The organism is Spongiibacter sp. (assembly GCF_984394615.1).
The window spans coordinates 1-55,870 of the sequence record NZ_CFHTQA010000019.1 but is presented as its reverse complement, the minus strand read 5'-3'; the positions used below and the strand labels follow the sequence as shown (position 1 = coordinate 55,870).

56 protein-coding genes (1 of these 56 cut by a window edge) are annotated in these 55,870 nt (G+C 56.3%); 37 read left to right on the top strand and 19 right to left on the bottom strand.

Annotation, left to right across the window (positions count from 1 at the left end; translation table 11 throughout):
* On the top strand, positions 1–229 hold the final stretch of the coding sequence (gene moaB / locus AC5DB9_RS09150; protein WP_272992558.1) for a molybdenum cofactor biosynthesis protein B. 293 nt of this gene lie to the left of the window's left edge; only the last 229 of its 522 coding nucleotides appear in the window; the start codon falls outside the window, past its left edge; it ends in the stop codon at positions 227–229.
* Between the two features lies 1 nt (position 230).
* On the top strand, positions 231–1,439 hold the full coding sequence (locus AC5DB9_RS09145) for a molybdopterin molybdotransferase MoeA (protein WP_272992560.1): 1,209 nt from the start codon (positions 231–233) through the stop codon (positions 1,437–1,439).
* A 72-nt stretch (positions 1,440–1,511) separates the two neighbouring features.
* Here the strand turns inward: AC5DB9_RS09145 and fabB are convergent, their stop codons facing one another.
* Positions 1,512–2,735 (bottom strand): beta-ketoacyl-ACP synthase I, encoded by a 1,224-nt coding sequence (gene fabB / locus AC5DB9_RS09140; RefSeq protein WP_272992562.1) that lies wholly within the window; start codon positions 2,733–2,735, stop codon positions 1,512–1,514.
* A gap of 58 nt (positions 2,736–2,793) precedes the next feature.
* Entirely contained in the window at positions 2,794–3,318 is a 525-nt protein-coding gene (gene fabA, locus AC5DB9_RS09135) for a bifunctional 3-hydroxydecanoyl-ACP dehydratase/trans-2-decenoyl-ACP isomerase (protein ID WP_022960559.1), read from the bottom strand.
* A 222-nt stretch (positions 3,319–3,540) separates the two neighbouring features.
* On the opposite strand from fabA, the gene galU reads away from it, so the two are divergent.
* Entirely contained in the window at positions 3,541–4,377 is an 837-nt protein-coding gene (gene galU, locus AC5DB9_RS09130) for a UTP--glucose-1-phosphate uridylyltransferase GalU (protein ID WP_022960560.1), read from the top strand.
* 7 nt (positions 4,378–4,384) lie between these two features.
* Positions 4,385–5,731: a phosphohexomutase domain-containing protein gene (locus AC5DB9_RS09125; protein WP_272992566.1), complete on the top strand. Its 1,347-nt coding sequence runs from the start codon at positions 4,385–4,387 to the stop codon at positions 5,729–5,731.
* A gap of 75 nt (positions 5,732–5,806) precedes the next feature.
* Here AC5DB9_RS09125 and pgi read toward each other — a convergent pair whose 3' ends face one another.
* Positions 5,807–7,444 carry a glucose-6-phosphate isomerase gene (gene pgi, locus AC5DB9_RS09120; protein WP_272992568.1) on the bottom strand — a complete coding sequence of 546 codons (1,638 nt, stop codon included), beginning with the start codon at positions 7,442–7,444 and terminating at the stop codon, positions 5,807–5,809.
* A 111-nt stretch (positions 7,445–7,555) separates the two neighbouring features.
* Entirely contained in the window at positions 7,556–8,515 is a 960-nt protein-coding gene (locus AC5DB9_RS09115) for a polyprenyl synthetase family protein (RefSeq protein WP_022960563.1), read from the bottom strand.
* Between the two features lie 284 nt (positions 8,516–8,799).
* Between AC5DB9_RS09115 and rplU the strand changes: the two genes are divergently transcribed.
* The 4 genes from rplU (at position 8,800) to proB (ending at position 11,821) form a co-directional block, all read left to right on the top strand.
* Positions 8,800–9,111: a 50S ribosomal protein L21 gene (gene rplU / locus AC5DB9_RS09110; protein ID WP_022960564.1), complete on the top strand. Its 312-nt coding sequence runs from the start codon at positions 8,800–8,802 to the stop codon at positions 9,109–9,111.
* A gap of 18 nt (positions 9,112–9,129) precedes the next feature.
* Positions 9,130–9,387, top strand: coding sequence for a 50S ribosomal protein L27 (rpmA, locus tag AC5DB9_RS09105; protein ID WP_022960565.1), 258 nt, complete (start codon positions 9,130–9,132; stop codon positions 9,385–9,387).
* A gap of 104 nt (positions 9,388–9,491) precedes the next feature.
* Positions 9,492–10,682, top strand: coding sequence for an Obg family GTPase CgtA (gene cgtA, locus AC5DB9_RS09100; RefSeq protein WP_272992571.1), 1,191 nt, complete (start codon positions 9,492–9,494; stop codon positions 10,680–10,682).
* Between the two features lie 11 nt (positions 10,683–10,693).
* The gene (gene proB / locus AC5DB9_RS09095) at positions 10,694–11,821 is read left to right on the top strand and encodes a glutamate 5-kinase (RefSeq protein ID WP_022960567.1); all 1,128 of its coding nucleotides are present in this window, start codon (positions 10,694–10,696) and stop codon (positions 11,819–11,821) included.
* 72 nt (positions 11,822–11,893) lie between these two features.
* Here proB and rpsT read toward each other — a convergent pair whose 3' ends face one another.
* Both rpsT and AC5DB9_RS09085 read right to left on the bottom strand, forming a co-directional pair.
* Positions 11,894–12,166 carry a 30S ribosomal protein S20 gene (gene rpsT, locus AC5DB9_RS09090; protein WP_022960568.1) on the bottom strand — a complete coding sequence of 91 codons (273 nt, stop codon included), beginning with the start codon at positions 12,164–12,166 and terminating at the stop codon, positions 11,894–11,896.
* 131 nt (positions 12,167–12,297) lie between these two features.
* Positions 12,298–12,672, bottom strand: coding sequence for a diacylglycerol kinase (locus AC5DB9_RS09085; RefSeq protein WP_414711325.1), 375 nt, complete (start codon positions 12,670–12,672; stop codon positions 12,298–12,300).
* A gap of 106 nt (positions 12,673–12,778) precedes the next feature.
* Between AC5DB9_RS09085 and AC5DB9_RS09080 the strand changes: the two genes are divergently transcribed.
* From AC5DB9_RS09080 to AC5DB9_RS09020, 13 genes are all read left to right on the top strand, one after another.
* Positions 12,779–13,672, top strand: coding sequence for an LpxL/LpxP family acyltransferase (locus AC5DB9_RS09080; RefSeq protein WP_272992575.1), 894 nt, complete (start codon positions 12,779–12,781; stop codon positions 13,670–13,672).
* Positions 13,673–13,679: 7 nt separating this feature from the next.
* The gene (locus tag AC5DB9_RS09075) at positions 13,680–14,597 is read left to right on the top strand and encodes a mitochondrial fission ELM1 family protein (RefSeq protein ID WP_272992578.1); all 918 of its coding nucleotides are present in this window, start codon (positions 13,680–13,682) and stop codon (positions 14,595–14,597) included.
* Positions 14,594–15,736 (top strand): glycosyltransferase family 4 protein, encoded by a 1,143-nt coding sequence (locus AC5DB9_RS09070; RefSeq protein WP_272992580.1) that lies wholly within the window; start codon positions 14,594–14,596, stop codon positions 15,734–15,736. Before AC5DB9_RS09075 ends, AC5DB9_RS09070 begins: the two co-directional genes overlap by 4 nt.
* A gap of 91 nt (positions 15,737–15,827) precedes the next feature.
* A complete protein-coding gene (locus tag AC5DB9_RS09065; RefSeq protein ID WP_272992583.1) occupies positions 15,828–16,868 on the top strand; it encodes a glycosyltransferase family protein in 1,041 nt (346 codons plus the stop codon).
* Positions 16,865–17,596, top strand: coding sequence for a YrbL family protein (locus AC5DB9_RS09060; protein WP_272992585.1), 732 nt, complete (start codon positions 16,865–16,867; stop codon positions 17,594–17,596). The genes AC5DB9_RS09065 and AC5DB9_RS09060 overlap by 4 nt, the downstream gene beginning before the upstream one ends.
* On the top strand, positions 17,593–18,642 hold the full coding sequence (locus AC5DB9_RS09055; RefSeq protein ID WP_272992586.1) for a glycosyltransferase: 1,050 nt from the start codon (positions 17,593–17,595) through the stop codon (positions 18,640–18,642). The genes AC5DB9_RS09060 and AC5DB9_RS09055 overlap by 4 nt, the downstream gene beginning before the upstream one ends.
* 17 nt (positions 18,643–18,659) lie before the next feature.
* Entirely contained in the window at positions 18,660–19,592 is a 933-nt protein-coding gene (locus tag AC5DB9_RS09050) for a glycosyltransferase family 2 protein (protein ID WP_272992590.1), read from the top strand.
* 12 nt (positions 19,593–19,604) lie between these two features.
* Positions 19,605–20,684, top strand: a complete 1,080-nt coding sequence (gene rfbB / locus AC5DB9_RS09045) for a dTDP-glucose 4,6-dehydratase (RefSeq protein WP_272992592.1) — start codon at positions 19,605–19,607, stop codon at positions 20,682–20,684.
* Positions 20,685–20,762: 78 nt separating this feature from the next.
* The gene (gene rfbA / locus AC5DB9_RS09040; RefSeq protein WP_272992594.1) at positions 20,763–21,644 is read left to right on the top strand and encodes a glucose-1-phosphate thymidylyltransferase RfbA; all 882 of its coding nucleotides are present in this window, start codon (positions 20,763–20,765) and stop codon (positions 21,642–21,644) included.
* Positions 21,644–22,201 (top strand): dTDP-4-dehydrorhamnose 3,5-epimerase, encoded by a 558-nt coding sequence (rfbC, locus tag AC5DB9_RS09035; protein WP_272992595.1) that lies wholly within the window; start codon positions 21,644–21,646, stop codon positions 22,199–22,201. Before rfbA ends, rfbC begins: the two co-directional genes overlap by 1 nt.
* Positions 22,198–23,088 (top strand): dTDP-4-dehydrorhamnose reductase, encoded by an 891-nt coding sequence (gene rfbD / locus AC5DB9_RS09030; protein WP_272992597.1) that lies wholly within the window; start codon positions 22,198–22,200, stop codon positions 23,086–23,088. The genes rfbC and rfbD overlap by 4 nt, the downstream gene beginning before the upstream one ends.
* Positions 23,088–23,879, top strand: coding sequence for a glycosyltransferase family 2 protein (locus tag AC5DB9_RS09025; protein WP_272992598.1), 792 nt, complete (start codon positions 23,088–23,090; stop codon positions 23,877–23,879). Before rfbD ends, AC5DB9_RS09025 begins: the two co-directional genes overlap by 1 nt.
* A gap of 21 nt (positions 23,880–23,900) precedes the next feature.
* Positions 23,901–24,740, top strand: coding sequence for a glycosyltransferase family 2 protein (locus AC5DB9_RS09020; protein WP_272992600.1), 840 nt, complete (start codon positions 23,901–23,903; stop codon positions 24,738–24,740).
* A 28-nt stretch (positions 24,741–24,768) separates the two neighbouring features.
* Here the strand turns inward: AC5DB9_RS09020 and AC5DB9_RS09015 are convergent, their stop codons facing one another.
* Positions 24,769–25,542, bottom strand: coding sequence for a glycosyltransferase family 2 protein (locus AC5DB9_RS09015; RefSeq protein ID WP_272992601.1), 774 nt, complete (start codon positions 25,540–25,542; stop codon positions 24,769–24,771).
* Between the two features lie 287 nt (positions 25,543–25,829).
* Here AC5DB9_RS09015 and AC5DB9_RS09010 point away from each other — a divergent pair, with 287 nt between their 5' ends.
* A complete protein-coding gene (locus AC5DB9_RS09010) occupies positions 25,830–27,263 on the top strand; it encodes a coniferyl aldehyde dehydrogenase (protein WP_272992603.1) in 1,434 nt (477 codons plus the stop codon).
* A gap of 59 nt (positions 27,264–27,322) precedes the next feature.
* Entirely contained in the window at positions 27,323–29,467 is a 2,145-nt protein-coding gene (locus AC5DB9_RS09005; protein ID WP_272992605.1) for a PQQ-dependent dehydrogenase, methanol/ethanol family, read from the top strand.
* Positions 29,468–29,531: 64 nt separating this feature from the next.
* Here AC5DB9_RS09005 and AC5DB9_RS09000 read toward each other — a convergent pair whose 3' ends face one another.
* Positions 29,532–30,530, bottom strand: coding sequence for a cytochrome-c peroxidase (locus AC5DB9_RS09000; RefSeq protein WP_272992608.1), 999 nt, complete (start codon positions 30,528–30,530; stop codon positions 29,532–29,534).
* 188 nt (positions 30,531–30,718) lie between these two features.
* Between AC5DB9_RS09000 and AC5DB9_RS08995 the strand changes: the two genes are divergently transcribed.
* Complete coding sequence (locus AC5DB9_RS08995; RefSeq protein ID WP_272992610.1) at positions 30,719–31,282, top strand: lipocalin family protein; 564 nt, start codon at positions 30,719–30,721, stop codon at positions 31,280–31,282.
* A 213-nt stretch (positions 31,283–31,495) separates the two neighbouring features.
* On the top strand, positions 31,496–34,021 hold the full coding sequence (locus tag AC5DB9_RS08990; protein WP_272992612.1) for a TonB-dependent receptor: 2,526 nt from the start codon (positions 31,496–31,498) through the stop codon (positions 34,019–34,021).
* Positions 34,022–34,084: 63 nt separating this feature from the next.
* Here AC5DB9_RS08990 and AC5DB9_RS08985 read toward each other — a convergent pair whose 3' ends face one another.
* Positions 34,085–34,930 (bottom strand): alpha/beta hydrolase, encoded by an 846-nt coding sequence (locus AC5DB9_RS08985; protein WP_483436032.1) that lies wholly within the window; start codon positions 34,928–34,930, stop codon positions 34,085–34,087.
* A 99-nt stretch (positions 34,931–35,029) separates the two neighbouring features.
* Complete coding sequence (locus AC5DB9_RS08980) at positions 35,030–35,344, bottom strand: beta/alpha barrel domain-containing protein (protein WP_272992616.1); 315 nt, start codon at positions 35,342–35,344, stop codon at positions 35,030–35,032.
* A 449-nt stretch (positions 35,345–35,793) separates the two neighbouring features.
* Here AC5DB9_RS08980 and AC5DB9_RS08975 point away from each other — a divergent pair, with 449 nt between their 5' ends.
* Complete coding sequence (locus AC5DB9_RS08975) at positions 35,794–37,470, top strand: sulfatase family protein (protein ID WP_272992618.1); 1,677 nt, start codon at positions 35,794–35,796, stop codon at positions 37,468–37,470.
* 8 nt (positions 37,471–37,478) lie between these two features.
* Here the strand turns inward: AC5DB9_RS08975 and AC5DB9_RS08970 are convergent, their stop codons facing one another.
* Positions 37,479–38,024: a YtfJ family protein gene (locus AC5DB9_RS08970; protein WP_022960636.1), complete on the bottom strand. Its 546-nt coding sequence runs from the start codon at positions 38,022–38,024 to the stop codon at positions 37,479–37,481.
* A 208-nt stretch (positions 38,025–38,232) separates the two neighbouring features.
* Here AC5DB9_RS08970 and AC5DB9_RS08965 point away from each other — a divergent pair, with 208 nt between their 5' ends.
* The 9 genes from AC5DB9_RS08965 to AC5DB9_RS08925 are packed head-to-tail and all read left to right on the top strand — an operon-like array spanning position 38,233 to position 48,703.
* On the top strand, positions 38,233–40,569 hold the full coding sequence (locus AC5DB9_RS08965; RefSeq protein ID WP_272992620.1) for a TonB-dependent receptor: 2,337 nt from the start codon (positions 38,233–38,235) through the stop codon (positions 40,567–40,569).
* Between the two features lie 20 nt (positions 40,570–40,589).
* Complete coding sequence (locus tag AC5DB9_RS08960) at positions 40,590–40,865, top strand: hypothetical protein (protein WP_483151479.1); 276 nt, start codon at positions 40,590–40,592, stop codon at positions 40,863–40,865.
* A complete protein-coding gene (locus tag AC5DB9_RS08955) occupies positions 40,862–41,479 on the top strand; it encodes a gluconate 2-dehydrogenase subunit 3 family protein (protein ID WP_022960639.1) in 618 nt (205 codons plus the stop codon). Before AC5DB9_RS08960 ends, AC5DB9_RS08955 begins: the two co-directional genes overlap by 4 nt.
* A gap of 9 nt (positions 41,480–41,488) precedes the next feature.
* Complete coding sequence (locus AC5DB9_RS08950; RefSeq protein WP_022960640.1) at positions 41,489–43,186, top strand: GMC oxidoreductase; 1,698 nt, start codon at positions 41,489–41,491, stop codon at positions 43,184–43,186.
* A 37-nt stretch (positions 43,187–43,223) separates the two neighbouring features.
* Positions 43,224–44,123, top strand: a complete 900-nt coding sequence (locus AC5DB9_RS08945; RefSeq protein WP_272992625.1) for a ThuA domain-containing protein — start codon at positions 43,224–43,226, stop codon at positions 44,121–44,123.
* Complete coding sequence (locus AC5DB9_RS08940; protein WP_272992627.1) at positions 44,120–45,304, top strand: Gfo/Idh/MocA family protein; 1,185 nt, start codon at positions 44,120–44,122, stop codon at positions 45,302–45,304. The genes AC5DB9_RS08945 and AC5DB9_RS08940 overlap by 4 nt, the downstream gene beginning before the upstream one ends.
* Positions 45,301–46,347 (top strand): sugar phosphate isomerase/epimerase family protein, encoded by a 1,047-nt coding sequence (locus tag AC5DB9_RS08935; protein WP_022960643.1) that lies wholly within the window; start codon positions 45,301–45,303, stop codon positions 46,345–46,347. Before AC5DB9_RS08940 ends, AC5DB9_RS08935 begins: the two co-directional genes overlap by 4 nt.
* A 43-nt stretch (positions 46,348–46,390) precedes the next feature.
* Positions 46,391–47,674 (top strand): MFS transporter, encoded by a 1,284-nt coding sequence (locus AC5DB9_RS08930; RefSeq protein ID WP_273009151.1) that lies wholly within the window; start codon positions 46,391–46,393, stop codon positions 47,672–47,674.
* 18 nt (positions 47,675–47,692) lie between these two features.
* Entirely contained in the window at positions 47,693–48,703 is a 1,011-nt protein-coding gene (locus AC5DB9_RS08925; protein ID WP_272993974.1) for a LacI family DNA-binding transcriptional regulator, read from the top strand.
* A gap of 2 nt (positions 48,704–48,705) precedes the next feature.
* Here the strand turns inward: AC5DB9_RS08925 and glk are convergent, their stop codons facing one another.
* Both glk and AC5DB9_RS08915 read right to left on the bottom strand, forming a co-directional pair.
* A complete protein-coding gene (gene glk / locus AC5DB9_RS08920) occupies positions 48,706–49,641 on the bottom strand; it encodes a glucokinase (RefSeq protein WP_272993973.1) in 936 nt (311 codons plus the stop codon).
* A 150-nt stretch (positions 49,642–49,791) separates the two neighbouring features.
* Positions 49,792–50,097 carry an LUD domain-containing protein gene (locus AC5DB9_RS08915; protein ID WP_084495692.1) on the bottom strand — a complete coding sequence of 102 codons (306 nt, stop codon included), beginning with the start codon at positions 50,095–50,097 and terminating at the stop codon, positions 49,792–49,794.
* A gap of 249 nt (positions 50,098–50,346) precedes the next feature.
* Between AC5DB9_RS08915 and AC5DB9_RS08910 the strand changes: the two genes are divergently transcribed.
* A complete protein-coding gene (locus AC5DB9_RS08910; RefSeq protein ID WP_281168412.1) occupies positions 50,347–50,469 on the top strand; it encodes a hypothetical protein in 123 nt (40 codons plus the stop codon).
* 22 nt (positions 50,470–50,491) lie between these two features.
* Here AC5DB9_RS08910 and AC5DB9_RS08905 read toward each other — a convergent pair whose 3' ends face one another.
* Positions 50,492–50,791 (bottom strand): hypothetical protein, encoded by a 300-nt coding sequence (locus tag AC5DB9_RS08905; protein ID WP_272993972.1) that lies wholly within the window; start codon positions 50,789–50,791, stop codon positions 50,492–50,494.
* Positions 50,792–51,033: 242 nt separating this feature from the next.
* On the opposite strand from AC5DB9_RS08905, the gene AC5DB9_RS08900 reads away from it, so the two are divergent.
* On the top strand, positions 51,034–51,957 hold the full coding sequence (locus AC5DB9_RS08900; RefSeq protein ID WP_272993971.1) for a glutathione S-transferase family protein: 924 nt from the start codon (positions 51,034–51,036) through the stop codon (positions 51,955–51,957).
* A gap of 72 nt (positions 51,958–52,029) precedes the next feature.
* On the opposite strand, the gene AC5DB9_RS08895 is transcribed toward AC5DB9_RS08900, so the two are convergent.
* From AC5DB9_RS08895 to AC5DB9_RS08875, 5 genes are all read right to left on the bottom strand, one after another.
* Positions 52,030–52,323 carry a ComEA family DNA-binding protein gene (locus AC5DB9_RS08895; RefSeq protein WP_272993970.1) on the bottom strand — a complete coding sequence of 98 codons (294 nt, stop codon included), beginning with the start codon at positions 52,321–52,323 and terminating at the stop codon, positions 52,030–52,032.
* Between the two features lie 150 nt (positions 52,324–52,473).
* Positions 52,474–53,544, bottom strand: a complete 1,071-nt coding sequence (locus tag AC5DB9_RS08890) for an ABC transporter substrate-binding protein (RefSeq protein WP_272993969.1) — start codon at positions 53,542–53,544, stop codon at positions 52,474–52,476.
* A 16-nt stretch (positions 53,545–53,560) separates the two neighbouring features.
* Positions 53,561–54,328, bottom strand: a complete 768-nt coding sequence (locus tag AC5DB9_RS08885; RefSeq protein ID WP_272993968.1) for an ABC transporter permease — start codon at positions 54,326–54,328, stop codon at positions 53,561–53,563.
* A complete protein-coding gene (locus AC5DB9_RS08880; RefSeq protein WP_022960654.1) occupies positions 54,328–55,230 on the bottom strand; it encodes an ABC transporter permease in 903 nt (300 codons plus the stop codon). The genes AC5DB9_RS08885 and AC5DB9_RS08880 overlap by 1 nt, the downstream gene beginning before the upstream one ends.
* Before the next feature lies 1 nt (position 55,231).
* On the bottom strand, positions 55,232–55,870 hold a 639-nt coding region (locus tag AC5DB9_RS08875), incomplete at its 5' end, for an ABC transporter ATP-binding protein (RefSeq protein ID WP_491732043.1).

Below are 55,870 nucleotides of genomic sequence, written 5' to 3'. Positions count from 1 at the left end.
TGAGGGCTTTGGTGAAGTCTTTCGCGCAGTCTCCTACACCGAGATTGGCTCCTCAACCATACAGTCGCGTGCGCTGGCTGGGTTTGCCAACAATACGGTCATTTTCTGTATGCCAGGCTCTACCGGCGCTTGTCGCACAGCCTGGACATCGCTGATCCGCGAGCAGCTCGACAGCCGCCACCGGCCCTGCAACTTTGTCGGGGTACTGAATACCCGGGCGCACAATTAGTATGGCGCTACTGGAGGATGTCGGCACCGTTCAGCAGCGGTTGCTGAGCGATGCGTCACTGCTCTCGACGGAGCCTTGCTCGATTGCCGAGGCGGCCGGGCGCATTCTGCGTGAAGATATCTCTGCCCCCTTGGACGTTCCTCCTCATGACAACAGTGCCATGGACGGATATGCCGTGCGGCGGGCGGACCTGCTCGACGGTCGTCCGCTGCCTGTCAGTCAACGCGTTCCTGCCGGCGCCGCCCCGGAGGCGCTGATGCCGGGCACCGCGGTACGTATCTTCACTGGCGCGGTGATTCCTCCGGGGGCGGACTGCGTGTTGGCTCAAGAGGATTGCTGGCTGGAGGATGAGCAGCTTTGTACCGACCTCCGCCCTGTGGCTGCCCAGCATATTCGCCCCAGGGGCCAAGATATTCGCCGCGGGCAGTCGCTCCTCTCGGCGGGCACGCGTCTAAGCTCTGTCGATGTGGGGTTGTTGGCATCGGTGGGTATTGCTGAGTGTCGAGTGTCGCGACCGATTCGCGTCGCGTTGCTGTCGACCGGCGATGAGTTGCGATCTCCCGGTGAGCCGCTGGCTGCCGGGCAAATCTACAACAGTAATCGCCCGATGCTGTCCTCGTTGCTGCGATCAATGGGCTGCGAGGTCCGGGATATGGGGCTGGTCGCAGACAGTGCTGAGGCAACGGCCAGTGCGCTGACGAGCGCGGCCCGCGATGCGGATCTGGTGCTGAGTACCGGTGGTGTCTCCGTGGGCGAAGAAGACCATGTGAAGGCGCAGGTCGAAAAGCTCGGCGCGCTGAAAGTCTGGCGGCTGGCCATCAAACCCGGTAAGCCACTGGCCTATGGCGATATTCACGGTGTGCCGTTTTTCGGTTTGCCGGGCAACCCGGTATCCAGCTTCGTCACCTTCTGTCTACTGGTTCGCCCCTATTTGCTGGCGATGCAGGGCTATGCTTCCCCCCTGCCGCAAACGCGTATTGCCGAGGCAGACTTTGACTGGCCGAAGGCCGGCAGCCGTCAGGAATACCTGCGTGTGACGGTATCGGAGCGGGACGGCAGTCCTCGTCTCAGCCTGTTTCCTCAACAGAGCTCTGGCGCGCTGACGTCGGTGGCCTACAGCAATGCGCTGGCGATAATACCTATCGGTACGACGCTAAGTCGGGGCGATCGGGTCGACTATATTCCCTTCGCAGAACTCGGGGTGGAGTAGTCAGCGTTGCTAGAATGATCGTGCACAAAAAAGCCCGCTAAATAGCGGGCTTTTTGTTTCTCTGCCTTGCGGTCAGTCTGTGTAGCGTTTGAACACCAGGCTGGCATTGGTGCCGCCAAAGCCAAAGCTGTTCGACATGACGGTATTGAGCTGCACATTCTCGCGCTTCTCAGTGGCAATGGGGATCCCGGCAGCCTCGCTGTCCAGCTCCTCAATATTTGCTGAGGCGGCAATGAAATTGTGTTGCATCATCAGCAGCGAGAAGATGGCTTCTTGGACACCTGTTGCGCCCAGAGAGTGCCCGGCTAGCGATTTGGTTGAACCGATAACCGGAATAGGCTGCTCGCCATAGGCTTGCTTAATGGCTTTCAGCTCCTGCATGTCGCCTGCGGGGGTCGAGGTGCCGTGGGAGTTGATGTAGTCAACGTCGCTGTTAACGCCTTGCAGAGCTAGGCGCATACAGCGTGCTGCGCCCTCGCCGCTCGGCGCGACCATATCATAGCCGTCTGAGGTGGCGCCGTAGCCGACCAGTTCGCCGTAAATTTTTGCACCGCGGGCCTTGGCGTGTTCCAGCTCTTCCAGAACGACCATGCCCGCACCGCCGGCGATGACAAAACCATCGCGATTGGCGTCGTAGGGCCGGGAGGCTTGTTCCGGCGAGTCATTGTACTTGGTCGACAGGGCGCCCATGGCGTCGAACAGGCAGCTCAGTGTCCAGTGTTCCTCTTCGCCACCCCCGGCGAAGATAATGTCTTGCTTGCCAAGCTGGATCAGCTCAGCGGCATTGCCGATACAGTGTGCGCTGGTGGCGCAGGCGGAAGAAATCGAGTAGTTGACCCCTTTGATCTTGAACGGTGTTGCCAAGCAGGCGGAAACGGTACTGCCCATGGTTTGGGTAACACGGTAGGGGCCGACGCGTTTTACGCCGCGTTCGCGGACGATATCGGCGGATTCAATCAGGTTGGCCGATGAGGCGCCGCCGCTGCCAGCGATAATGCCGGTGCGCTCATTATCGAGGTCTTTCTCTTCCAGCCCGGCATCATTAATGGCTTCTTGCATGGCGACATAGGCGAAGGCTGCCGCGTCGCCCATAAAGCGCAGTTGTTTGCGGTCGATATGCTCTTTCAGGTCCAGGTCGCGAATCGAGCCAGAGATCTGGCTGCGAAAGCCCATTTCCTTATAGGTCTCGTTGGCGCGAATACCGGAGCTGCCGTTTTGCAGTGACGAGAGGGCCTGGCTGATATCATTGCCGATACTGGAGACGATACCCATCCCGGTTACAACAACACGTTTCATGTTTACCTCGTTATTGTCCTGTGTTCAGTTCTATGAGTGTTGTACTGCGGCCTGCGACTCAGGCGAAGTTGGCGTCGTCCTTGAACAGGCCAACCCGCAGATCCTTGGCGGTGTAGATCACTTTGCCGTCGACAGCGACTTCGCCATCGGCGATACCCATGACCAGCTTACGCTCGATCAGGCGCTTAAAGTTCAAAGTGTAAGTGACCAGCTTGGTATCCGGAAGAATTTGTCCGGTGAACTTGATTTCACCCGCGCCGAGTGCGCGCCCCTTGCCGCCATTGCCACGCCAGCCGAGAAAAAAACCGACCAGCTGCCACATGGCATCCAGGCCGAGGCAGCCGGGCATAACGGGGTCATCGATAAAGTGGCAGTCGAAGAACCAGAGGTCCGGATGGATATCCAGTTCGGCCACCAGTTGACCCTTGCCGTACTCGCCGCCCTCGCCGCTGATATGGGTGATGCGGTCTAGCATCAGCATGTTGTCGACGGGCAGTCGCGGGTTGCCGGGGCCGAAAAGGCGGCCGTGTCCGCAGTCGATGAGTTCTTCTTTGGTAAAGCTGTTTTTATGGGTAAGAGACATGAGAAATAAGACTTTTCAGTGAGAAAACAGTTGCGCGCATAGTAGCATAAGGCCCGTTCGAGCACACAAAAATGTCAACATTGGCCCAAAGATTGCTGTCACAAATTGGTAAGCCGCGCACATTAGACTGTGCGGCGATTGCGCATTCCCAGTTGTGCTGGGAGAATTCACGCGTGGGACTCACTATGGATTGAGTCGCTTATCACAACAACAGGATTGACTATGATTAGAAAATGCCTCTTCCCGGTTGCCGGCTATGGCACCCGCTTCTTGCCAGCTACAAAATCAATGCCCAAAGAAATGCTGCCGATCGTGAACAAGCCGTTGGTGCAGTACGGGGTTGAAGAATCTATTGAAGCTGGGCTGAACCAAATCGCGTTGGTAACCGGGCGTGGCAAACGGGCAATTGCTGACCATTTTGATATTAGCTTCGAACTGGAAAACCAGATTGCCGGCACCAGCAAAGAGTCCTACCTGACCAGCATCCGCAAGGTGTTGAGTGAGGGCACGTTCATGATGACCCGCCAGCGCGAGATGAAGGGCTTGGGGCATGCCATTTTGACGGGCGAGTGTCTCGTCGGTAACGAGGCCTTCGGCGTAATCCTGTCTGACGACTTGTGTGTGAACCCCGGCGACGACGGTGTCATGACGCAAATGGTGAAGCTCTACAACCAGTTTCGCTGCAGCATTGTCGCCATTCAGGAAGTCCCGATGGAGAACATCGAAAAGTACGGTGTCATTGCCGGCGATGACATGGGGAATGGTCTGTTCCGAGTGAAAGACATGGTTGAGAAGCCCAAGCCGGAAGATGCGCCGAGTAATTTGGCGGTGATTGGTCGCTATATTCTGACCCCGGATATTTTTGACATTATTCGTGACACGCCCCCCGGTAAAAATGGAGAAATTCAGCTCACCGATGCCCTGATGACGCAGGCGCAGAACGGTTGTGTGCTGGCTTACAAATTCCGCGGACGCCGCTTTGACTGTGGCAGTGTGCCTGGCTTTATCGAGGCCACTAACTACGTTTACGAGAATGTTTACGAAGACGGTCAGGGCTGAGGTACTTATGCAGGAATTAAGCTGTTTTAAAGCCTACGACGTGCGTGGGCGTATTCCCGACCAGTTAAATGAAGACATTGCATACCGTATTGGTCGCGCCTTCGCGGAGGTGATTCAGCCGAAAAAGGTCGTAGTGGGGCACGATATTCGCCTTAGCAGTGAAGCCATCAAAGGCGCGCTGAGTGACGGCCTGCGTGACGCGGGGGTAGATGTTTATGATATCGGCCTTTGCGGGACCGAGGAAATTTACTTCGCGACGTCCCACGCCGACATGGATGGCGGCATTGCTGTTACTGCGAGCCACAACCCCAAAGACTACAATGGCATGAAATTCGTGCGCGAGGGCTCCAAGCCCATTAGTGGTGATACGGGTCTGCTGGATATCAAAGCACTGGCCGAGCGCAATACGTTTGCGGCGCCGGCTGCTGAGCGCGGTAAGCTGGAAGCGTTGGATACCAGTGCGGCCTACGTTGAGCATTTGCTCGGCTATGTGGATGTGTCGTCGCTGAAGCCCCTGAAAATTGTGGTTAACGCCGGTAATGGCGGGGCGGGGCGTGTTGTTGATTTGCTCGAGCCGCATCTGCCTTTCGAATTTATTCGTGTCCATCATGAGGCGGATGGCAATTTCCCTAATGGTGTTCCCAATCCCCTGTTGGTGGAAAACCGCCAGCCAACGATCGATGCAATTAAAGCCAATAGTGCCGACGTGGGGATCGCTTGGGATGGTGACTTCGACCGCTGTTTCTTCTTTGACGAGACTGGCGATTTTATCGAAGGCTACTATGTGGTGGGTCTGCTGGCAGAAACCTTTCTGTTGAACTCTCCCGGAGAGAAGATCGTTCACGACCCTCGCCTGACGTGGAACACCATTGATATCGTGCAGGCCAGCGGTGGCGAGGCGGTGCAGAGCAAAACGGGCCACGCCTTCATCAAAGAGCGTATGCGCAAGGAAAATGCGGTGTACGGTGGCGAGATGAGTGCCCACCATTACTTCCGCGACTTTGCTTACTGCGACAGTGGCATGATCCCCTGGCTGCTGGTTACGCAATTGATGTCGGTGAAATCGGCATCGCTGTCTTCACTGGTGGAGGAGCGCGTAGCCAAGTTTCCATGTAGCGGTGAGATCAACCGTGAGGTGAGTGACGCCAAGGCCAGCATTGCGGCTATTGAGGCGCGTTACGCCGATGCCGCAATTGCCGTGGATCATACCGACGGGCTCAGCATGAGTTTTGACGGCTGGCGTTTCAATGTGCGCATGTCCAACACCGAGCCTGTGGTTCGGCTCAATGTGGAAGGCGACGGTGATGTGGGCTTGATGCAGGGCAAGACCGAAGAGCTGCTGGCGCAACTCTGAGTCTGTCGAAGTTGTAAATAAAAAGCCGGCAGCGTGAAGGCGCTGCCGGCTTTTTATTTGAGGTCGGCGTGGGCGTTACTTCAGGGCACGGCGCGCGCGCGCAAGCAGTTGCGCGGTTGAGCTGTCCAGTTCGCCGCTTGATTCACCGTTCAAGGCTCCTAGTAGCTGGCGACTGATCTCTTTGCCAAGCTCGACGCCCCACTGGTCGAAGGGGTTGATATTCCACAGAAAGCTGGCACAGATCAGGCGATATTCGTACAGCGCTACCAGTGCGCCCAGTGCGCGAGGTGTAAGAGAGTCTATGAGAATGGTTGTGCTGGGTCGGTTGCCGGGCATGGCTTTGTGGCGAGCCAGCTCCGCGGCGGTGTTTGGCGCTTCTCCGGCGACAATCAGCTCCTGCTCAATTGCCGCTGCACTTTTGCCGTTCATCAGCGCCAGACTTTGCGCGAAGCAGTTTGCCAGCAAGGCCTGCTGTTGTTCCGCAAGAGGCTGCTCGGCCTGCAGAACCGCGATAAAGTCGCAGGGAATAACGTCGCTGCCCTGATGCAATAGCTGATGGAAGGAGTGTTGCCCGTTGGTGCCTTCACTTCCCCAGATTACGCCTCCGCTGGGGCGCTGAATGTCGCGGCCCTCGCGGTCAACGGATTTTCCTGCGCTTTCCATGAACAGTTGCTGCAGGTAGTCCGGAAGCTCTTTCAGGCGATGGCAGTAGGGTAAAACAGTTTGCGAACTGAAGCCCCAGTAGTCCCGATACCAGACGTCCAGTAGGGCGAGGGTGACGGGTATATTGGCGTCCATCGGGCTGTTAGCCACGTGTTCGTCGACCTCGAAGCCGCCGCGAAGAATGTCGCAGAATGTTGTCCATCCATAGTTTGCGGCGACGGCCAAGCCAAATCCAGACCAGACAGAAAAGCGCCCGCCGACCCACTCTGGAACCGACAGAATGCGCTCCTGAGGAACGCCCAGTGCGGCGGCGGAGGCGGGTTTTGAGGTAACGGCAATAAAGTGATCATGAATCTCTTTGCCGGGCAGAGCTTGTTGCAGCCATTCTCTGGCCGCGGCTGCATTGGCGAGCGTTTCCTGTGTGCCGAAGGACTTGGAAGCGATGATAAACAGGGTGCTCTCGGGTGGCAGGGTGGCGAGAAGTTGTGCGGCGCAGCTCGGGTCGATATTGGCGAGAAAGTGGACGCTGAAGGCGCTTTTACAATGTTCCTGCAAGGCTTCTGTAAACAGGCGCGGGCCAAAATCCGAGCCGCCAATGCCGATATTGACGATATGTGTAAACGACGCGCCTGTCGCGCTCTTGATGTCTCCGCTGCGCAGTCCCTCTGCCAGTTGTTCCATGTGGCGGTACATGGCGTCGATCGCGGAGTCATCGCAGGGGGCTTCGCCTGCCCAGCCTCGTAGTGAGCGGTAATTGGCGCTGCGACCCTCGGTATTGTTCGCTGCCTCGTTTTGGTGCATTGCTGTCAGCTTTTCGCTGAGCCCCTGTGCGGACGCCAGGGCCTGCAGTGTCCGCATGATTTCGTCGCTGAGGTGCTGCTTGCTGAAGTCGATAAACAGCGGGCCGAGTTCCTGGCTAAATCGCTTGGCGCGATCTTTATCGTCGGCGAAGCGTTGGCTCAGCGGGATCGATGCTTGTGTTTTCTGCAGTTCGGCAAGGGCTTGCCATGCCTCGCTTTGCTGGTTGCCGTTCGGCAAGTTAGATACCACGTGTCCTCTCCTGATTCATCCTTGGGCAGGTGCTGCGTTTGGCTTGGCAGAACAATGCCGCGCCAAGCATAACGCAAAATGTGTACCGTTCTGTGATCGTGGCGGCAGCTTTTAGCTTCGGCGCTCCAGTGCGAGGTCGATAAGGGCTGCCATGGCGTCGCGGTACTCAGAGGGGGGGAGTTTGCTTAGCGCTGTCTTGGCGAGGTCGCTGTAGTGGCGTGCACGCTCTCGGCAATAATCCAGCGCGCCGCTGCCTTGAACAAGGGCGACAATGTCGTTGAGCTGCTCGGCAGACTTATTGGAGATAGCGTTTTCGACCAATTTCCGCTGTTCGGCAGAGCCGTTATTCAGCACGTAAATCAGCGGTAGTGTCGGTTTGCCTTCGGCCAGGTCGTCGCCAACGTTTTTGCCGGTTTCCGCGGGATCGCCTTCATAGTCGAGAATGTCGTCCACAACCTGGAAGGCAATGCCCAGATTCAACCCGTAATCGTAAAGGGCTTGTCGCTGTTCGTCGGAATCGGAAAGCAGTGCAGATCCGGCGCAAGCGGCTGCGAAAAGTACGGCAGTTTTGCTGTGGATCACCTGGAAGTAGGTGGCTTCGTCGGTGTCGGCATTGCCCGCTCGGCTGAGCTGCAGGACTTCGCCTTCGGCCACGGTATTGGTGGTATCCGACAGCAGCGCCATCAACGGCATATTGCCAATGGCGACCAGTACCTGAAATGCACGTGAATAAAGGAAGTCGCCAACCAGTACGCTGGGGGCGTTGCCGAACTCGGCATTCGCGGTGGGGCGTCCCCGGCGCAAGGCGGACAGGTCGACAACATCGTCGTGCAGCAGCGTAGCGGTATGAATGAACTCGATAACCGCCGCGAGGCGGATATGGTCGTGCCGGATCTCGCCCAGTGACCCCGCACTCAGCAGGCTGAGCAATGGGCGCAGGCGCTTGCCGCCCGCCTCGATAATATAGTGGCCGATGTTTTCAACCAGAGTAACTCTGGAGTGCAATTGCTCGACGATGAAGTCGTTGACCGACGCAAACTCACCGTCGACGACCTGGCGGATGTGCTGCATGAATTCTGGACTTGAGGCGGTGGAATCGGCTGGCATCGTAGGGTTGGGGGCGGAGCCTGTCAAGCCGCTGGCCCATTAAGGGATAAAGGCCTTGTGTTTGTGCCGCATCCTCAGTAAAATTCGCGCCCCTGAAAGCAAAACCGGCTGCGGTAGCTGTTCGCAACAACTTGCAACAACTTGCAACAACGGCTTCGGTGGTTTCGGTGCCTGGACTTGTCCCGCCAGCGTCAGTTGGTGGCCAAACACACAAATGCATTGCAAGCAGGCTCTTGGAGAAAATGCTCATGTACGCAGTTATTGAAAGTGGTGGTAAGCAACACCGCGTTGTTGAGGGTGAAACCCTCAAGCTGGAAAAAATCGAAGTCGCTACTGGTGAAACCGTTACCTTCGACAAGGTGCTCATGGTTAAGAGTGGCGAAGAACTGAAAATTGGTGCTCCCTACGTTGAGGGTGGCAAAGTGACTGCAGAGGTTGTTTCTCAGGGCCGTCACGACAAGGTGAAAATTGTTAAGTTTCGCCGTCGCAAGCACAGCATGAAACAGGCCGGTCACCGCCAGTGGTTCACCGAAGTGAAAATCACTGGTATCAGCGGCTAAGGATTCGAGGAGAAACTCATGGCTCACAAGAAAGCTGGTGGTAGTACCCGTAACGGGCGCGATTCCGAAAGTAAACGCCTTGGCGTCAAGCGCTACGGCGGTCAGCAAGTTAGCGCGGGCAGCATCATCGTTCGTCAGCGCGGCACCAAATTCCACGCGGGTGAGAACGTAGGTTGTGGCACCGACCACACCCTGTTCGCGAAAGCCGACGGCGTAGTGAAGTTCGAAGTGAAGGGCCCGAAAAACCGCAAATACGTCAGCATCGTCGCTGCCTGATTGTCGGTCTTCCGGTTCGAAAAGCCCTGTCGGTTGACGGGGCTTTTTTGTTTCTGTACACAGCGTTAATGGCGTTTTCAGGCGCTCACTGAGGTCAAGCGGTTATGAAATTTGTCGATGAAGCGGTTATCCGCGTCGCCGCGGGGCGCGGAGGCAACGGGTGCCTGAGTTTTCGCCGTGAAAAATACATCCCCAAAGGTGGTCCTGATGGCGGCGATGGTGGCGATGGCGGCAGCGTGATTTTGCGTGCTGACGATGCGGCCAACACGCTGGTGGACTATCGCTTCGTCAAGCACTATCAGGCGCAGTCGGGCGAGCCGGGGCGCGGTGGCAACTGTCGCGGGAAAAGCGGCGAGGATCTGCTGTTGGTGGTGCCAGTGGGGACGACCATTATCGACGAGGATACCCGCGAAGTGCTGGGAGACCTGGTCTCGTCAGGTGATGAACTCAAGGTGGCTCAGGGCGGTTTTCACGGTCTGGGTAATACCCGCTTCAAGTCCAGTACCAATCGTGCCCCCCGTCAGTTTACTCGCGGCAGCGACGGTGAGCAGCGCACCTTGCGCCTGGAACTGAAGGTATTGGCAGATGTGGGGCTGCTGGGCATGCCCAATGCCGGTAAGTCGACCTTCATTCGCGCGGTGTCGGCGGCCAAGCCCAAGGTGGCGGATTACCCCTTTACCACGCTCGTTCCAAATCTCGGTGTGGTGCGTGTTCAGGCGCACCGGAGCTTTGTGGTGGCTGATATTCCTGGTTTGGTCGAAGGGGCGGCCGAGGGTGCAGGTCTGGGGATTCGTTTCCTCAAGCACTTAACGCGTACTCGCCTGTTGCTGCATATCGTCGATATGGCGCCCTACGACGGCAGTATGCCTGAAGAGGCTGTGGAAATTATCGCCGAAGAGCTGGAGCGCTTTAGCCCCATTTTGGCCGGGCGCGAGCGCTGGTTGGTGCTGAATAAGGTGGACCTGCTGCCTGAAGACGAGCGCGATGCGCGTTGTCAGGCGCTGGTCGATAATCTCAGTTGGGCGGGGCCGGTTTATAAGGTGGCAGCTATCTCTGCCACGAATACCGAGCGCCTTTGTCAGGACATTTTGACTTTTGTCGAGGCGGAGCAGCAGCGATTGGCTGACGACCCCGAGGCGGCCGAGGAAGAGAATCGCTTGCAGGAGGCGATGCAGCAGGAGGCGCGCGATCGTATTGCGGCGCTGCATGCTGAGCGCCGCGCGCGTCGCTTGGGTGGCGATGACGACGATAGCGATGACGATGATTTCGATGTTGAAGTGGTGTACCAACCTTAAGGCGGATTAGCGTGACAGACAGTCGTCAGCGCCTCGCGGCTGCGCGGCGTATCGTGGTGAAAATCGGATCGGCATTGTTGACCAATGATGGTCAGGGGCTGCATGTCGAAGGGCTGGATGGCTGGGTCGCTCAATTGGCAGCGCTGCGCCAGCGTGGTTGTGAGATTGTGCTGGTATCGTCGGGGGCGGTCGCCGAGGGGATGACGCGGCTTGGCTGGACCAGCCGGCCGGAAGAGCTGCATCAATTACAGGCGGCGGCAGCCGTGGGTCAGATGGGGCTGGTGCAGGCCTACGAAACGCGCTTCCGTAAACACGGCCTGCATACCGCACAGATCCTGCTCGGCCACGATGATATTTCCGCGCGCGACCGCTATCTGAATGCGCGCAATACCCTGCTTACTCTGCTTGATCTGTCAGTGCTGCCTATCGTGAATGAGAACGACAGCGTGGTGACGGATGAAATCCGTTTTGGCGATAACGATACCCTTGCTGCGCTGGTGGCCGGCCTTATCGATGCAGATGCGCTGATCATTCTCACAGACCAGAAAGGCTTGTTTAGCAGTGATCCGCGCCATGATCCAAATGCGGAGTTGGTGGTCGAGGCCGATGCGGTGGACGGCAAGCTTGATGCCATGGTGGGAGGCAGTGCGGGTAGTCTCGGTCGCGGCGGTATGCAGACTAAATTGCGTGCGGCGCGGCTGGCGGCGCGGGCGGGTGCGGATACGCTGATTGTCGGCGGACGCGAGCCGGATGTGCTGACTCGCGTGATGGCGGCTGAGGTGCTGGGCACCTTGTTGATGGCGCGAGAGGCGCCGATGACGGCTCGCAAGAACTGGTTGGCGGGGCAGTTACGACTGCGTGGAACGCTGCATGTGGATGCGGGGGCGGCAAGGGTGTTGCGCCAGCAGGGTCGCAGTTTGCTGGCCGTTGGCGTAACCGCTGTTCAGGGGCAGTTCGAACGCGGTGATCTGGTCAGTTGTGTTGACCCCGAGGGGCATGAGGTGTCTCGGGGCTTGGTCAACTACCGTGCGGCAGAAGTGCAAAAAATTGCCGGTAGGGCCAGTGCCGAGATTGCGGATGTGCTGGGTTATCTCGCGGAGCCTGAGCTGATCCATCGCGACAATATGGTGGTGTTTTAGGCTTGGGCTATTGGCAGACATAAAAAAACCCGCTTCAAGCGGGTTTTTTTATGGAGGTCGAAGAGCGTTGAATTACGCCGCTTCGCCCATCGCCTTGATGCGGGCATTCAGGCGGCTCTTATGACGTGCTGCCTTGTTTTTGTGGAAAATGCCTTTATCGGCGGTGCGATCCAGAACCGGCACGGCAGCAGCGTAGGCTGCTTTAGCGGCTTCTTGGTCGCCAGACTCGATTGCCGCTACGACTTTCTTCAAGTAGGTGCGAACCATTGAGCGCAGACTGGCGTTATGAGTGCGACGTTTCTCCGCCTGACTTGCGCGTTTCTTTGCTTGCGGGGAATTTGCCACCCTGATTACTCCTCTAGAACATGCGCTGAAAATTTAGGCGGTGGATTATTCAGTTTCGGGGGCGGCATGTCAAGAGGTATCGCTGCTTCCGCCCGCTTTTGTTGCGCTTTTCAGAGGGTGTGGGGCGCAGTTCAGCGCAGTCGCTCAATAATCAGCATTCCCCATACGGTGGCGCACAGCAGCAGGCTGATAAATACGGCTGCTGAGCCGATATCCTTGGCCTGGCCTGACAGTGGGTGGCGATCCGGGCCAATGCGGTCGATGGCGGCTTCAATAGCCGAGTTGATCAGTTCTACAATCACTACCAGCAACACAGGGATGATCAGTACGCTGCGTTCCAATGCCGTGTTGCCGAGCCAGAAGGCCAATGGCAGCATCAGTGCGGCCAGCGTGCACTCCTGCCGGAAGGCTTCTTCGTGCTGCCACGCGGCCCGCAACCCCTTTTGTGAGTAGCGGGTGGCATCCAGTATGCGCCACAGGCCGGTGCGGCCCGGTTTATTCATCATGGTAATTTCACTGCTCCTCGCAGGCTCGGCCGACAATAGGTGTACAATGCCGATCTTTTGACGGTCAATACGTAAAGACCTTCGGATACCACAGTTTAGTAGCAGGATGATGACAATTCCGCGACAACTCCTTCACCCGCGTTACTGGCCAACCTGGCTGGGCGTTGTGTGCATGTTTGTGCTGGCAACGTTGCCGCAGCGCGCCAACTACTTGATCGGCTGCTTTCTGGGAGATCTGTTTTACCGTTTTGCGGGTCGCCGCCGACATATCGCGGCAACGAATCTGGCGTTGTGCTTTCCTGAGCTGGGTGAGGTCGAGCGACGTGCCTTGCTGAAGCAGACCATGCGCAACCAGGGCATTGGTCTGATGGAAACGCTGCGCACCTGGTTTACACCTGTTGAGCGACTGGGTGTGACGCTGGAGCTGGTCGGTGAGCGCTATCTGGATGAGGCCGAAGGCGGTGTGATTGTGCTGGGTTCCCACTTTACATCGATCGATGTCGGCGGAGCCCTGCTGGGCCAGCGGTTTCCGTCCGATTCCTTCTACCGTCGCCAGAAAAACCCGGTGCTGGAATGGTTGATGAGTCGGGCGCGGGGGCGATATGGGGAGCCTATTCATCGGCGTGACTTCAAGCGCGCGCTGAAGCGGCTTCGTCAGGGGCACCGTCTTTTCTACCTGCCCGATCAGGATTACGGACGCAAGTCGGCTGATTTCGTGTCGTTCTTCGGTGTGCCGGCGGCAACCACATTGGCAACGACAACGCTGGCTAAAAGTGGGCGTGCGCAGGTGGTATTTGTCGATCAGCAACGACTGGACCGCGGCCGCCGGATTCGTTTGGAGTTTATCCCCCTGGCAGAGATTCCGAGTGATGATCCGACCCGCGATGCCCAGGCGGTGATGGCGCTGGTGGAAAAGAATATTCGCCGCGCTCCCGAGCAGTACATGTGGGTGCACCGCCGGTTTAAAACGCGCCCTATCGGCGCTGAAAAGGTTTACTGAGGCGTCTATGCGGGATGTGTTGCGCCTTTGGGTAATCACCGATGGCCGGCTGGGCCATCTCAATCAATTGCGTGGTTTGGTGGCGCGCCTCGAAGCCAAGCGGCCCTGTGAGGTGCACTGGCTAGACATTTCCCAGCAGGCGTTCAAAAAGACCGGGCGGCGCAACTTGCTCGTGCAGTTTGCCGCTGAGCGATCGCCCGACTGGGTGATTGCGGCGGGGAGTCGCTGTCATCTTCCGTTGCTGTGGACAAGCCGGTTTTGCGGGGCTCGGTCGCTGGTGCTGATGAAGCCCAGCCTGCCCCTGGCCTGGTTCGATGCGGCGATAATTCCCGCCCACGATGCGCCGCCTCAGCGGCCCAGCGTGCTCGTTAGTCAGGGCGTGCTCAATACCATGACGCCAAAAGCGGACGAGCGCTTCGGCGATCTGGGTTTGGTGTTATTGGGGGGAACCAACAAGCACTTTGCCTGGGATAGCGCGGCCATTGTTGCGCAGCTGCAAGCCATTATCGACGCGCAGCCCGGCGTGCACTGGCGCGTCAGTGATTCCCCGCGCAGCTCCGCGGAATTGCTCGATAAACTGCGAGCGCTGCCTTGCGATAATATGACGATTATCCCCTACAGCGACTGCGGTGCCGGCTGGTTGCCCGGCCAGTTGGCCGAAGTGGGGCAGGTTTGGGTGAGTCGCGACAGTGTGTCAATGGTGTATGAATGCATTACCTCTGGCGCGCCCACGGGGCTGTTGCAGCTCGATTGCCTGCGCGATTCCCGGGTCACGCGGAGCATGCAGCAGGTGATCGACAAGGGCTTGGCAACAGCATTTGAGCGCAGCGATGTGACTCAGGCCTTGCCGCCACCATCGCAGCCACTGTGGGAGGCCGACCGCGCCGCCGAGTGGTTGTTGGAACGTACGGAGTCCGGTTCATGAGTGCCGATCAGCAATCCCTTGCCAATGCGCGGCCGCTGCGTGTGGTGCAGCTGTTGCCCGCCTTAAATGCCGGCGGTGTTGAGCGCGGCACGGTGGAGTTTGCCCGCGAACTGGTTCGCCTGGGGCACGAGTCGATCGTGATCTCCAATGGTGGTCGAATGGTCGATCAACTGCTTGCCGAGGGCAGTCGCCATATCGAACTGCCCATACACCGCAAATCGCTGGTCTCCCTCTGGCAGGTTCGCCCCCTGCGGCGCTTGTTAGCGTCGCTGGATGCCGACGTGCTACATGTGCGTTCACGCGTACCCGCCTGGCTTACCTGGCTGGCCTGGCGCAAGCTGCCGTCAACGGATCAGCCCCGGCTGGTGAGCACGTTCCACGGCATGTATTCCGTCAACGCCTACAGCGCCATCATGGCGAAGGCCGAGCACTGTATTGCCATTTCCCAGTGTGTAAAGCGCTACATGATGGACAATTATCGCCTGCCGGAATCCAAGATTACCCTGGTGCCCCGCGGGCTGGATGCCAGTGCGTTTGCCGCGCATGGCGACATCGGAGACTGGAGCCGGGAGCTGTATCGCCAGTACCCGGAGCTGGAGGGTAAAACGCTGATTTTAATGCCCGGCCGCCTGTCGCGATGGAAGGGTCAGGAGGCGTTTCTGAGTATGATGGTGCAGCTGCTGCGCCTTCGTCCCGATTGTCACGGTGTGGTGGTGGGCGATGCCGAGCCGGGCAAGCAGCACTACTTGCAGCAATTGCTGGATCAGCGCCGCGAACTGGGGCTGGAAGACACGGTAAGCTTTGTGGGACACCGCAGCGATATCGCTCAGTTTTACCGCCTGGCATCAGTAACCTGCCACATGTCTAACAAGGAAGAGCCCTTTGGTCGCACAGTACCCGAGTCGCTGGCTTCTGGTACGCCGGTGGTGGCCTATGACCGCGGTGGCGCCAGCGAGTCGCTGAACGCGGGTTTTCCCCAGGGGCTCGTGCCCCCCGATGATGTGGTGGGCTTTGCTGCGCGGGTCGCTGACTTGCTGGATGCCGATAACCATATTCAGCTGCCGCCCGAGTACTACCTGGATCAGCAGGTGCAAAGTACGCTCAATGTGTACTATCGGCTGCTTGGCCAATGTGTTTGATAAGCCGTTCTCCTCGCCTGACGAGTCTGGGTGGCAATGATATAGTCGGCGGCCTGAGCCGGGCGCCGACGCCGTAAACTGCGAGAAACCAATGAGAGTATTACACGTTGCCTACCAGCGGTTGCGAAGCTATGGCCCGCGCCGCGTAAGTTGGGCTGAAAAGTTGAATTTTGGTCTGATACGTAATGATCACTATGTGCATACTTTTAGCGACCGAGATGTGGCGGCATTTGAAGCGCCGCTTGGTATACGTGAATTAGGTTACAGTAAAGCCAATAAAAAGCTATTGTTGGTCAGTGAAGCCTTTGACCCTGATCTGATTATTATCGGCCACTCAGATATTGTGAGTGACAAAACGCTCTTGGAGATGCGTAGCAAGCACCCTAGTAGCCGCATAATCCATTGCAATTGTGATCCCCTTTTTGTACCGAGTAATGTTGAGAGAATACGCCGCTACGCGAAACTGGTGGACGCGGTGTTCGTGACGACTGGTCGTCGTGATCTGAAGCAATTTGAGGGGTTGGGTGCCAGGATATATCATATTCCCAATCCCGTAGACGCGAGCGTCGAAGTTTTGGATAACTCGGTTCGCAGTGACCTTGATATCGATCTTTTATTTTGTGGTAATGCGACTAGCCATACACATCGCTATGAGTTACTCGAGCTTCTTAAAAATCAATTGGGTAGTAGTCTGAATTTTAAAACTTACGGCTGTTTTGGTGAGTCGCCCGTTTGGGGGCGTGATTATGATCGCGTTCTTGCGCGTACCAAAATGGCCTTAAACCTGAATAGGCAGGATTGCGATTACTGGTATTCCTCTGATCGTATGGCCCAGTTGGCGGGAAATGGAGTCCTGTTTTTTACCCACGAAGCGACCCGATTTGATGAGCTGCTGCCGGAACGTTCCGCTGTATATTTTCGGGATAAAGATGACCTCCTTGTCAAAGTGCGAAACTTTGCCGCAGATGACGCGATGAGGCGTGAATGGGCGTCTCGTTGCAGGGAATTTTTCCACAGCGAAATGAATTCCAGTTTGTATTCACGATTCATTCTCCAGGCAACCTTTGAACAGTCGTTTGATCATGATTATGTATGGGCGAGAGACATTCATGCAGATGGATCGCTAAAATGACCATTTCCTTGAGTGTAGAAAAGCCGTTTGCTCGTGGCGGTAATCGACTTTGTTTTGTCGATCCCGGTGATGCTAAGCGTTGCATCAAAGTGCGTCGTCCTGATTTCAGTCTCGAAGATCTTCGGCGCAAAAAAGGCTTTCCCAAAAACCTGAAACCCCTGTCCAGCTTCGACGACAGTCTTGAAGAGTATCGGGTGATGCGCAGTTTTCAGCAGCACTACCCCGAGGGCATTTTCGACCACGTCAGTCGCTGTTACGGTTTTGTCGACACCGATATGGGGCGCGGCTTGGCGTCAGAACTGATTCGCGACAGCGATGGGCGTATCTCCATTACCCTCAAACAATACGTGTGGGAGCGCGGCTACAGCGAGGACTGCCAGCGGGCCGTAAACCAGCTCTGCGAGCACTGGCTGCGCTACTGTGTGCCCTCGCGGGATATTCTTGTTCACAACGTGGTGGTGCAAAGGGCGTACCGCGGTGGTGAAGAGGCGATTCAGCGGCTAGTGGTGATCGACGGACTGGGAAGCGGCAACCTGATTCCTATGCACTGGCAGCCGGTTTGGCTGCAGCGCAGTAAAACCCAACGCAAAGTCGACAACTTTCACCACCGAATCGCCACCTTGCTGGAAACTCGCAAGCATGAACAGTTTCCCGGCGAGCACGGTTTGTTATATCACAACGGCGTTGATGACCGCGTTGCGCCGCCCTGTAAGGAACAACAGTCATGAGCGATAAACTGCGTATCGCGCAGGTACTCGCCGGTGCCGAGCACGGCGGTGCTGAAAACTTCTTTGTGCGTTTGAGCGTTGCGCTTCAAGCGTCGGGTCAGATTGACGAGCGCGCGTTTATTCGCCGCCATGCTCACCGCTTGGAAAGCCTGCAGCGTCAGGGCGTTAATGCCGAGGGCTTTCGCTTTGGCGGACAATTCGATTTCTATGACAGCTGGGTTTATCGCCGCCGGCTAAACAAGTTCAAGCCCGACGTGGTAATGACCTGGATGGGGCGCGCCAGTGCCGCCACGCCCAAGGGCGACTATGTGCTGGTCAACCGGCTGGGGCATTACTACAAGCTTAAATACTATCAGCAGGCCGATTACTGGGTGGGCATCAGCAAAGGCATTTGCCGCCACCTGATTGAGGGCGGCATGCCCGAAGATCGCGTGGTGCATATTCCCAACTTTGCCGATGAAACCCCTGTCGAGCCGCTCCCCCGAGACAGTTTCAACACGCCGGCCGATGTGCCCCTGCTGCTGGCAGCGGGGCGTTTACATGTGAACAAGGGTTTTGACACCTTGCTGCGTGCCCTAGTCGATGTACCCGATGCGTTTCTGTGGCTGGCGGGCAGCGGTCCGGAAGAGCAATCACTGAAATCGCTGTGTACGGAACTCGGTCTCGACCAGCGGGTTCGCTTTTTGGGATGGCGCAACGATGTCACCGCCTTGATGCGTAGCGTGGATGCCTTTGTCTGTCCCTCTCGCCATGAGGGGCTAGGCTCCATCGTGATGGAATCTTTCGCTCATCGCTGCCCGATTATCGCCACTCGCTCCCAGGGGCCGGGAGAAGTAATCGAGAACGAGAAAACCGGCTTACTGACTGATATTGATGACGTGCCGCAGCTGGTCGACGCGCTCAGGTTGGTGATTACGGATCCTGTGCTGCGCCAGCGCCTGGTCGGGAATGCTGCCGAGGTTTACAAACTCACTTATAGTCGCCAAGTTATCGTCGACGCATATATGAACTTTTACGAGACAATAGCAGCGGGTGCTAAAGCCTGATTAGCTGAGATGGGACTATGCTGAGGAAACTTCGAGAAAAGCGCCGCCACAAGCAGTATAAAACGTGGCTTAAAAATTCAGTCGATAGACGTGTCAATGCCCTCACGGTGCAGTATCAATACAGCGCGCTCAATTGCGAAAGCCATGGTGTGGCTGGTGGTAAGGAGCGACCTATGGTCGTCTCTCTCACAAGTTTTGGGCAGCGTATTCACGATGTTTTTCTAACGGTAGAAAGCTTATTCCAGCAATCTCTGAAGGCAGATAAGGTCGTTTTGTGGCTGTCTGCTGACGAGTTTAATGAGGAAAGTTTGCCAGCAGTATTGAAAAAGCAGCGTGAGCGTGGTTTAGAAATTCATTTTGTTCCCGAAGATTTAGGCCCTTACACCAAGTTCTACTACGCCCTAGAGCGCTATCCTGATGCGCTGTTAGTCACAGTTGATGATGACATTCTTTACCCGTTGGACTTGCTGGATCAGTTGTATATCGCTCACTTGCTTGAGCCAAATAAGATTCACTGTGGACGTGCGCATCGTATTGCAGTAGATAAAAACGGTGATTTACTTCCCTATAAACAATGGTGGCGGCACAGTAACGAGCCAGAGTCATCGCTACTAATTATGCCAACCGGAGTAGGGGGGGTATTGTACTTTCCCGGCTGCCTTGACCCAGAAGTTACTAACAAATCAGCGTTTAAACGTTTAGCGCCGCGCGCTGACGATGTTTGGTTGAAGGCAATGAGTTTAAAACGCGGCACTGAGTGCCGAGTGTTCGCCCAGTACGGCGAGTGGGTGCTGCGTAATCCAACGATTATTGGTAGTCAGGAGGTGTCGCTCAAACGCCGTAATAAAGGGTCGAGGCATGGTAACGATCAGCAGATTGCCGCGGTGTTTGGTGAATATCGGCTACTAGAGCAAGTGCGGAAGACTATTGCAGTGACTGAGAATTCTTAAAGGTCTATTGTTATGAAGCTGTTTGTGACCGGTGGCGCGGGGTTTATAGGTAGCGCCGTGATACGACATATTCTCGCCAAAACTGATCACAGTGTCGTAAATATTGATGCGTTGACCTATGCTGGGAACTTAGAATCGATCCCCAGCGAGTTGATGGATGAGCGCTATGTGTTCGCCCAGGATGACATCCGTGATGGCGAGGCCATGGCGCGCTTGTTCGCAGAACACCAGCCTGATGCGGTTATGCACTTGGCGGCAGAGAGTCATGTCGACCGCTCTATTACCGGCCCAGGTGCCTTCATCCAAACCAATATTGTCGGCACTTATACCTTGTTAGATGCGGCGCTCTACTATTGGCGTGGCCTCAATGAATCGCGCAAACAAGCATTTCGTTTTCATCATATCTCCACCGATGAGGTATACGGTGATCTCGCGGGAACTGACGACCTATTCCTCGAAACCACCCCTTACTCCCCCAGTTCGCCTTATTCGGCCAGCAAAGCCAGCTCTGACCACCTCGTGCGCGCGTGGTGTCGGACTTACGGTCTACCGGTGTTGATCACTAATTGTTCGAATAACTACGGGCCCTATCATTTTCCGGAAAAGCTCATTCCGCATATGATTCTGAATGCTCTAGCCGGTAAACCACTACCGATTTATGGCAATGGCAAGCAGGTTCGCGATTGGCTATATGTAGAAGACCATGCGCGGGCTTTGTTAAAGGTGGTTACCGAGGGTACGGTGGGTGATACCTACAATATTGGGGGACGCAATGAAAAGCAAAATATCGAGGTGGTAAGAATTCTGTGCTCCCTTCTAGAGGAGTTAGCACCCGAAAACCCCCATTCTCTTGCTAGTGGTTTTGAGGGCGGCTTCGCCAGTTTGATTACCTTCGTGACTGATCGTCCCGGCCACGATGCCCGTTATGCTATTGATGCATCGAAAATCGAGCGTGACTTGGGCTGGGCGCCTGAGGAAACCTTTGATAGTGGTCTTCGTAAAACTGTGCAGTGGTATCTCGAGAATGAGGCCTGGTGGCGGCGCGTATTATCTGGTGATTACCAGCTATCACGGTTAGGAGAAGCTGTATAGCAGAGTGCCTTTGATCACCGCGAGTGGCCGCAACGGCAGACTAAGGCATTGAAGTAGTAATAACTCGACAGGACACCCATGAAACCTTACAAAGGCATCATTCTTGCGGGCGGCTCTGGGACCCGCTTGCACCCGATAACGATGGGGATTTCTAAGCAACTGCTGCCCATTTACGACAAGCCGATGATTTACTACCCACTTTCTGTGCTGATGTTGTCGGGGATTCGCGATATTTTGGTTATCTCCACACCGGCTGACTTGTGTGGTTTCCAGCGCTTACTGGGTGACGGCAGCCTGTTTGGAGTCAATATTTGCTATGAAGAGCAGCCAAGCCCTGACGGGCTAGCTCAAGCGTTTACTATCGGAGCTGAATTTATCGGCAACGATAATGTCAGTCTCGTGCTTGGTGATAATATCTTTTACGGTCAGCACTTTAGTGACAAACTCAAAGCCTCAGTGGCTCGACAAGAAGGCGCTACCGTTTTCGGCTACCACGTGCGAGATCCTGAGCGCTTTGGTGTAGTGGACTTTGATCGGGAGGGGCGTGCCCTGAGCATTGAAGAAAAGCCCGCCCAGCCAAAATCGAATTATGCGGTGACGGGCCTGTACTTTTACGACAATGATGTAGTGGATATCGCGAGCAATGTCCGGCCATCACCGCGCGGAGAACTGGAAATCACGGATGTGAATACTGCCTATCTTGATGCCGGAAAACTAAATGTACAGGTACTGGGGCGTGGCTTTGCTTGGCTTGATACCGGCACCCATGATTCTTTACTCGAGGCAGGTCACTTTGTTCAAACTGTTGAGCATCGCCAGGGCTTGAAAGTTGCCTGTTTGGAAGAAATTGCCTTCCATCAAGGCTGGATCAGCCAAGAGACCCTCATGTCCCAGGCCGATGCATTGAAAAAGACCGGCTATGGTCAGTACCTAAAGCGTGTCGCAGAGGGCTATAAATAATGAAAGTTGTCCAGACTAAATTGCGAGACTGCGTAATTATCGAACCCAGAGTATTTGGCGATGATCGAGGCTTCTTTTTGGAAACCTTCCAAATGGAACGCTATCGTGATGCCGTCGGTATTGACCAGCCTTTTGTACAAGATAATCACTCTCGCTCGAAGGTGGGTGTGCTTCGAGGTTTGCATTTTCAAAGAACTAATCCCCAGGGAAAGCTGGTCAGAGTGGTGCGCGGGAAGGTATTCGATGTGGCCGTCGATATCCGAAAAGGCTCATCCACCTTTGGCCTTTGGGAAGGTGTAGTATTGTCTGAGGAAAACCACCGACAGTTTTGGGTACCGCCCGGCTTTGCTCACGGGTTTTTGGTACTGAGTGAAACGGCAGACTTCGAGTACAAATGCACCGCCTACTATGATCCCTCAGATGAGGGGGCTCTGCGCTGGGATGACCCAGATCTAGCTATTGCCTGGCCGGAAATAAACGGGCATGCCTTCAAACTTTCCGACAAAGATGCCGCCGCGCCAAGCTTTCAAACAATGTGTATGGAGCTCGGCGAATGAGAGTGCTGCTGACAGGTGCCAATGGCCAGTTAGGCCACTGTGTGCAAGACCTATTTATTAAATCCGAATACGAGCTGATTGCCTTAGGCCATGCGGCGCTTGATATAGGCGATGCCGATGCGGTGTCGAGCATAATTAAAGCGCTTAGACCCCAAGCGATTATCAATGCTGCGGCGTATACCGCCGTTGATAAGGCTGAGACGGAGCCAGAATTAGCGGCGCATATTAATACCTTAGGTCCAAGCAATTTAGCGCGTGCAGCTGAAGAAATTGATGCCTTACTGATTCATATTTCAACCGACTATGTGTTCGATGGTCGAAAGATGACTCCGTATGTAGAGACCGATGCCACGAACCCTCAGAGCGTCTATGGCAAGACCAAGCTTGATGGAGAGCTTTTGGTGCAGCGGTTATGTGAGAGGCACATTATTCTGCGTACAACATGGGTATTCAGCGAATACGGCAACAACTTTATGAAGACGATGCTGCGTTTGGGTAGAGAAAGAGATTCATTGAGTGTGGTCGCAGACCAAATAGGGTGTCCCACCTACGCGGGCGATATCGCTATAGCGTGCCGTGCGCTTTGTGAAGCACAATCTGGAGACAGGATTCATCATGGTCTCTATCACTATGGTGGAGACCATGATTTGAGCTGGCATGATTTTTCTGTAGAGATATTCAGAAAGGCCGTTGAGCTGGGTGTCTTGGCTCGTCAGCCACAGCTGCTAAAAATCAGTTCTAATCAGTATCCCTCATTAGCAGAACGGCCAGCTTACTCGGTGTTAGATAGTACGAGGTTTGTACGTCATTATTCAGTTCCGGCTAGTAATTGGAAAAATGCATTGACTCAGCAGTTACAGAAGATAGAACAGCAGGAAATTTTTTAATGGAAGATCTTGCTTCTCAATTGACTCTGGTCACGGTTAGCTATAACAGTGTAGAAGTGCTTGGTCCACATATTCAATCATTGTTGGACACAGCAAAAACGCCCTTGCCGCGCTGGATTGTTGTTGATAATGCCAGTGTGGATGGCAGTGTCGAATTATTAATTAGCTATACAGGGGTTGTTGAGTTGTTGCAAAGCCCTGGGAACATAGGTTTTGGCGCGGCATGCAATCTTGGTATAGCTGCTGCTACTACTCGCTATGTTGTAGTTATGAATCCGGATACGGAATTATCCGAGAAAGCATTTAAATCTTTGTTATATGAGTTGAAAAGATATTCCGCCGCGATTGCGGGGCCATCATTGAGTTCAAAAACTGAAAATAAAATAGAAAAGGTTGCTTGGCTTGTGGGGGCAGTATTGCTTTTAGATAAGACCTTGATGGATGAGGTTGGTTATTTCGATGAGCAATTTTTTCTGTATGAGGAAGACGTTGATCTTTGTAAGAGAGCTAATGATAATGGATTGGCAGTTATTCGCTGCAATAACGTTAGCATTCCTCATGTGGGTGGTGGCTCAACGCGCCGAACTAAATCGGTTGATTATTTTATTAATTACCACAAGGGTCGATCATACGCGCTGTTCGTTAAGAAGCATTTTGAGGGAAGCCAGCTTTTAAGAAGGTATGCTTTAAAAAACTGGCGACGACTAATTTTTGCATTGGTAACCTTTGGTTTTGGGCGATACGGTCGCGCAAGAGCAAAGTTGAAAGGTGTTGCGTCAGTTAAGTTTTGAGTGGCCGGCGACGAATTGAACATGGATTTGGTTTTGATAAAAAATACCGATTTTTTTATGCCTGATATATCAGTTGTTGTCCCTGTTTATAATAAGGAAGAATATGTGGAGGAGGCTGTTCGTTCGGCCTTGTCGCAGACTTTTCAAGCCATAGAGGTTTTGGTAGTAAATGATGGTTCTACGGACGGCAGCGGCAAAATATGTGAGATGCTGGCTCAGGAAGATGCTAGGGTTCGGTACTGGTCTCAGCCCAATCAAGGTGTGGTGGCGGCACGAAATCATGCAATAAGACATTCTAGAGGGCGCTTTATTTTCCCTTTGGATGCCGATGATGTGATGTCTGCCGAGTGCCTTGAAAAGATGTATGAGGCTATGTTGCGTGAAAAGGCGGATGTTGTTTATAGCTACTTTTCTCGGGACGTTGATTGCCGGCATGTTGTAAAAAGTTTGCCGGTAACTATCCCAGAAATTCTTGTGAAAAATAGTGTTCCAGTATCTGCGTTATACCGCCGTGAGAGTTGGGTTCAGTATGGAGGTTATCGTGACGATATGTCCGGAGGGCTTGAGGATTGGGATTTTTGGTTGAATTTTGTTGAAGATGGAAGGCGGTTCTTTCTTATCGAGGCTCCTCTCTTGTTTTGGCGTCCCGTAGAAGGGAGCAGAAATAAAATGAACAAAGATACAAAGGTGGATATGATTAAAAAAATTATTTCTAATCACCCTGAGCTTTACCGGAAGTATAGAAGTGGAGTGGCGAGGTACATCGCTTTTAGGCTTGTATCTTTTTTTAGATTTATACCTGCTTGTTCGCGACTTCGGGAGTCGTTGAAGATATATTCCCATGTTCGAAAGTATGGTTGATTCTGGGGGTTTGGTTTTTTCATGTGTTTTAGATTTTTAAGTACTTTTTTAATAGTATTCGAGAAATGAGGTTTTTTTTTGCTTTTCTTTCTAGTCTTCTAAGTCGTTGTAATTCAATAATGTCTTTTGCTAAGCGGGGGAAGGCTCCATTTAGAGTTTGCTCTTTTTCCATTTTTGCTATTGACTGGTTGCTGGGCTTGGAGCTGATTCCTTTCAGGTTGAATTTTGTAACTAGCACTTCTCTGTGCTCATAGCTAGCGTTTTCTTTGAAGATAGAAATCAAGAAAAACTTCCAGTCTGCAGCTATTTTGAGGTTTTCATCATACGGACCGATCTTATCAAATAGTGATTTTTTAATTAGCGTTGCAGGGTGGGGGAGGCTGTTCACATAGAAGTCGCTGAGCTGTAACGTGTCTGGGTAACTCTTCTTTTTAGAAGAGGCATCGTTTTCTATGAGTAAGTCTCCGTAAACCAAGTCTTTCTCGGGGAAGGGGGTGGTGAGGTCTTTTAAGCTATTGGGGGATAAGAATATATCTCCTGAGTTTAAAAATATAAGATATTCTCCGCTGGACTTTTCTATCCCCTTGTTCATAGCATGATATATACCTCTGTCTTTTTCGCTTACCCAGTAGTCAATTTTTTGGCTATAACGATTTATGATGTCTACACTAGAGTCAGTTGATCCGCCATCTATAACGATATATTCGATATATTCGAGATTTTGTGCGGCTACGCTTGCTATAGTTTCCATCAACTCATTCCCGTTATTGAAGTTGATGGTTATGACTGATATTTTTTTCATCGTTTCCGCGTGATCAAGTTTTGCTAGTGAAGTCCATAAAAAACTAGCTACGCCGTATCAGGCGGCCAGTCGGGAGCTAATAATAAAAGAATAAAAAAATACTGCATAGTTTTCAGTAGGCTTAGAGCCACTAACGTTACGATTATCACATTATTTCATCAAAGCGCAAATCTGTCCTTTTATCTCATCGCAAGCCGACAAGCCTGTCGCTAGTATCATCGTCAATCCGTGCCTGTGGCGTCCGCCAAGGCGGGCGAGCCACCATACAATGATAAGGAGATGGGCTGATGAACGCGATTCAATCTGCGGCGGACAACGCGGCGGCGCTGCGCAATGTTTACGACAATCAGCGCGCTGCCTATTTGGCGGCGCCGGTGCCAAGTCGGGAGCAGCGGCGTGAGGATCTGCGGAGTTTGAAGCGGATGCTGATGGAAAATCGCGAGGCGATTATTGAGGCCATCAACAGCGATTACGGTAACCGATCCCGTCATGAGAGTCTGTTTGCCGAGGTGATTTCGGTGGCGGATTCAATTAACGACACCCTTAAGCACCTCAAAAAGTGGATGCGGGTGCAGAAGCGCCATGTCGATCACAGCATGTTTCCCGGTGGTAAAAACCGGGTGATTCCACAACCGCTGGGCGTGGTCGGTATTATTGTCCCCTGGAATTTCCCCATTAATCTGAGCTTTGTGCCCATTGCCCAGGCGTTTGCCGCGGGTAACCGCGCGATGGTGAAAATGTCGGAAAACTCGCGCGCGCTGACGGCGCTGCTGTGCAAACTGAGCGCCGACTATTTCCCTGCGGAGAAACTGCAATTCTTTGAGGAAACCGGCGGCGTTGGCATTGAATTTTCCAAGCTGCCCTTTGACTTGCTGGTGTTCACCGGGTCGGGCCAGACCGGCCGTTCAGTGATGGCATCGGCGGCGCAGAATCTGACGCCGGTGGTGCTGGAGCTGGGAGGCAAAGCCCCGGCGGTAATTGACCCCGACTACCCGCTTGAGAAAGCAGTAGGGCGGATCATGTTTATCAAGCAGTTCAACGCCGGGCAGATCTGCACCAACGTGGATTACGTGTTTGTGCACCGTTCTCAGCGCGAGGCCTTTATCAAGGAGGCGCAAGCGTATGCGGCGAAACACTGCCCGGATATTCGCAGCAAGGACTACACGGCGATTATTGACGAGCGTGCTTTTGAGCGTCTGCAGGGCACCCTGCGGGATGCGCGTGACAAGGGTGCGACCGTGCTGTGTCTGAACGAAACGGAGTCCGATCCCGAGCTGCGCAAGCTCGCCATGCACCTGGTGCTGGATACCACGCCGGAAATGATCATTCGTCAGCGCGAAACCTTTGGCCCGCTGCTGATGGTGATGGAGTATGAACAGCCGGATGAAGTGATTGCTTACATCAACGCCAATGATCGGCCACTGGCGTTTTACCCTTTCACGAATAGCCGCGCCTTGGCCGAGCAGTATATCGAGCGCACCATGTCGGGTGGGGTGACGGTTAACGACGCCCTGTATCATCTGGCGCAGCACGATATGCCCTTTGGCGGCGTGGGTGGCAGTGGCATGGGTCATTATCACGGTTATGAAGGTTTCGTGACGTTCAGCAAGCTGCGTCCCGTCTTCTACCAGCCGGGTTTCTCGCCCATGCGCTGGTTGCGGCCGCCCTATGGCCGTTTCGCAACCCGCTTCTACAACCTGCTATTGAAATTGAAGTCCTGAATTCTGAGGGCTGCGGCCCTCTGTCTTCCCACACAGCAAAACAATAAACATTCGGGGGAATGATGCGTAATGTTCAACGGGCGGCGTGTGCCGCCATCGCCGTGTTGTGTCTGTCAGCTTGCAGTCGCGAGCCCGTGGCAAATAATGAGCCGGACCTGCAGCCGGTGACCGGCGCAAGAATTGTGTCCGCCGAGCAAGGGGAATGGCTGAGTCATGGCCGCGATTATGCCGAGCAGCGTTTCAGCCCGCTTACTCAAATTAATGATCAGACGGTTAAGGAACTGGGGCTCGCCTGGTTTGCACCACTGCCCACCCGCCGCGGTATTGAAGCGACACCGCTGATGGCCGATGGCGTGTTGTATGTAACCGCATCCTGGGGGCATGTACTGGCTTTCGATGCCAGAAGCGGTGAACCGCTGTGGCATTTCGATCCCAAGGTGCCAAAGGATTACGGCGTTCGAGGCTGCTGTGATGCGGTGAATCGCGGTGCCGCTCTGTGGGGGGACAAGGTGTATGCCGCCAGTTATGACGGACGCCTGAATGCCCTGGACCGCAACACCGGCGAACTGGTCTGGCAGGTCGATACCCGGCTGAACACTGAGGATCCTTACACCGTGACGGGCGCGCCACGCATTGTTAACGGTCTGGTGATTATCGGCAACGGGGGTGCCGAGCTCGGGGTTCGCGGCTATGTGACGGCCTACGATGCCGAAAGCGGTGAGCAGCGCTGGCGCTTCTTTACGGTGCCGGGCAATCCTGCAGAGGGTTTTGAAGATGCGACGCAAGCGCGCATAGCCAAAACCTGGTACGGCCAATGGTGGGAGAACGGCAAGGGCGGTGGCACGGCCTGGGATTCCTTCGCTTTCGATCCGGCGCTGAACCTGCTGTATATCGGCGTGGGCAACGGCTCCAGCTGGAACCGTAAGATCCGCAGTGAGGGCAAGGGGGATAACCTGTTCCTGTCCTCCATCGTCGCGGTGAAGGCCGATACCGGCGAGTATGTCTGGCACTACCAGACCACGCCCGGCGACAGTTGGGATTACACCGCCACCCAGCACATGATTCTTGCGGATATCGCCATTGATGGCGAGCCGCGCAAGGTCATTATGCAAGCCCCGAAAAACGGTTTCTTTTATGTGCTGGATCGCGAGTCGGGCGAGTTGCTGTCTGCTGAAAAGTACATGCCGGTGAACTGGGCCAGTCATGTCGATATGGAAACCGGTCGCCCGGTTGAGGCACCGGGGCTGCGCGATGGTAGCTTCCCGGGCATGATCCAGCCCGCGCCCAGCGGTGCCCACAATTGGCAGCCCATGAGCTACAGCCCGAAAACTGGGTTGGTCTATATTCCCGCAATGGTGTCGGGGGCGATCTACGCCGATGACTTTTCCGCAAAGGATCGTGGTGGTGTTTGGAATACCAACTATGCCATCGCTCCTATGCTCGAAGTCCCCGACGCGGTTCCCGTTGAGCAGCGTGCGCAAATGGGCGAAATGCTGCTGAAATCGGTGCTGGTTGCCCGCGATCCGGCCAGTAACAGGGAGGTTTGGCGCGCCGAGGGCGGCTATTTCTCCAGTAGCGGTCTGCTGTCGACGGCTGGGAATCTGTTATTCCAGGGCGATTTGGACGGCATCTTCAGGGCGAGGGCGGCCGACACCGGCAAGGTGCTGTGGCAAACAGATGTTCAGGGCGGATTGATGGCGTCGCCCATGAGTTACTCGCTCGATGGAGAGCAGTACATTGCGGTGGCGCAAGGCTGGGGTGGGATCAGTGGCCTGCCTTACGGGGCGGTTTCCGGGCCGCGCAATATGATTAATATCAGCCGACTGATGGTCTACAAGCTCGGGGCCGAGGCGGAGCTGCCAAGCGTTGAGGTGACTGAGCAGCGACTGCCAAAGCCGACGCTGGAGCCGGGAACGGACGAACAGCGTGCGGAAGGAAGAGAGCTGTTTAATCTGTATTGCTCCGTGTGTCACGGCGGCAATGCGATCAGTGCCGGTTTGATCCGTGACCTGCGCTACCGTATCAACGATCTTGGTGATAGCTGGCAGGCCATCGTTCGCGATGGTGCGATGGCGTCGTTAGGAATGCCCGCTCGTGGCGAGTTTGTATCGGAGAGCGAGGCCGAAGCGATTAAGGCCTATGTGATTGAGCAGGCACGGCTGGGGCATGAGCGCGGCGAGAAACGTCTGGTGCCCGCGCGGTAAGCGCGCCGTTCTCAGGAATAAAAAAAGCAGCCCTCGGGCTGCTTTTTTGTTTGGGCGGGCCGTCCTATTTGGCTTGGGCCAAGGTGACCGGCTGTGTGTTTTCCAGCGCGTTTAGAAACGCGACGATGCTGGCGGTATCGGCATCGCTCAACTCGCGACCCAGTTGCAGCCAGGCCATCTGCTTGACCGCTTCGTCCAGTGTCGCCACCGCGCCATCGTGGAAATAGGGGGCGGTGCGGGAAATATCCCGTAGTGACGGCACCTTGAACACATAGCGGTCGCTGGCCTTGCCGGTCAGTTCCTCGCGGCCTTTGTCCTCGGTATTGGCATAGGGATGCACACTACCCATTTTCTGATACATGGAGCCGCCCAGCAGCGCGCCACTGTGGCAGGCAATGCAGCCGGTTGATATGAAGGTTTTCAGGCCTTGTTTCTCTTGTGCGTTCAAGGCGGTGTCATTGCCCTTCAGGAACTCATCAAAGCGATCGCGGGTGATCAGCGTACGTTCGAACGCGGCAATCGCAGCGGCGATATTGTCGTAGTTCAGAGCGCTGTCTTCGCCGGGGAACGCCTTGGCGAAAGCGTCTTCATAACCGGCCTTGCGCAGTCGTTTCACTGCAGTTGCCTCATCGGGTACCGCCATTTCTACCGGGTTGAGGATCGGGCCTTTGGCTTGCTCTTTCAGATCAGCGGCGCGGCCATCCCAAAATTGGGCGAGATGGAAGCCAGCGTTAAACACACTGGGTGAGTTGCGATTGCCAAAGCGGCCTTCCAGTGCGCCCGGAGAGGTGGGGTTGTTGTCCACGCCGGCGCCCTGATTGTTGATCTGGTGGCAGCTATTGCAGGACTGCTCGCCATTGATCGACAGTGCAGTTTCAAAATAGAGTTTTTCGCCGAGTGAAATCAGCGCGGGGCTGTCGTTCTCTGCCCCCGGCATGCTTTCCGGCAGGGGTTTGAAAAAAGTTTGAGCCTGGGCGCGAAGCCCGGCGTCGGCCGCTGCTGATGTCGCCGCGAGGATCCCGGCAATATTTAGGCAGGCAATGGCAAGAGTCTTCTTGAACACGGCTTTTACGCTCCCTAACAAAAAAAGAAAGCTGCAATTCTATCGGCGTGTTGCGACGCGGTGAAATTCGTAGTCCCTATCGTCAGAATAGATTTTAACAATGAATAGCGCGGCGTTTCCTGCCGCAGGTGCTCTGTTTAGCTGCTGCCAGCGTAGTGATGCTAGCTACTCATTATCTGGAGCACACTATGCGTCGCTTGGTTTTATTGGCATTGCCCATCTCGCTGCTATTGGCGTGTGCCAGTCCACGTAAGGCGCTGCCCGTGCCCGCTAGCGTTGATCTTGAGCGCTTTATGGGAGACTGGTACGTCATCGGCTTCATACCGTTGTTCCCTGAGCGCAACGCTCACAACGGTATCGAAAGTTATGCCTTGCGTGAGGACGGGGGCGTTGCAGTTGCCTACCAGTTTCGCGACGGCAGTTTTTCATCCCCGCTGAAAACTTATCGGCCCACAGCGGAGGTCGTTCCCGGCACCGGTAATGCTCAATGGAAGATGCAATTCATTTGGCCGTTTGAGGCGGATTATCGCATTGCCTATGTGTCCGAGGATTACCGCGAAACCATCATTGCACGCGCCGCGAGAGACTATGTCTGGTTGATGGCGCGCTCACCGAGTTTGCCGGAAGCGCGCCTGCAGGCTTTGCGAATGCGTATCGCTGAGATGGGCTACGACATGGCAAAATTCCGCATGCAGCCGCAGCAGTGGCCAGAGGCCGAGTCGCGCCGAGCGCCTTTCCCTCAGGGCGATTGAGCTGCCATAGAACCCCGTTCTGAGCGTCTCACCCGTTTGGGTGTTTCATATTTTACTTACGCTCCTACTTCCCGTTAGCAGATTGCATGTGCACAGAAACGGTGCTAACTGTATGTGTGAGGTAGCTAATACCTCGTAACTTACATGCAGCAATCGCAATAACAATAACGAGAGAAGCAACTCTCATACTTACAATGATAAGGGAGTGGAAGCATGAAGAAGATGGACGCACTGTCCGGACTGGCACGGGCATCGCTGCCGGTCGCCATCGCCTTGGCCGTTACCCAGCCGTTGAGCGCGTCGGCACAGGTGCTGGAAGAAGTTCTGGTCACCGCCGAACGACGTGTCGAATCCCTGCAGGATACGCCGATCTCCATTACCGCACTGACCAGCGATGGCATCGACAAACGCGGCATTACCAACGCAGAAGATATGTTTGGCTCCATTCCCGGCATGGGCGGTGCAACCGTCCCCGGTTCGCGAGGCGCCTTGGGCATGAGCATTCGTGGCGTTTCCGCTGGCGGCGCCAATAATATTTCTCTGGACCCGGCGGTGGGCATGTATGTCGACGGTGTGTATGTCGGCAAAATGCTGGGTACCGCCATGGACGTTGCCCAGATCGAGCGCATCGAGATTCTGCGCGGGCCGCAGGGCACGCTCTATGGCCGCAACTCCACGGCGGGCGCGCTGAATGTGATTTCCCGCAAGCCCTTGGGTGAATTTGCCGCCGACGTTACGGTGGGTATTGGTAATTACCGCGCCCGCACCTTGAAGACCAATGTCGATTTTGACTCGATTGGTGAGATTGGCGAAGGCGCCGGTCGGCTTGATGCCGCCGTGAGCTTTATGTTCAAAGACCGGGACGGCCTCTATGACAACTACTCCGGTGGCGGAGATTTCGACAGCCTGAATCGCCGGGCCTGGCGCGGTGCTCTGCGCTGGCATCTGAGCGACAGCTTTGTGGTGGACTACGCCTATGACTACAGCAAGCTGGATGAGAACGGCTCTCTGCAGAAAGTGGTGGGGTTTACACCGCTGACAACGCAGGGCACCAATCGCGTTGATTTCCTGCGAAATACGGTGTTGCCTGCAGCGCAGGGCTTTAACCTGAATCCGGTTGCAGATCCCCGGATCGCCGCGCGATGGATACCGTCGATCAATGAAACAATAGCGGCGTATGAACGCGCTGAAGCTCGCGGCGAGGGGCGACCGGATGGGGGTTGGGCTGATGACACGCCAACCAGTGAGAATGAGTCCAACGGGCATGCGATTACTGCAGAATGGAATCTCGGTGAGCTAGGTTTCCTGGGGGACGTCACCTTCAAATCCATCACGGCGTATCGCGATATTGAAACCTATGTCTTTGGGGATATCGACGACATCGATAGCAGCCTCGATGCAAATGGGATCGGCGCCTACAACGATAACTTACACGCTACTTTGCTACAGTATTACGCTAATAGCGGAGGAGCCAGCTTTCCTGGGGTCGATGTACTGTGGGACGCTGTCGATTTGAACGGTGCCGGTCACACCAAGCAGGATACGCTGTCGAATTACGAACAGGTCTCGCAAGAACTCCAATGGCTGGGTGCCACTCAGCAACTGGACTATGTGTTGGGCCTGTATTGGTTTGGCGACGAATCAAAGTTCGATCGGCGAGCTAATTTCTCGTCGCCGCTGGCGGGTGTCCAAGCCCAGAAATATGAGCTCAATACCGCGGCGCGTGCAGCCTATACACAGGGCACCTATCGCTTTGCCAGTTTAAGTGATCGGCTCGCGCTAACCGTGGGGCTGCGTTATACCGAAGAGAAGAAGGCTATCGACTATGATTTTGGTGCTGTCCTGACTCCGTTTGGCTTGTCGCCCGCGCAGATGGCAAATCGCAATAATCACTTTTACAACTTCAGTTATAACGCCACCGTTGCCTACGATGTAACGGATCAGCTTAATGCCTTCGTTCGCTATGCAACCGGTTATCGTTCCGGCGGTTTTAATGGTGAAGTGTTCGATAACGGCTTTGAAGAAGAGCTGATGAAGCAGTTGGAGGTTGGTGTGAAGTCTGACTGGTTCCAAAACCGGCTGCGCGTGAACGGTTCGCTGTACGCTTATGACTACGATGATATGCAGACGAGTACCGTGTCGATATCCCCGGGTGGCCAGGCAACCACCACGATCATCAATGCCGGCCGCGCCGAGCGTTGGGGGGGCGAGCTGGAGGTGTCTGCCGCGCCGATAGAGAATATGGTGGTCAGTCTGGGTTATTCCTATATCCACGGGGATTTTGAAGAGTATCCCGATACCTGCGATGCCAATACCTGTATTGAGGCCGACGATCTTGCCAAGCGCAGTAATTCACCGAGCAATAAGGTGAATGCCAGCTTGGATTACACCTTCGCCACAACGTCTATCGGGGCCTTTAATCTTTTCCTCGACGCTACCTGGCAAGACCAGTGGAACTCCATTGGTTTTGTGAGTTCGGTGACCAGTGATGGCATGGGCGGGGAGGAGCCCTACCAATATGACTTGAGTCCGATGGACGAGCGGTTAATCGTCAATGGCCGTCTCAGCCTGCGGGATATCCCGGTGAAGCAGGGCGATCTCAGTGTCTCGCTTTGGGTGAACAATATCACTGATGACGACTACCCGACTTTTGGCATTAACTTCCAAAGCCTGGGTTTGATTACCGAGCAGTACGGTCCGCCGCGCACCTACGGCCTGGACGTGCGTTACCGCTTCTAAGCGCTGCCTGCCAATCTCACAACGCGACCTGCCTGCAGGTCGCGTTTTTTTATGCCTGTAATATCAGGTACTGCTGAGAAGCTGCCGGATGAATTGATATTGACTCAGCATAAAGCCGCGCGTGAGTCGGGATTTTGGTGCCATTGCATCGAAAGCATGTGGTCCACCCTCTACGACCTCCACATTGCAGGGAACACCAGCGGCCTGGAGCTGCTCTGCGTATTGCAGGTCTTCCTGGAAGAACAGATCAATACTTCCCACACCCAGCCAGGTGGGGGGGAGGTTCTCGAAGTGGCTGCGCCTGGCGGGTACGCTGTATTCCGGTACACTACTGCCTCCCGGCTCCTGGCCTAGATAGGCGCGCCAGCCAAGCAGATTGTTATGGCGGTTCCAGACATAATGTTTGAGATTCTGTATATCACTGCGCAGCACAGTTCGGTCGTCAAGCATCGGGTAGTACAGGACTTGGCCCAGCGGTTTAACCGGGCTGGTATCGCAGAGCTTTTGCACCAGTGCTGCCGCCAAACCGCCGCCAGCAGACTGACCGGCGACAATAATCCGATCTCGCCGAATATTTAGCGAATCAGCATTATCCTGCATCCATTGCCAGCCAGCCGCACAGTCATCCAGAGGGCCGGGGAAAGCCGTTTGAGGAGCCAGCCGGTAGTCGACAGATACAACCAGCAGTTTAAGCTTGCGTGCATAACGCAGGCAGTCCGGCCCGTTCATGCGGTAAGAGCCCATTACATAGCCACCGCCATGAATCCACAGCATGGCTCCGTTTGGGGGGGTGGTCGGTGTATAGACGAGGAGCGGAACGCCAGCGGCCCTTGCTTCGCTTACTGTTACCTCAGGGATGGATTTAGGCGCTGGCAGGCTGCGGGACAAGCCGCGAATCACCGCACGCATTAGTCGACTATTAAGCGGCATGCTCGGAAAATATTTGGCGGCTTTGCGAAAATCGGGATGAACGGCATCGAGTTTCATCGTCAGTCCTTTGCGGCTTCGTTATCGTGCTGAAAAGCGTGGGCAGTGAATACCCATGTCGCTCTCAATAGTGCCAATGCAATCGTTACAGTGAACGCAACGGCTGCTGTTACTGGGGATAGCTGCAGCCTGTTTAGGCAGGTCGGGGTCGGCCAGTAGTGTACGTCCCAGTTGCACAAAGTCGAAGCCTTCGGTCATCAACTTTTCAAAGCTCTCATTGGAGCTGGCACCGCCGCCACAGCCGCTGAGTAACAGGGCCGCCACAATGGATGCCGCGACAGGGCGTAAACGACGGAGCTGTGTTGTTAATCGCGCGATATATAAAGTTCGTAACATCTCAAAAAACTCCCGGTATGAGTAAAACGTAAACGAACGCCATCTTTTCGCTCGTGTCTCTGCGGACAGTAGCGTGACAAGGCTCGGTATTTTTGCCGCCAGTCCATCTGTCTTTGATAAGCACAGTTAAGCGAAGGCGGGGTGTTGCTTGCTTGGGTCAGGGGGAATGCCGCCAATTCGTGAGCGCCGCCAGCCATTGCGCGTATTACTGCGTTGACCGGTGATACAGCGGCTTTTATCGATTTGGCATGAGGCCGACGTGTGCTTGCCTGGCGCCGAGGCGCCTGTCTGCCGTTCGCGAGCTTGAGTATTGCAGTAAGGGCTTCTCCTTTCTCAATAGACTTGTTTTGTGTGATGGGGATGAAGTATGTTTTTGTAAACGATTACATAATAATGTCAAGCCTGAGACCGGAAAGTCCTCCTGTTTTGGGCGTGGGGGCTCAGGATTTATGCGCAAGTTCTCCATTTTTTCGATGGCAATGCTGCTTTTGCTCTTCGCGGTTAACGCTCAGGCACAGGCGCGCCCGAATATTCTGTTGTTGGTGGCCGAGGACCTTGGCCCGCGCCTGAACAGCTTCGGTGATTCGCTGGCGCAGACCCCCAATCTTGATGCACTGGCCAGTAATGGTGTGCGCTTTGATCAGGTGTTTGCGACCGCCGGTGTTTGTGCGCCCAGCCGGGCTGCACTGATTACCGGGGTTCATCAAAACAGTTTTGGAGCAGGGCATATGCGGGCTTCTGACGGGCTTGGTGGCGACTACCTCGCGGTACCCCCTCATGACCTGAAGGCCTTTCCGGAATTGTTGAGAGCCGCGGGTTACTACACCTATGTGAATGACAAGCTGGACTACCAGTTTTCGGGAACACAGCCGGGCTCGGGGCCGTTTACGATCTGGGATCAGGAATCGAGCCTCTTCTCGCCGGTGAGCTGGCGAGATCGTCCCGCGCAGCGGCCATTTTTCGGTATGTACAATTTCATGGAAACCCATGAATCCGGTCTGTTCCCGCGTTGCTGCTGGCCTCGCAGTGGCCTTCACGCCCTGATGGCGGCCATGCAGATATACCGGCATTGGGGTGAGCCATCACCCGTGAGCGAAGAGAGGGTAAGTGTGCCGCCTTACTACCCTGATACGCCTGCGGTGCGCCGCGACATTGCCCGTCAGTACAACAATATTGCGACGATGGACCGGCGTGTTGGCGAGATTATGACTGCCTTGCAGCGAGAGGCGCTGCTGGATTCGACGATTATTATCTGGCTGTCTGATCACGGCGATGGTCTGCCCAGAGCCAAGCGCGAACTGTTCGACTCGGGGCTGCATGTGCCGATGATTATCTACTGGCCTGAGGCGTTCCGCCCCGGCGGGTTATCGCCCGGTCAGGTGGACTCACGCTTGATCAGCTTCGTGGATCTGGCGCCTACGATTTTAAAAATGGCCGGTGTTGCTCCCCCGGCCTTTATGCACGGGCAGGATTTTCTGGATCGGGGGCATCCCCCGCGGCGCTATATCTATGCCGCGAAAGATCGGATGGATGAGGTCGAGGATCGCCAGCGGGCGGTGCGTGATCATCGCTACAAGTACATCCGCAATTACCAGTCTGGCCGCCCTGGCGCCCAGCCGCTGGCGTTCAGGGACTATCTGGGCAGTATGCAGTCACTCTGGGCGGCAGAGCGGAAGGGGGAGTTGAATACGGAGCAGGCACAATGGTTTGCACCGCGCCCTCCCGAGGAGCTCTACGATACTCAGCTCGATCCCCATGAGGTTCGCAACATCGCATCGTTGCCCGCCTATCGCCCGATTTTGCTGCGTATGCGGCAGGCGCTGCATCACTGGCAGCGCGAGGTGCCTGATATGGGCAGTTTGAAAGAGTCCGAGATGGCCGAGCGTTTCTGGCCGGGCGGTCAGGCGCCGATAACGGCGAAGCCTGAGCTGGAATACACGGCCGCGAAAAGTGAGGTCCGTATAGTCGCTGGTACGCAGGGAGCGTCGGTCGGGTATCGCGTCAATGACGGGCGCTGGCTGCTCTATCGTGACCCGGTACCCGTTAAAGCGGGCGACCGGGTAGCCTCAAAATCTGTGCGCTATGGCTGGCGCGAAAGCCCGGTGGTCGAGCTGGTGGCGCCGTAAGTGAGAGCTTACTGATCCGCTGCCGGGAGGAGGGTCAGCAGGCTGTCCAGCTCTTGCTGGCTGACAATGCCGTCTTTGAAGAAACGCAGCGTGCCTTTGGGGTCCACGAGGAAAATCGCGCTGCCGCCGGGTTTGAGTTCCCAGGCCTGACGACCGTTGTCCATGTCGCCAATCAGCGGGCTGTCGGGGTATTTCCGCTTATTGTTCTCCAGTTCGGCGAGTGCGAATCCCGTCGCGCCGAATGGCACGTCGCGAACATTGATGATGTTGAAAATATTAACGGCTACGCCTTGAGCGCGCTTCTCGGAGACGGCGTCGACAACGTGGCGATTCACTTTGCTGGCTTTGGGGCGCGCCGCCATGTACTGCAGCAGGGCCCAGTCCCCATTCAATGAGCTGGTAGCCCAGGGGCGGTAGTCTATCGCTTTGCCGTTAAGGTGGAGTTCGCCCTTGTCGCGAATCTCCAGCGACGGCATCGGCTCGCCAACCGTTGGGCTTGCGGCATAACTGCTTAAGCTGAGCAGGAATAGTGTGGCCATAACGATAAAACGCATTGCTTTCTCCTTGTTTGGGTGTCGTACTATTCAGCGAATCGCCCATCGGTGGGGAGTCGCACATTGCCAGATGTGTGTCGAGGGCTCCAATCGTCTATTCGGGGCTTGTTTTTGGCCCCCATCTCTGCTTATTATGTAAACGATTACATAATAATAGTTGAAGTCGCCAGGCGGAAGCGCTGGGCGACGGGTATGGAGACCTTTACCCATGCAAAAATACTCACTGATTGTGGCCGTTGTGCTGCAGCTTTTGTTTTTTATTTCTGCCCATGCTGAGGATTATCCCGACGTGACGGATTCGGGACTGCGTATTGAAGAGGTGGTTGTCACCGTCTCCAAACGCAGCGAGTCGCTTCAGGATGTGCTGGGGTCAGTGTCAGCGCTTTCGGGCGAAATGATTGCTGAGCAGAATATTCAGGATTTCCGCAGCATGGCTGAACTCATGCCCGGCATGGTGGTGCAGGGGGAAGAGGCCGGCAGCGAGCAAGTGGCTATTCGCGGTATCAGTCGCACGCGCGACGGCCCGTCGCCAGTGGCCTTCCATGTGAACGATATGTTTTTGGATATGCGCGGCGAGCCGTATTACGACCTTCAGGCCGTTGAGGTGGTGCGCGGTCCGTCGGGCACCGCCTATGGGCGCAATGCCACCGCCGGCGCGATCAACGCCAAATGGCGAAAGCCGGAGTTGGAGTGGGGTGTCGGCGGCAGTTATCGGCAAACGGATCTCAACTCCAAGGAGCTGCGCGCCTATGTGAACATGCCGCTGCTCGGTGAGGATGACGACCGTTTGCTGGCGCGGGTGGCGGCAGTAGCGCGCGAGAAAGACGGTACCTATAACAATCTGCTGACTCCCGATGACGCCGATCCGGGCAACCTGCAGGATCGTTTTCTGCGCATTTACCTGACCAGTCAGCTGACGGATTCCCTCGCGCTTGGTCTGCGGGCCATCAAGTACCAGTATCGTACCAATGGCACGAATACCGTTTTTTCGCCCTCGAGGGCCACCAGGAACAGCGGCGAGCTGGAGCAGTTGGGGGCCGAGTCGCTGCCCGACGATCTGACGATCGTCCGTTCCACAGCGCATGAGCGTTTTGGCAATTTCGAAGAAGACTTTACACGGGTGTCGGGCGACATCACCTGGTCGCTCGAAGACCTGCCCTTGCTGGGCAGTATGGACGTGGTGTTTGTCGGCGGCGAGATGCGTCGCGACTGGCGCTCGGTGTTCGACCTTGACGGCACCGAGGCAGCCATCACCGATGGCCTTTCCGAGCACCCCAGCGATGTTCGCCGTTCCGCAGAGCTGCGCTTTGTGTCTACCAACGCCAGCGGCTTCGACTGGTTGCTGGGCTTTTTTGCCTATCGCAAAGTGGATGACTGGAATCAGGCCATTGATGTTCGCAGTCACCTGTCGGCCTCAACGGTTGGCCTTCCCGATTGGCTGGACTTCGTCTCCATGCCGATTACCGCCGAAGTGCGGATTGATGGCATCCATATTGTTGATGACAGCAAGGCGGCCTTCTTCAATATGAATATGGATCTGGGCGAGCTGCTTGGGCTGCCCAACATTGAGGTGTCGGCAGGTATTCGTCATAACCGGGATGAATTCACCAACGAAACCGACAGCTCGGTGAACGCACTGGTAACGCCCATCGGCACCTTCCCGCTGGTGCAGGAAGAGAACATCAACCAGTACGCGGCATTCGAAGAAACCACCGGCGAGCTGGGTGTGCGCTGGTTCTACAGTGAAAGCGGTATGGCCTATGTGAAGGCCGCGCGCGGCTACAAGCCGGGACTGGCGCAGCGCATTGAAACCCTCGATGAAGGGGTGCTGCAGAATCCGGTCGATCCCGAGTTTCTGGATTCTATCGAGCTGGGCTGGAAGGCGAGCTTTTTGCAACAGAGTCTGCAGACCAATATGGCCTTGTACATGTACGACTACCAGAACCTGCAGGTCAGCCAGATTACCCCCGGCGGTGTCATTACCGAGAATGCGGCCGAAGCGACAATTCAAGGGCTGGAAATGGATGTGCGCTGGATGCCGACGGCGAGCTTCAGCCTGATGGGCGGTTTTGCCTGGACCGATGCCAGCTATGACCGTTATTGCGGCAATGATCCGGTGCGTGAGCAGGGTGATCCGGCACCGGGCTGTGATGCCGAAAACCCCTTCGACTTCTCCGGCGCGACGCTGCCTGCATCACCGGAGTTTGCGGTATCGCTGCTGGCCAGTTACCTGATTGATCTGAACGACTGGGGACGATTGACGGCCTCGCTGCAAACCAGTTGGACGGATGAAATTAACCGCCGTGGTCTGGGCAATGACGAGGATGTTGTCGAAGCCTATACCAACAGTTCGGTCCGACTGGGCTGGGAGCATGTCAGCGGGCAGGTGAAGATCACCGCATTTGTGGAGAACCTCGAAGACAACAGCGATCTGTTCTTCTCGGCGGCGCCGCTGTTCCTGGGTAGCGACCGGCCCAATCAGCTGACTCTGGTCGGTAATCTGCCGCCGCGAACCTCCGGTGTGGAACTGGAGCTGAGATTTTAATGAACAAGGAGCCCATTGCGATGGCGACCTCTTCTATTCGTCCCACGCGCGTGTTGCTGGGGGTCGCGCTGGCGCTCTACCTGTATGCGCTGCTCGGGGCGACGGCAACACTGTTTTATGAGCTTTACCACCTGACGGGATTCGGCGCGATTTATTACGGCTACAGCGCGTTTAAGGCGGCGGCCTACTATTTCGGAAGTTGGGAATACCAGTGGCTTGCCTGCCTGCTTGTGGGAGCCTTGGTGGCGCTGCCCTGGTGGCGTTTTTTGCGCAGTGCAATAGGAGGACGGGGATGAACCGGCGAGAGTTTCTTGAGTGCGCCGCACTGCTGATTGCAGGCGCGAGTGCCAGTCAGTTGGGGGTATCGCTGACCCATGAGCAGCGTCAGCATCTGGCGGCGGCACCGAACTATATTGACCACAAGGTCGAGTACCTCACGGCCGCGCAGAAAAGCACGCTGGCCATGCTGACCGAGACGATTATTCCGCGCACCGAAACGCCGGGGGCGATGGATGCCGGTGTGCCGCGCTTTGTCGAGCTGATGGTCTTTGAATGGCTGAACGAGGACGAGCGCCGACTCTTTCTGGAAGGCTTCAATGCACTGATGACCACGGTGCAGGAGCAGTATCAGCAGCCGTTCGATGAGCTGCCCGAATCGACCCGTGTTGACATTCTCGACGATCTGGAGCGCGAGGCCTCTGATTCCAGCTGGTACGCCTTTGGCGAAATCCCGGTGTATGTCAGCGATGCGCCATTTATCTGCCAGCTTAAAGAACTGACGATTTGGGGCTTCTTTACCTCCGAGGTGGGCGGCACGCAGGTGCTGCGTTACGAGGCCATGCCGATGAAATTTGATGGACACCGCAAGCTGGACGATGACGACAGCAGCTGGATGTCGGTAATGATTTGAGGAATGGCGATGATTGACGTTAAGCAGTATGAGTTTGATGCCATTGTGGTCGGCTCGGGAATCACTGGCGGCTGGGCCGCGAAAGAGCTGACGGAAAAAGGTTTGAAGGTGCTGGTGCTGGAACGTGGCCGCGATGTGCGTCACGGTGTGGACTATCTCGGCGAGCACGCCCCCGACTGGAAATTGCCGTTTCAGGGCAAACCGCCACGGGAACTCTATAAAGAACAGTACCCGGTACAGAGTACCTCCTATGCCTTTAACGAGGCGACACGCCACTTTTTCGTTAACGACCAGCAGAATCCCTACCAGACTGATAAGCCCTTCCACTGGGTTCGTGCCGATGTTGTCGGCGGGCGCTCGCTGCTGTGGGGGCGGCAAACTTACCGCTGGAGTCAGCAGGATTTTGAGGCGAACAAGCGCGATGGTCACGGCACCCCGTGGCCGATTGGCTACGAGGATGTCGCGCCGTGGTACAGCTATGTAGAAAACTTTATCGGTGTCAGTGGTGAAAAGCTCGGTCTGGACGAGCTGCCTGACAGTGAATTCCTGCCACCGATGGGGATGCACAAAATTGAGGAAACCATTCGCGGTCGCTTAAAGCGCAAAGCCCCTGACGCCAAAATGACCATCGGGCGGGCGGCGATTCTCACGGAAGACCATAATGGCCGGGCGTCGTGTCACTACTGCGGTCCCTGCCACCGAGGCTGCTCTACCGGCAGCTACTTCAGCTCGCAGAGCTCGACACTGCCTGCGGCAAGGGCGACCGGCAATATGACGCTGCGCCCCGACTCGGTTGTGGAAAAGCTGATCGTTGATCGCGACAGCGGAAAAATTTCCGAAGTGCGCGTCATCGACAGTAAAACGGGTGAGCGACTGCGCTTTCGCTCGCGACTGGTCTTTCTCTGCGCGTCCACGGTGGGCAGTACCCAGTTACTGCTCAACTCTGCCTCCGATGAGGCGCCCAATGGCCTGGCAAACAGCAGCGGGGCATTGGGCCATTATCTGATGGACCACGTGCACGGCAATGCGTCGATGGGGATATTCCTCGATGACATGGACAGCTATTGGTACGGCAACCGCCCCAATGGCTGCTACATCCCGCGCTTCCGCAATCTACCGGGGCAGGAGGAAGGTACTGACTTCCTGCGGGGCTATGGCATGCAAGCCAATATCGTGCGCCTGAACTGGAAAACCAGTTACCACCGCAAAGGCTTTGGTGCCGACCTCAAAAACGACTTGAGAAAACCCGGTCCCTGGATTTGGGTGCTCACGCCGTTTGGCGAAGCGCTGCCTGACAAGCGCAACCGCCTCTACTTACATCCCAGCAAAAAAGACCGTTTTGGCATTCCCCAAGTGGTCTTCGACGCCCAGTGGCGAGACAACGAATACAAGCTCTGGGCGGACGCGGTTGCACAGAGTGAGCGTCTGATGCGGGCGGCGGGTTCGGTTTGGATCATGCCGCAGGAAGAGGTGGAAAGTCCCATGGGCGCGGGTATTCACGAAATGGGAACAGCGCGCATGGGTGCGGACCCTTCCGAGTCGGTGCTCAACGGCCATAACCAGGCCCACGATGTGCCCAATCTGTTTGTGACAGACGGCGCCTGCATGACCTCCGCATCCTGCGTCAATCCATCGCTCACCTACATGGCGCTGACCGCGCGCGCCTGCGACTACGCGGTGAAGCAGATGCAGGCAGGGAATTTGTGAGCGTTTCCACGCGATTTTCACGAGGTGTATTTCAACAATGAAACTCTGGATAAAGCGCAGCCTTTGGACGCTGCTGGCCGTCGTACTCCTGCTTGGCGGAACGGCGTACTACCAGCTCCGGTCTATGGGAGTCTTTCCGCGCTACGACTATGACACCATGCCGCCGACCTTGCCGACCTTCAGCAAGCCGGCGGTGCTGGTATTCACCAAGACCAACGGCTTTATTCATAAAGATGCGATTCCCGTGGCCAAGCGCGTGTTGGGCAAACTGATCGCCGAGCAGGGCTGGGAAGCGTACCTCACGGATAATGCGGCCGTGCATTCTCCAGAGCTGCTTGAACAGTTCGATTTCATTATCTGGAACAATGTGTCGGGTGATGTGCTGACCGAGCCGCAACGCGCGGCACTGAAACAGTGGCTGGAAAGTGGTGGCGGCTGGCTGGGGATTCATGCCTCGGGCGGCGACCATAGCTACCTGTGGTCCTGGTATGGCGACACCCTGCTGGGCGCACAGTTTATTGGTCACACCATGCACCCGCAGTTTCAGGATGCCGATGTCCTTGTGGCCGATGACACTCTGGCCGTTACCGATCATCTGCCCGCGCGATGGACGGTGGAAAAGGAAGAGTGGTACGCCTTTGCCAATAACCCGCGTGATAAAGGTTATGAAATTCTGTTGACCCTCGACGAGGACTCTTACCGCATCAAGGGCGAAAACTTCTTCGGTAACGACCACATGGAGGGCGAGCACCCCATTGCCTGGCGGCACAAGCTGGCTGAAGGGCGGGTGTTCTACAGTGCCATTGGTCATCAGCCCTATACCTATGAATTGCCGATGTATCAGGCCTTTCTCGTCAAGGCCATGCACTGGGTGCGCGGCGCTGCTGAACCGCAGGCCGACGCCGAGGCGGTCGCGAGTGATGAGGGAGGCGAATGATGCGTCGCAAGATTCGTATGGGGATGGTCGGGGGTGGCCCCGGCTCGATGATCGGTCCTATTCATCGTCTGGCGGCACGTCTTGATGGTGAGGTTGAGCTGGTTTGCGGGGCTTTCTCCCGAGACCCCGAGCGGAGTCGGGAAACTGCCGAGTCCTTGCATTTGCCCGCCGAGCGGGTCTACCCCGACTATCGGGCGATGATGCAAGGCGAAGCCGCGCTTCCCGACGGGGAGCGCATGGATTTTGTCGCCGTTGTGACCCCGAACGACAGTCACTTTCCGGTTGCCAAGGCGGCGCTTGAACATGGCTTTCATGTGCTGAGCGACAAACCTGCGACCAAGTCGCTGGACGAAGTCGAGCAGCTTGCCGCAAGCCTTCAGCAAAGCGGTTTGCTCTACGGTCTGACCCACACCTATGCCGGTTATCCGATGATCAAGCAGGCGCGCAGTATGATCGCTGCGGGCGCGCTCGGGCGTGTGCGAAAAGTGCTGGTGGAGTATCCCCAGGGCTGGCTGGCGGAGGCGGGCATCGAGGCCCATAGCCGACAAGCGGCATGGCGTCTCGACCCCAATCAGGCGGGTGTCAGTAGCTGTGTTGGCGACATCGGTTCGCATGCCGCTCAGCTCAGTGAATATGTGGCCGGTACGGCGATCTGCGAAATCTGCGCCGACTTGAATGCCGTGGTAGACGGTCGGCAAATGGATGACGATGCCACGGTCCTGCTGCGGTTTGAGAATGGCGCGCGCGGGGTGTTGATTGCCAGCCAGATCTGCGCCGGTGAAGAGAATAATCTGAAGCTCAGAATCTATGGTGAAAAAGGCGGCTTGGAGTGGCAGCAACACGAGCCCAATACCTTGTGGTTGAAGTGGATTGATCGCCCCACCGAGATGTTACGTGCGGGCGGTCCGGGCCTGACGGAGCTTGCGCTCGCCAATTGCCGCACGCCCGGCGGACACCCCGAGGGCTATCTCGAAGCCTTCGCCAACCACTACCGTAATTTTGCGGGCCAGATTCGCGCGCGGCTGGAAGGCCGGGCCGCAACGGCGATCGAGAGCGATGTCCCTGACATCGTCGATGCTCTGCGCGGTATGCGTTTTATTGAAGCGACGGTCAGCGCCGCAAGCACTGATCAGAAATGGCACCGCTTACCCGCCTTGATGGCGTTGGAGAATCAGCTATGAAAGGTCCGGCTATATTTCTTGCTCAGTTTGTCGGTGCTGAGCCGCCCTTTAATACGCTGGAGGGCTTGTGCCGATGGGCCGCTGAACTCGGCTACAAGGGGATTCAACTGCCGAGCTTTGAGCGCAATCTTATCGATCTGTCTCTGGCGGCGGAGAGTCAGGATTACTGTGACGAACTGAAAGGCCAGGTCAACGCGGCGGGGCTGGAGATATCCGAGTTGTCCACGCATTTGCAGGGGCAGTTGGTTGCCGTGCATCCCGCTTACGATGAACTGATGGACGGCTTTGCGCCGCAGGCATTGCGCGGCAAGCCCGCCGAGCGTCAGGCATGGGCGGTCGACCAGCTTATGCTGGCCGCGAAGGCGAGTCAGCGCTTAGGGTTAACGGCGCACGCGACCTTCTCCGGCGCCCTGTTGTGGCAAACCTTCTACCCGTGGCCACAGCGTCCGGCCGGGCTGGTTGACAGCGGGTTTGCAGAACTCGGTAAACGCTGGCGGCCTATTCTGGACGCCTTTGATGAGGCAGGGGTGGACTGCTGTTTTGAAATTCACCCCGGTGAAGATCTGCATGACGGCGCCAGTTTTGAGCGTTTTCTGGAGGCCGTGGATCAGCATCCGCGCGCGAATATCCTCTTCGATCCCAGCCACCTGCTGCTGCAGCAGCTCGACTATCTGGCCTTTATCGACTTGTACCACGAGCGCATCAAAGCTTTTCACGTGAAGGACGCCGAGTTTCGCCCGAATGGTCGAAGCGGGGTCTACGGCGGCTATGACGCCTGGGTCGATCGTCCCGGTCGTTTCCGCTCTCTGGGCGACGGACAGGTCGACTTCAAAGGGATTTTCAGCAAGCTGGCTCAATACGGCTACGAAGGCTGGGCGGTACTGGAGTGGGAGTGCTGCCTGAAGCATCCCGAGGATGGCGCGCGGGAGGGCGCGCCATTTATTCGCGATCACATGATACGACTGACGGACCGCGCCTTTGACGATTTTGCCGGTGTTGGCAGTGACGAGGTTTTTAATCGCCGAGTCCTGGGCTTGAGCTAGCGGGCTGGCGACGTCTACATACTAATAACGGGGAAATCACCACATGAGCGATGCACTGGATCGCAAACGTCTATTTTTGGTCGGGAATCTGTCGATCTTTATGATTGGTCTGGGGTTCGCTGTGCGCGCCAGCATCGCCTCCGACATTCAAAACGATTTATTCAATCAGTTGGATCTGGCGCGTTCGGCGGGGCTGGTCGGCGAGGTACTGGGGGCAACGTTTATCGGCTTCGCTCTGACCCTGTTATTTGGCAGTGCACTGGTTGACCGTATTGGTATGCGCGTCATGCTGCTTTTCTCGGCGCTGGGTTATATTATCGGCAGTGCGCTGGTACTGGCGGTGTCCTTTATGCCGGTTTCCATGCTCAGCTACTGGCTGATTTTTGCCGGCTTCCTGTTAACCGGTTTGGGGTGGGGCGCGGTGGAGGCTGCCAGCAACCCGATGGTTACGGCGGTCTATCCCGAGGAAAAGACCCATCGACTGAATATTCTGCACGCCTGGTGGCCAGCCGGTATTGTGGTGGGCGGCATTGCCGGACTGGCGTTTGTCGAGCTGGGTCTGCCCTGGCAGGTCAATTTGCTGATGCTGGTGTTGCCGGCCTGCTGGCTTGCCTATCTCACCCTGTCTACGCAGTTTCCCGTTTCCGAACGCGTGCAGTCAGGCGTGTCCTACGGCGATATGTTCAAGGAGCTGTTCCGGGCTCCCGGCTATTTCATCTGGTTCTTCTGTATGATGATCACTGCGGCTGCGGAGCTGGCTCCGGGGCAGTGGGTTGATCTGTCCTTGACCAATATTGTGGGGATGCCGGGCATTCTGGTACTGATTTATGTCAGTATGCTGATGTTTGTCATGCGCCATTTTGCCGGTGCGATTGCCAAGCATATCTCTTCCGTTGGCTTGCTGTTCTTCGGTTGTATTTTCGCGGCGCTGGGGCTGTACGGCCTGAGCTTGTCGACATCGCCGTTGACGGCCTTCCTGTCTGCGACGGTATGGGGGATGGGAGTGTGCTATTTTTGGCCGACCATGCTGTCGGTGGTCAGCGAGCGTTACCCGAAAGGCGGGGCGCTGTTTTTAGGGCTGACCGGCTTTGCCGCAGGCCTGTCGATACAGTTTGTACTGCCGCAGATGGGCGCGATTTTTGACAGCGCTAAAATAGAGGCCGCTGGCGGTGTCGCGCGGCTGTCGACCCTCGGTGGAGAGGAACTGGACGCCGTATTGCGTTATGCCTCGGTGGAGTCTTTTCAAGCCGTAGCGATACTTCCCCTGTTGCTGCTGCCGGTGTTTGGTCTGGTGTGGTGGCGCGATCGTCGCCAGCATAAAGAATGATTGCAGAGTAGTGATTGAATGGTAACGATAAAGGATGTTGCGAAGATGGCGGGGGTGTCGATTGCCACCGTCTCTCGCACATTGGCCGAGCCGGACAAGGTGTCGGAAAAGACCCGTAAAAAGGTTATGGAAGCGGTGGAAACCAGCGGCTACGTTGCCAATACTCTGGCCCGGAATTTTCGCCGTCGCCGTAGCAATATGGTCGTTGTGCTGGTGCCGGATATTGCGAACCCCTTCTTCTCCAATATTATTCAAGGTATCGAACGGGTCGCCAGTCGCCATCAATACCGTATTCTGCTGGGGGATACGCAGGGAGAGCAGGAGCGGGAGCAGGCCTATGCCGATCTGGTCTCCCAGCGGCAGGCCGATGGCGTGATTTGCCTGGGACGCAATATCCCATTCCGCTATCGAAAAGGGCGCAAGACTCTCGACCCCGACTGGCCGCCATTCGCTATGGCCTGTGAGTACCACGGTGAAATTCCGGTGCCCACGGTGTGCATTGATAACGTCGCGGCGGCCAGAGATGCCGTCAATCATCTTCTTGAGCTCGGGCATCAACGCATTGCCTACGTGAACGGCCCGAGTGAATCACCGCTTTGTGAAGATCGCCTGCAAGGCTATGAGCAAGCCTTGAAAGAGGCGGGGCTGACGGTGGAGCCCGCACTGATCAAGCAGGGAGATTTTACCCTTGCTTCAGGCTATGACTGCACCGCGGCCTTACTGGCGGCGGCGAATCCGCCGACAGCGCTCTTTTGCGCGAACGATGAGATGGCGATTGGCGCGATGCAGGCCTGCCACGCAGCGGGCTTAAGCCTGCCCGGTGACATGTCGGTAGTGGGCTTTGATGATATCGGCTTCGCGGCCTATACCCATCCGCGACTGACCACCGTACACCAGCCGCGTAACCGCATTGGTGAGCAGGTCATGACCATGATGCTGGCGATGTTGGCGGGCAATACGCCTGCGGATTCGCGTATCGTACTGCCGCACGAGCTGGTTGTTCGCGAGTCGAGCGCGGCACGGGGCTGACGTCAGGGCAGTGTGTACTGCGAGGCGCCCAGCAGGCCGGGGTTGTCGTGCAGGACCAGCCGGACGGCGATCGGCTGGAGGTAATGCGCCATCGGCGCCTTGTTCTCGAAACGCTGACGGAAATCGCTGTTGGCCAGATGTTGCCGCAGTTTTGGCAGAATTCCCCCGGCCAGAAAAATCCCGCCCCGCGCGCCGCTACCCAAGGCTTGATCCCCCGCGGCGCTACCCAGCAAGCCCATAAACATCGCAATGGCATGACAGGCTGTTGCGTCTCCCGCTTCCGCCAGTGCACTGACGTCGCCGCCATTATTCGCGCGCAGAGGCTGATGGCTGATATGCGCGATCGCCTGATACAGCCGGTAGAGTCCAATGCCCGACAGGAAGCTCTCTCTGGAAAGCGGGATACCCTGTTCTCGCCAGTACGCGAAAACCTGTTGCTCGATCTCATTTTCCGCTTGAAGGCTCGTATGTCCCCCTTCGGTAGAGATGGCTTTGAAGTGTCCGTCGCAGGGGATCAATAGCGCGGCGCCCAGGCCGGTACCCGGACCGAGTACGGCCATCGGTGCAGAGAGATCAATACTGCCGCCCAGCGTCATCAGGTCGGCGTCTTGCAGGGCGGGAAGCGACAGCGCGATGGCTTCAAAGTCGTTGATGAAGGCGAGCTGTTGGATGCCGAATTGCCGTTGCAGAGCAAGGCGGTCGCACTGCCAATCCACATTCGTCATCTGAAAGCGGGTTTCGCTGACCGGGCCGGCCACGGCCAGGCAGGCTTCGTCGGGACTGGCTTTCACTTCATCAAGGTAGTGCTGTACGGCTTCCTCCAGCGTCGGAAAATCTGCGGCGCGTAAGCTGCATAGCTGTTCGGGTGCCCCACCGGCCTCGCTTAATGCGAGGCGACAGTTGGTGCCGCCAAGGTCACCAATCAGTCGTAATGCCATACGGAATCCTTGCTCGGCCGTGACCGTCCGCCGAGGCGGTGATCGTCGGCAGCGCGATTATCAATCGGAAAATCGTGTGTATCAAAGTTTATCGAGATGCATTCAGTGGGCCAATGACCTTTTGCGTCAACGGGGTATCAGATGGGGGGCTTATGAGTCATCGCGATAGATCATGATGGTAAGCTGTTTGGGGCCATGCGCGCCGATTTGAATCGTCTGCTCGACATCGGCGGTGCGCGATGGGCCGGTAATCAAGTGGAAGGCGCGCGCGCCCGTGTTCCCGGCAATGCGCAATGCATCGTGCAAGTAACGCACGATGTTGTGCTCCGTGATTCCCAGGTACAGGTGATCACAGAGATAGAGCTTGTGTGTTGCGGCGACGTGACTGTCCACACCGATACTGCCTGTTTCGGCAACCGCGATGGTGGCGCGAGTATAAAAGGCTGTGTCGTCCAGCGTGACTTCCTGTTCGCGCTGCTGGAAGCTTGCGTGGGCCCTTGCTGGAACGTGTTCGTCAAGATATCAAGACAGTGTTGCCTGATGGTGTTGGCCGTCAGATTCGCCCGCCGACGACCACCGGATTCAATGTCGACGGGGGTTAGATGGATGCCGTTTCGGTAGCGTGACGATGTTGGTCCGTCGTGGTGGTATCAGCCGCCTGAAGCCGCCACGTCGTTTAGTTGTGACGTATGCAAAGCGATTGGCATGAATGTTCAGGTAGCTGTCGTCGTATCGAAAAGTCACTGCTGTAGCATTCCCCACATTGTCGAACGCCATGTCGGCGAAACAGTATTCGCCGCTGTCGACATTGATCTAGCGGCGGTGTGAGGCAACTAGGCAAAGGGCTCAGTCAGCCCCCCGCGGTGGTTGCGACTTCTACCCAGCCCTTGATGCCATCGATATAAACAAAACGGGCGTTCAATGCGCTGACATCCCGCAGGTCGCCGTGGCGCGGCGGGTCGTAGCTCTCCAGTCCTTCCAGTGCCAGGCTGCTGGCCATGCTGGGTTTAGGGTTCAGCTCGGCGGGAAGCGTATTGAGGTGAAGTTCTTCCTCGCTCCATATCTCACCCTGGCGTTCAACGGGTTTGTTGGCGTGTTGGTCGGCAAACACAAAGACTGCGGCAGTGCCCGCCATTTTTTTGTAGTTCACAGTTGCTCCTCCCTTGCAGGTATTGCGTCACTGTAGAACGCGGCTTGAGGGAGGGCGCTGATTTGGATCAAGCGCGGGTCAGCCTTGTCGCGCTTATCGGTATCGAGTCCGGGGTTGTCCCTGGCGAGGGAGAATTGTCCGCAGGCACATCGCTGTGACGCGTGACCGCCGTACACGTCTCTCTACTGTGTTAAAAAGGCCGATACCGGCTATGCAGCGAATGCCCAAGAGGAGCTATGACAATGACAGATGCGTTTATTTTGCACCACTACGACCGCTCGCCTTACGCGGAGAAAGTGCGGTTGATGTTTGGTGTGACCCATAGCGAGTGGCAGTCGCTGTTGTCGCCGCCGTGGCCACCCCGGCCGAATGTTGACCCGCTGGCGGGAGGATATCGCCGCATTCCTGTTGCGCAGTGCGGTGCGGATATTTTCTGCGATTCGGCGGTGATTGCCGAGGAAGTCGCGCAGCGCACGGCTTGTCAGGCGCTGTCGCCCTATGGATTGAATGACGCGGACCAGTCGCTCGTATCACTGGCGGAAGGTGAGGCGTTCTTCTCGGCGATTGTGGCGGTGCCCAAGTTGCGTGCGTTGACAACGATGTTGATGGCCTTCGGCCCTTTCGGGGTTAGCCGTTTTATGAAAGACCGGGCGAGCCTGCTAAAAGGCGGGAAAGTCAGTCGCGTAACCCCTGAACGTGCCAAAGAGGTGTTAAGCGAGCTGTTTTCGGCAATGGCGTCGCGCTTGCAGCATCAGGACTGGCTGAGTGGTGATGCGCCGTCCATCGTGGACCTGTCGGTATACCACCCACTCTGGTTGCACGCGAACGTCAGCCGCCGCGCGCTGGTGGCACCCTCCGTTGTGACGGCGTGGTTTGCGCGTGTCGCGGAGATTGGACAGGGTCATCGCCGGGAGATCTCTCAAGGTGAGGCCTTTGCCGCCGCCCGCGATGCGGAGCCTGTGGCCGTGCCGACCAGTATCGACGACCTGCCGGTGGCATTGGGCACAACGGTAAACGTGGCGCCAGAGGATTACGGCCTGGTGCCGGTCAGCGGAGAGTTGGCCGCTGTCACTGATACACGGATTATTGTTGCCCGCGATACATCGCAGTTCGGGCGTCTGCATGTGCATTTTCCGCGCAAGAACTATTCGATTACGCCCCGCTGAGCCATCTTTTCACTCAGCAGCCTCCGGACTTCGCGTGCCCCCACGGCGAGGGCACGCGAAACTCGCAGTACGCTATTTTTTGCTTGCGGAGCTTGAGCCCAGCTCGATCATCGCCGCGTTATCTTCCAGCAGCTTGGGGCCGACGCCAGGAACGGCGAGCAGGGCCTCGCGGCTGGCAAACGGCCCGTTAGCCTCCCGGTAGCGCACAATGGCTTCGGCCCGTTTGGGGCCAATACCCTTGAGTTCGGTCAACTCTTCTGCAGAGGCGCGGTTGACGTCGAGAGCGTGAGTAAAGCTGGCACCGCCCAGCAAGGCAATCACCAGGGTCAGCAGGGCAGTAATGCGTGTCAGGGAAAGAGTATGCATGGCACAAGTCCTTTTGGTTTCACGATGATAATGTAGGGCGCCATCCGTTGGCGCCAATTCAGTCTAGCAGCAGTTCGTCGGAATGGCTTCCAGCATGCGGAATAAAAAGGCCCGCACAGTGGCGGGCCTTCTCGTTGGCGCTGGGGCGACTTAGCGGACTTTTACCTCTGTCCACAAACGGCTGACCAGTCGGCGCTCGCGGGATTTCTTGGCGGCGACGGTTTCCAGCTGCGCCAGTTGTTCTTCACTGGGGAAGATCGCATTGATCGCGAGAATTTCCGGTTCGATAAACGGCTGGGCAGCGGCGTTGGGGTTGCCGGTGCCGACGATGTTACTCAGCTCAGCCGCGTTTTCCGGGGCCAGCATGAAGTTGATGAACTGGTGGGCCAGTTCCGGGCTGCGGGCCTTCTTGGGGATGACCATATTGTCCAGTGCCAGCACCGCGCCTTGTTTGGGAAGCACAAAGCCAACGCTGAAGTCGCGCTGGGCATCGGCCGCGTCAGCGCGTGCCTGGAACATGTCGCTGGAATAGCCGTGGGCTACCCAGATATTGCCGACGGTCAATTCCTTGATGTAGCTCGATGAGTTGAACGCCGCCCAGTAGGGTTTTGCCTTGAGAATGACCTGCTGGGCTTCTTTCAGGTGCGCTTCGTTGTTGTCATTAATCGAGTAGCCCAGGTATTTCAGGGCAGCGGCGAACAGCTCTTCCGAATCGTCCATCACCGTGACCTTGCCTTTGATCTTGCTGAGCACAGCGGGATCAAAGATCACCGACCAGTCGCTGGGGTCGATGCCCAGCTCGGCCAGCTTTTGCTCGTTATAACCGACCAGCGTGGTGGTGAAGGCATAGGGCAGCGAGTACACGTTGCCGGGATCGTAGGCTTTGTTCATAAAACCGGGTGACAAATTGCCGATGCGGTCCAGTTTGCTCTTGTCCAGCGGCAGCAGAAAGCCCTGGGCAATCAGCGCTTCAACCGCATTCTGGGTCGGGATGACAATGTCGTAGTCGCCGCCGCCAGCCAGTAGCTTGGCCATCATTTCCTCAGTGGCGGAAAAATAGTCCTGCACCACGGTGCAGCCGCACTGGGACTCAAAGCGGGCGACGGTTTCGTCGGCGATATAGTCGTTCCAGTTAAACAGGTGAAGGGTTTTGTCGGCGGCCGAAACCGGCACCGCGACGACGGACAGACTGAACAGCAGAGAGCGCAGCAGGGATTTCACGGTGTGTATCCTCGGGTTAGATTCGCAGCGTTTGCGGCGAAAAGCGGGAAAGCGCGGTGATCAGAATCAGCGTCAACAGCATCAGCAGTGTCGATACCGCATTAACTTCGGGCGTGACCGCAATCTTGACCATGGAGTAAATCTCCAGGGGCAGGGTTGAGCTGCCGACACCCGCAGTAAAAAAGGTCACAACAAAATCGTCGATAGATAGCGTGAACGCCATCATCATGCCGGCGATAATGCCGGGCATCAGCAGTGGAAGGGTAATCAGGCGGAAGCTTTGCAGCGGTGTGGCGCCCAGGTCCCGGGCGGCCTCAATCAGGCTGTCGTCCATGCCCGCCATACGCGACTGCACTGCCAGTGCAACAAACCCAATACTGAAGCTGACGTGGGCGAGGATAATCGACACCATACCCAGGCTGATATTCATCAGCATGAACATCAGCAGCAAACTCACGCCAATCAGAATATCGGGCATCGCCACCGGGCCGAGTACCAGTGCCGACAGCCACTTTTGCCGGAAGCGGTGAATGGCAATGCCCGCCAGTGTGCCCAGAATGCCGGCCAACAGCGCGCTAACTGTGGCAATAATCAGCGAGTTCATCGCCGCTTTCAGCATGGCGGGATTATCGAAAAGCTGTTCATACCATTTCAGGGTGAAGCCCACCCACTCGGCGTTGAGCTTGGAATCATTGAAGCTGAACAGCACGACCACCATCAGCGGCAGATACAAAAAGGCATAGACCATCAGGGTGGCGCTGACCAGCAGGGCATTGTGTTTCATCAGCGCGCCTCCTTGCCGCCCGAGGCCTTGCCCGCGCGGCCGGCTACCAGCACCAGCAGGAGGGTAAAGGCGGTCAGCACCAGCGACAGCACACTGCCAAAGGGCCAGTCACGGGCCTCGACAAACTGCTGCTTGATGACATTGCCGATCATAATGCCCTCGGTGCCGCCGAGCAGGTCGGGGATGGCGAACATGCCGAGGGAGGGAATGAATACCAGCACGCTGCCGGCATAGAGGCCGGGCAAGCTCAGTGGCCAGGTGATTTTCCAGAAGCACTGGTGGCGACTGGCGCCCAGATCGCGGGCGGCATCGAGCAGCGCCGGATCGTGTTTTTCCAGATTGGCGTACAGCGGCAACACCATAAAGGGCAGGTGGACATACACCAGGCAGGTGATAACGGCGGTGCTGCTGAACATCAGGTTGACGGTGGGCAGGCCGACGCTTTCCAGCAGGGTGTTAAGGGCGACAGTGAGGGCACCCTGGGGGCTGAAAATAATCATCCAGGCGTAGATGCGCACCAGAAAGTTGCTCCAGAACGGCAGAATCACCAGCAGCAGGAGCAGGTCGCGGTATTTCTTGGGACTGCGGGCGATGGTCAGTGCCAGGGGGTAGGCCATCACGGCGCAGATGGCGGTGGTCAGCAAGGCAAAGCCCAGCGACTTGATCAACAGGCTGAGGTAAATGGTGGACTCAAACAGTCGCGCCCAATTTTCGGTGGTGAGGTCAAAACTCAGCGCGCCATCGTCCAGGTAATACCAGGGCGCGAGACCGCCATAGTCGCCGGGATACCGGAAAGAAGCCAACAGCATCATGAGCGTCGGCAGTGCGAAAAACAGCAGCAAATAGGCCGCCGGGGGCAGCGACAGCAGGGCGCGCCCCAGCTTGGCAGAAAGGTTCTTCACGCTAGCGCACCAGGTGTCCGGCGTCGTAACGCCAGCACAGTTCAACGGTATCACTGGGCTCAAACAGGCGGGTGCGGCCGGGAGCGCTGTTGGCCAGCAGCGCCTCAATACGCACACCGTCAGCTTCAATGATGTACACCGTGACGTCGCCCAGATAGAGCATGTCGTGCACCTCGCCGCGCACATGGAATTCGTCGTCGCCGCATTGCAGTTCTCGTGCCAGACGGATTTTCTCCGGGCGGAGTGTCAGCGCGCAGGCATCGCCGGGCAGAAAGTCGATTTCCTCGTTGGTGGGCACGGTCATCTCACCGAGCCCCGCCAGCGCAATACGCACTCGTTCACCGTCTTGCTCGATGACCTTGCCGTCGAGCAGATTGCACTGGCCGATAAAATCCGCCACAAAACGGTTATCCGGGCAGCTGTACAGTACTGAGGGTTCGTCGACCTGACTGATTTCGCCGTGCTCCATCACCGCTATGCGATGTGACAGCGCCAGCGCTTCGCCCTGATCGTGGGTGACATACACAAAGGTGATGCCGACCTCTTTCTGCAAGTTGATCAGCTCAATCTGCATTTGCTCGCGCAGTTTTGCGTCCAGCGCGGACAGCGGCTCGTCGAGCAGCAACAGGCGTGGACGATT

Excerpts from the sequence above, each read along its gene's own strand:
- AC5DB9_RS08960 (WP_483151479.1), top strand. The coding sequence starts at position 40,590 with ATGGCGACCTCTTCTATTCGTCCCACGCGCGTGTTGCTGGGGGTCGCG.
- rfbD (WP_272992597.1), top strand. The coding sequence starts at position 22,198 with ATGAGAGTGCTGCTGACAGGTGCCAATGGCCAGTTAGGCCACTGTGTG.
- galU (WP_022960560.1), top strand. The coding sequence starts at position 3,541 with ATGATTAGAAAATGCCTCTTCCCGGTTGCCGGCTATGGCACCCGCTTC.
- AC5DB9_RS09075 (WP_272992578.1), top strand. The coding sequence starts at position 13,680 with ATGCGGGATGTGTTGCGCCTTTGGGTAATCACCGATGGCCGGCTGGGC.
- AC5DB9_RS08895 (WP_272993970.1), bottom strand. The coding sequence starts at position 52,323 with ATGCATACTCTTTCCCTGACACGCATTACTGCCCTGCTGACCCTGGTG.
- AC5DB9_RS08885 (WP_272993968.1), bottom strand. The coding sequence starts at position 54,328 with ATGAAACACAATGCCCTGCTGGTCAGCGCCACCCTGATGGTCTATGCC.
- AC5DB9_RS09005 (WP_272992605.1), top strand. The coding sequence starts at position 27,323 with ATGATGCGTAATGTTCAACGGGCGGCGTGTGCCGCCATCGCCGTGTTG.
- AC5DB9_RS09010 (WP_272992603.1), top strand. The coding sequence starts at position 25,830 with ATGAACGCGATTCAATCTGCGGCGGACAACGCGGCGGCGCTGCGCAAT.
- fabA (WP_022960559.1), bottom strand. The coding sequence starts at position 3,318 with ATGTCTCTTACCCATAAAAACAGCTTTACCAAAGAAGAACTCATCGAC.
- AC5DB9_RS08990 (WP_272992612.1), top strand. The coding sequence starts at position 31,496 with ATGAAGAAGATGGACGCACTGTCCGGACTGGCACGGGCATCGCTGCCG.
- rplU (WP_022960564.1), top strand. The coding sequence starts at position 8,800 with ATGTACGCAGTTATTGAAAGTGGTGGTAAGCAACACCGCGTTGTTGAG.
- AC5DB9_RS09020 (WP_272992600.1), top strand. The coding sequence starts at position 23,901 with ATGGATTTGGTTTTGATAAAAAATACCGATTTTTTTATGCCTGATATA.
- AC5DB9_RS08985 (WP_483436032.1), bottom strand. The coding sequence starts at position 34,930 with ATGCGTGCGGTGATTCGCGGCTTGTCCCGCAGCCTGCCAGCGCCTAAA.
- cgtA (WP_272992571.1), top strand. The coding sequence starts at position 9,492 with ATGAAATTTGTCGATGAAGCGGTTATCCGCGTCGCCGCGGGGCGCGGA.
- AC5DB9_RS09050 (WP_272992590.1), top strand. The coding sequence starts at position 18,660 with ATGCTGAGGAAACTTCGAGAAAAGCGCCGCCACAAGCAGTATAAAACG.
- AC5DB9_RS08980 (WP_272992616.1), bottom strand. The coding sequence starts at position 35,344 with ATGTTACGAACTTTATATATCGCGCGATTAACAACACAGCTCCGTCGT.
- AC5DB9_RS09145 (WP_272992560.1), top strand. The coding sequence starts at position 231 with ATGGCGCTACTGGAGGATGTCGGCACCGTTCAGCAGCGGTTGCTGAGC.
- AC5DB9_RS08970 (WP_022960636.1), bottom strand. The coding sequence starts at position 38,024 with ATGCGTTTTATCGTTATGGCCACACTATTCCTGCTCAGCTTAAGCAGT.
- AC5DB9_RS08975 (WP_272992618.1), top strand. The coding sequence starts at position 35,794 with ATGCGCAAGTTCTCCATTTTTTCGATGGCAATGCTGCTTTTGCTCTTC.
- AC5DB9_RS09080 (WP_272992575.1), top strand. The coding sequence starts at position 12,779 with ATGATGACAATTCCGCGACAACTCCTTCACCCGCGTTACTGGCCAACC.
- AC5DB9_RS09055 (WP_272992586.1), top strand. The coding sequence starts at position 17,593 with ATGAGCGATAAACTGCGTATCGCGCAGGTACTCGCCGGTGCCGAGCAC.
- AC5DB9_RS08910 (WP_281168412.1), top strand. The coding sequence starts at position 50,347 with ATGAATGTTCAGGTAGCTGTCGTCGTATCGAAAAGTCACTGCTGTAGC.
- fabB (WP_272992562.1), bottom strand. The coding sequence starts at position 2,735 with ATGAAACGTGTTGTTGTAACCGGGATGGGTATCGTCTCCAGTATCGGC.
- rfbA (WP_272992594.1), top strand. The coding sequence starts at position 20,763 with ATGAAACCTTACAAAGGCATCATTCTTGCGGGCGGCTCTGGGACCCGC.
- AC5DB9_RS08940 (WP_272992627.1), top strand. The coding sequence starts at position 44,120 with ATGATGCGTCGCAAGATTCGTATGGGGATGGTCGGGGGTGGCCCCGGC.
- AC5DB9_RS08955 (WP_022960639.1), top strand. The coding sequence starts at position 40,862 with ATGAACCGGCGAGAGTTTCTTGAGTGCGCCGCACTGCTGATTGCAGGC.
- AC5DB9_RS08950 (WP_022960640.1), top strand. The coding sequence starts at position 41,489 with ATGATTGACGTTAAGCAGTATGAGTTTGATGCCATTGTGGTCGGCTCG.
- AC5DB9_RS08900 (WP_272993971.1), top strand. The coding sequence starts at position 51,034 with ATGACAGATGCGTTTATTTTGCACCACTACGACCGCTCGCCTTACGCG.
- AC5DB9_RS09065 (WP_272992583.1), top strand. The coding sequence starts at position 15,828 with ATGAGAGTATTACACGTTGCCTACCAGCGGTTGCGAAGCTATGGCCCG.
- AC5DB9_RS08945 (WP_272992625.1), top strand. The coding sequence starts at position 43,224 with ATGAAACTCTGGATAAAGCGCAGCCTTTGGACGCTGCTGGCCGTCGTA.
- AC5DB9_RS09115 (WP_022960563.1), bottom strand. The coding sequence starts at position 8,515 with ATGCAGCACATCCGCCAGGTCGTCGACGGTGAGTTTGCGTCGGTCAAC.
- rpmA (WP_022960565.1), top strand. The coding sequence starts at position 9,130 with ATGGCTCACAAGAAAGCTGGTGGTAGTACCCGTAACGGGCGCGATTCC.
- AC5DB9_RS09015 (WP_272992601.1), bottom strand. The coding sequence starts at position 25,542 with ATGAAAAAAATATCAGTCATAACCATCAACTTCAATAACGGGAATGAG.
- AC5DB9_RS09060 (WP_272992585.1), top strand. The coding sequence starts at position 16,865 with ATGACCATTTCCTTGAGTGTAGAAAAGCCGTTTGCTCGTGGCGGTAAT.
- AC5DB9_RS08935 (WP_022960643.1), top strand. The coding sequence starts at position 45,301 with ATGAAAGGTCCGGCTATATTTCTTGCTCAGTTTGTCGGTGCTGAGCCG.
- AC5DB9_RS08930 (WP_273009151.1), top strand. The coding sequence starts at position 46,391 with ATGAGCGATGCACTGGATCGCAAACGTCTATTTTTGGTCGGGAATCTG.
- AC5DB9_RS09085 (WP_414711325.1), bottom strand. The coding sequence starts at position 12,672 with ATGATGAATAAACCGGGCCGCACCGGCCTGTGGCGCATACTGGATGCC.
- AC5DB9_RS08965 (WP_272992620.1), top strand. The coding sequence starts at position 38,233 with ATGCAAAAATACTCACTGATTGTGGCCGTTGTGCTGCAGCTTTTGTTT.
- AC5DB9_RS09025 (WP_272992598.1), top strand. The coding sequence starts at position 23,088 with ATGGAAGATCTTGCTTCTCAATTGACTCTGGTCACGGTTAGCTATAAC.
- rfbB (WP_272992592.1), top strand. The coding sequence starts at position 19,605 with ATGAAGCTGTTTGTGACCGGTGGCGCGGGGTTTATAGGTAGCGCCGTG.
- glk (WP_272993973.1), bottom strand. The coding sequence starts at position 49,641 with ATGGCATTACGACTGATTGGTGACCTTGGCGGCACCAACTGTCGCCTC.
- AC5DB9_RS09125 (WP_272992566.1), top strand. The coding sequence starts at position 4,385 with ATGCAGGAATTAAGCTGTTTTAAAGCCTACGACGTGCGTGGGCGTATT.
- AC5DB9_RS08925 (WP_272993974.1), top strand. The coding sequence starts at position 47,693 with ATGGTAACGATAAAGGATGTTGCGAAGATGGCGGGGGTGTCGATTGCC.
- AC5DB9_RS09070 (WP_272992580.1), top strand. The coding sequence starts at position 14,594 with ATGAGTGCCGATCAGCAATCCCTTGCCAATGCGCGGCCGCTGCGTGTG.
- AC5DB9_RS08995 (WP_272992610.1), top strand. The coding sequence starts at position 30,719 with ATGCGTCGCTTGGTTTTATTGGCATTGCCCATCTCGCTGCTATTGGCG.
- rfbC (WP_272992595.1), top strand. The coding sequence starts at position 21,644 with ATGAAAGTTGTCCAGACTAAATTGCGAGACTGCGTAATTATCGAACCC.